The sequence below is a fragment of the Flavobacterium sp. UBA2787 genome (assembly GCA_002352205.1).
GTDB lineage: Bacteria > Bacteroidota > Bacteroidia > Flavobacteriales > Flavobacteriaceae > Flavobacterium.
Genome location: DEHZ01000010.1, coordinates 519043 through 576713, shown reverse-complemented (window position 1 = coordinate 576713; position 57671 = coordinate 519043). Strand labels below are relative to the sequence as shown.

At 34.5% G+C, this 57671-nt stretch carries 51 protein-coding genes (2 of these 51 only partly in view); 39 read left to right on the top strand and 12 right to left on the bottom strand.

The genetic code is table 11. From position 1 onward, the window contains the following. A protein-coding gene (locus B4N66_RS09230) for an NAD(P)H-hydrate dehydratase (RefSeq protein ID WP_291094162.1) crosses the window boundary here: on the bottom strand, positions 1 to 640 show its 5' portion. Its footprint begins 857 nt before the window's first position; 640 of the gene's 1497 nt are visible here — the first part of the coding sequence; the start codon lies at positions 638 to 640; its stop codon lies off the left edge, out of view. Between the two features lie 269 nt (positions 641 to 909). On the opposite strand from B4N66_RS09230, the gene thrA reads away from it, so the two are divergent. The 3 genes from thrA (at position 910) to B4N66_RS09215 (ending at position 5426) form a co-directional block, all read left to right on the top strand. Then, positions 910 to 3357, top strand: coding sequence for a bifunctional aspartate kinase/homoserine dehydrogenase I (thrA, locus tag B4N66_RS09225; protein WP_291094160.1), 2448 nt, complete (start codon positions 910 to 912; stop codon positions 3355 to 3357). A gap of 120 nt (positions 3358 to 3477) precedes the next feature. After that, entirely contained in the window at positions 3478 to 4401 is a 924-nt protein-coding gene (locus B4N66_RS09220; protein WP_291094159.1) for a homoserine kinase, read from the top strand. An 80-nt stretch (positions 4402 to 4481) separates the two neighbouring features. Then, positions 4482 to 5426 (top strand): alpha/beta fold hydrolase, encoded by a 945-nt coding sequence (locus B4N66_RS09215; RefSeq protein ID WP_291094157.1) that lies wholly within the window; start codon positions 4482 to 4484, stop codon positions 5424 to 5426. 54 nt (positions 5427 to 5480) lie between these two features. On the opposite strand, the gene B4N66_RS09210 is transcribed toward B4N66_RS09215, so the two are convergent. Together B4N66_RS09210 and B4N66_RS09205 are read right to left on the bottom strand one after the other, a co-directional pair. Beyond that, complete coding sequence (locus tag B4N66_RS09210) at positions 5481 to 6521, bottom strand: PLP-dependent cysteine synthase family protein (RefSeq protein WP_291094155.1); 1041 nt, start codon at positions 6519 to 6521, stop codon at positions 5481 to 5483. 76 nt (positions 6522 to 6597) lie between these two features. Then, positions 6598 to 8658 (bottom strand): S9 family peptidase, encoded by a 2061-nt coding sequence (locus tag B4N66_RS09205; RefSeq protein WP_291094154.1) that lies wholly within the window; start codon positions 8656 to 8658, stop codon positions 6598 to 6600. A 142-nt stretch (positions 8659 to 8800) separates the two neighbouring features. Here B4N66_RS09205 and B4N66_RS09200 point away from each other — a divergent pair, with 142 nt between their 5' ends. Further along, positions 8801 to 9127: a YbaB/EbfC family nucleoid-associated protein gene (locus tag B4N66_RS09200; protein ID WP_291094153.1), complete on the top strand. Its 327-nt coding sequence runs from the start codon at positions 8801 to 8803 to the stop codon at positions 9125 to 9127. Positions 9128 to 9319: 192 nt separating this feature from the next. Here the strand turns inward: B4N66_RS09200 and B4N66_RS09195 are convergent, their stop codons facing one another. After that, entirely contained in the window at positions 9320 to 10345 is a 1026-nt protein-coding gene (locus B4N66_RS09195) for a threonine aldolase family protein (RefSeq protein WP_291094152.1), read from the bottom strand. A 122-nt stretch (positions 10346 to 10467) separates the two neighbouring features. Here B4N66_RS09195 and prfB point away from each other — a divergent pair. From prfB to B4N66_RS09170, 5 genes are all read left to right on the top strand, one after another. Further along, positions 10468 to 11563, top strand: a protein-coding gene (gene prfB / locus B4N66_RS09190) for a peptide chain release factor 2 (RefSeq protein ID WP_291094151.1) whose coding sequence is annotated in 2 segments (ribosomal slippage) — positions 10468 to 10530 and positions 10532 to 11563 — 1095 coding nt in all. Because the reading frame shifts where the segments join, the coding sequence is not laid out codon by codon here. 156 nt (positions 11564 to 11719) lie between these two features. Next, complete coding sequence (gene lpxD / locus B4N66_RS09185; protein ID WP_291094150.1) at positions 11720 to 12709, top strand: UDP-3-O-(3-hydroxymyristoyl)glucosamine N-acyltransferase; 990 nt, start codon at positions 11720 to 11722, stop codon at positions 12707 to 12709. A 65-nt stretch (positions 12710 to 12774) separates the two neighbouring features. Further along, positions 12775 to 14403: an acyl-CoA carboxylase subunit beta gene (locus B4N66_RS09180; protein ID WP_291094149.1), complete on the top strand. Its 1629-nt coding sequence runs from the start codon at positions 12775 to 12777 to the stop codon at positions 14401 to 14403. A 41-nt stretch (positions 14404 to 14444) separates the two neighbouring features. Beyond that, positions 14445 to 14867 (top strand): lipocalin family protein, encoded by a 423-nt coding sequence (locus B4N66_RS09175; RefSeq protein ID WP_291094148.1) that lies wholly within the window; start codon positions 14445 to 14447, stop codon positions 14865 to 14867. A gap of 47 nt (positions 14868 to 14914) precedes the next feature. Beyond that, complete coding sequence (locus tag B4N66_RS09170; protein ID WP_291094147.1) at positions 14915 to 15052, top strand: hypothetical protein; 138 nt, start codon at positions 14915 to 14917, stop codon at positions 15050 to 15052. 4 nt (positions 15053 to 15056) lie between these two features. Here the strand turns inward: B4N66_RS09170 and B4N66_RS09165 are convergent, their stop codons facing one another. Both B4N66_RS09165 and B4N66_RS09160 read right to left on the bottom strand, forming a co-directional pair. Further along, a complete protein-coding gene (locus B4N66_RS09165; protein ID WP_291094145.1) occupies positions 15057 to 16796 on the bottom strand; it encodes a T9SS type A sorting domain-containing protein in 1740 nt (579 codons plus the stop codon). A 76-nt stretch (positions 16797 to 16872) separates the two neighbouring features. Continuing rightward, a complete protein-coding gene (locus tag B4N66_RS09160) occupies positions 16873 to 18741 on the bottom strand; it encodes a hypothetical protein (protein WP_291094144.1) in 1869 nt (622 codons plus the stop codon). Positions 18742 to 18914: 173 nt separating this feature from the next. On the opposite strand from B4N66_RS09160, the gene B4N66_RS09155 reads away from it, so the two are divergent. The 10 genes from B4N66_RS09155 (at position 18915) to B4N66_RS09110 (ending at position 26923) form a co-directional block, all read left to right on the top strand. Beyond that, positions 18915 to 20585, top strand: coding sequence for an RluA family pseudouridine synthase (locus B4N66_RS09155; protein ID WP_291094142.1), 1671 nt, complete (start codon positions 18915 to 18917; stop codon positions 20583 to 20585). Positions 20586 to 20656: 71 nt separating this feature from the next. Beyond that, positions 20657 to 21226: an outer membrane protein gene (locus B4N66_RS09150; protein ID WP_291094141.1), complete on the top strand. Its 570-nt coding sequence runs from the start codon at positions 20657 to 20659 to the stop codon at positions 21224 to 21226. Between the two features lie 141 nt (positions 21227 to 21367). After that, positions 21368 to 22057 carry a hypothetical protein gene (locus B4N66_RS09145; protein ID WP_291094140.1) on the top strand — a complete coding sequence of 230 codons (690 nt, stop codon included), beginning with the start codon at positions 21368 to 21370 and terminating at the stop codon, positions 22055 to 22057. A 170-nt stretch (positions 22058 to 22227) separates the two neighbouring features. Then, positions 22228 to 23130 (top strand): toxin-antitoxin system YwqK family antitoxin, encoded by a 903-nt coding sequence (locus B4N66_RS09140; protein WP_291094138.1) that lies wholly within the window; start codon positions 22228 to 22230, stop codon positions 23128 to 23130. 197 nt (positions 23131 to 23327) lie between these two features. Next, positions 23328 to 23765 carry a hypothetical protein gene (locus B4N66_RS09135; RefSeq protein ID WP_291094137.1) on the top strand — a complete coding sequence of 146 codons (438 nt, stop codon included), beginning with the start codon at positions 23328 to 23330 and terminating at the stop codon, positions 23763 to 23765. A gap of 227 nt (positions 23766 to 23992) precedes the next feature. Further along, a complete protein-coding gene (locus B4N66_RS09130) occupies positions 23993 to 24214 on the top strand; it encodes a hypothetical protein (protein ID WP_291094135.1) in 222 nt (73 codons plus the stop codon). Between the two features lie 173 nt (positions 24215 to 24387). Then, on the top strand, positions 24388 to 24861 hold the full coding sequence (locus B4N66_RS09125) for a hypothetical protein (RefSeq protein WP_291094134.1): 474 nt from the start codon (positions 24388 to 24390) through the stop codon (positions 24859 to 24861). Between the two features lie 153 nt (positions 24862 to 25014). Next, entirely contained in the window at positions 25015 to 25407 is a 393-nt protein-coding gene (locus tag B4N66_RS09120; RefSeq protein WP_291094132.1) for a hypothetical protein, read from the top strand. 136 nt (positions 25408 to 25543) lie between these two features. Continuing rightward, positions 25544 to 25915: a hypothetical protein gene (locus tag B4N66_RS09115; protein ID WP_291094131.1), complete on the top strand. Its 372-nt coding sequence runs from the start codon at positions 25544 to 25546 to the stop codon at positions 25913 to 25915. 507 nt (positions 25916 to 26422) lie between these two features. Further along, on the top strand, positions 26423 to 26923 hold the full coding sequence (locus B4N66_RS09110; protein ID WP_291094129.1) for a hypothetical protein: 501 nt from the start codon (positions 26423 to 26425) through the stop codon (positions 26921 to 26923). A gap of 268 nt (positions 26924 to 27191) precedes the next feature. Here the strand turns inward: B4N66_RS09110 and katG are convergent, their stop codons facing one another. Beyond that, the gene (katG, locus tag B4N66_RS09105) at positions 27192 to 29390 is read right to left on the bottom strand and encodes a catalase/peroxidase HPI (protein WP_291094442.1); all 2199 of its coding nucleotides are present in this window, start codon (positions 29388 to 29390) and stop codon (positions 27192 to 27194) included. 419 nt (positions 29391 to 29809) lie between these two features. On the opposite strand from katG, the gene B4N66_RS09100 reads away from it, so the two are divergent. Further along, the gene (locus tag B4N66_RS09100) at positions 29810 to 31420 is read left to right on the top strand and encodes a M1 family metallopeptidase (RefSeq protein ID WP_291094128.1); all 1611 of its coding nucleotides are present in this window, start codon (positions 29810 to 29812) and stop codon (positions 31418 to 31420) included. Between the two features lie 10 nt (positions 31421 to 31430). Here the strand turns inward: B4N66_RS09100 and B4N66_RS09095 are convergent, their stop codons facing one another. Genes B4N66_RS09095 through B4N66_RS09085 form a run of 3 tightly spaced genes read right to left on the bottom strand, consistent with a single transcriptional unit; the run spans position 31431 to position 34410 of the window. After that, a complete protein-coding gene (locus B4N66_RS09095; RefSeq protein ID WP_291094127.1) occupies positions 31431 to 32381 on the bottom strand; it encodes a hypothetical protein in 951 nt (316 codons plus the stop codon). 36 nt (positions 32382 to 32417) lie between these two features. Then, positions 32418 to 33479: an AMP-binding protein gene (locus tag B4N66_RS09090; RefSeq protein ID WP_291094126.1), complete on the bottom strand. Its 1062-nt coding sequence runs from the start codon at positions 33477 to 33479 to the stop codon at positions 32418 to 32420. Continuing rightward, positions 33472 to 34410 carry a CPBP family intramembrane glutamic endopeptidase gene (locus B4N66_RS09085; protein WP_291094125.1) on the bottom strand — a complete coding sequence of 313 codons (939 nt, stop codon included), beginning with the start codon at positions 34408 to 34410 and terminating at the stop codon, positions 33472 to 33474. Before B4N66_RS09085 ends, B4N66_RS09090 begins: the two co-directional genes overlap by 8 nt. Before the next feature lie 106 nt (positions 34411 to 34516). Here B4N66_RS09085 and arsC point away from each other — a divergent pair, with 106 nt between their 5' ends. After that, a complete protein-coding gene (gene arsC, locus B4N66_RS09080) occupies positions 34517 to 34864 on the top strand; it encodes an arsenate reductase (glutaredoxin) (RefSeq protein WP_291094124.1) in 348 nt (115 codons plus the stop codon). 90 nt (positions 34865 to 34954) lie between these two features. Then, complete coding sequence (locus B4N66_RS09075; RefSeq protein WP_291094123.1) at positions 34955 to 37453, top strand: TonB-dependent receptor domain-containing protein; 2499 nt, start codon at positions 34955 to 34957, stop codon at positions 37451 to 37453. Between the two features lie 55 nt (positions 37454 to 37508). Here the strand turns inward: B4N66_RS09075 and B4N66_RS09070 are convergent, their stop codons facing one another. Further along, complete coding sequence (locus B4N66_RS09070) at positions 37509 to 37676, bottom strand: hypothetical protein (RefSeq protein ID WP_291094121.1); 168 nt, start codon at positions 37674 to 37676, stop codon at positions 37509 to 37511. 88 nt (positions 37677 to 37764) lie between these two features. On the opposite strand from B4N66_RS09070, the gene B4N66_RS09065 reads away from it, so the two are divergent. From B4N66_RS09065 to B4N66_RS16380, 17 genes are all read left to right on the top strand, one after another. Then, the gene (locus tag B4N66_RS09065) at positions 37765 to 37977 is read left to right on the top strand and encodes a hypothetical protein (protein WP_291094119.1); all 213 of its coding nucleotides are present in this window, start codon (positions 37765 to 37767) and stop codon (positions 37975 to 37977) included. A gap of 107 nt (positions 37978 to 38084) precedes the next feature. Then, on the top strand, positions 38085 to 39482 hold the full coding sequence (gene fumC / locus B4N66_RS09060; RefSeq protein ID WP_291094118.1) for a class II fumarate hydratase: 1398 nt from the start codon (positions 38085 to 38087) through the stop codon (positions 39480 to 39482). Positions 39483 to 39959: 477 nt separating this feature from the next. Next, positions 39960 to 40817: a DUF5694 domain-containing protein gene (locus B4N66_RS09055; protein WP_291094116.1), complete on the top strand. Its 858-nt coding sequence runs from the start codon at positions 39960 to 39962 to the stop codon at positions 40815 to 40817. After that, positions 40787 to 41002, top strand: coding sequence for a hypothetical protein (locus tag B4N66_RS09050; RefSeq protein WP_291094114.1), 216 nt, complete (start codon positions 40787 to 40789; stop codon positions 41000 to 41002). The genes B4N66_RS09055 and B4N66_RS09050 overlap by 31 nt, the downstream gene beginning before the upstream one ends. Positions 41003 to 41149: 147 nt before the next feature. After that, positions 41150 to 44041, top strand: a complete 2892-nt coding sequence (locus B4N66_RS09045; protein ID WP_291094112.1) for a response regulator — start codon at positions 41150 to 41152, stop codon at positions 44039 to 44041. Between the two features lie 128 nt (positions 44042 to 44169). Continuing rightward, the gene (locus B4N66_RS09040) at positions 44170 to 44328 is read left to right on the top strand and encodes a hypothetical protein (RefSeq protein WP_291094110.1); all 159 of its coding nucleotides are present in this window, start codon (positions 44170 to 44172) and stop codon (positions 44326 to 44328) included. A gap of 2 nt (positions 44329 to 44330) precedes the next feature. Beyond that, positions 44331 to 45077, top strand: coding sequence for a hypothetical protein (locus B4N66_RS09035; protein ID WP_291094108.1), 747 nt, complete (start codon positions 44331 to 44333; stop codon positions 45075 to 45077). 11 nt (positions 45078 to 45088) lie between these two features. Beyond that, the gene (locus B4N66_RS09030) at positions 45089 to 46339 is read left to right on the top strand and encodes an OmpA family protein (protein ID WP_291094106.1); all 1251 of its coding nucleotides are present in this window, start codon (positions 45089 to 45091) and stop codon (positions 46337 to 46339) included. Then, positions 46339 to 47451 (top strand): hypothetical protein, encoded by a 1113-nt coding sequence (locus B4N66_RS09025; protein WP_291094104.1) that lies wholly within the window; start codon positions 46339 to 46341, stop codon positions 47449 to 47451. Before B4N66_RS09030 ends, B4N66_RS09025 begins: the two co-directional genes overlap by 1 nt. 22 nt (positions 47452 to 47473) lie before the next feature. After that, positions 47474 to 48868 (top strand): hypothetical protein, encoded by a 1395-nt coding sequence (locus B4N66_RS09020; RefSeq protein WP_291094102.1) that lies wholly within the window; start codon positions 47474 to 47476, stop codon positions 48866 to 48868. Between the two features lie 410 nt (positions 48869 to 49278). Then, entirely contained in the window at positions 49279 to 49629 is a 351-nt protein-coding gene (locus B4N66_RS09015; RefSeq protein WP_291094100.1) for a DUF2200 domain-containing protein, read from the top strand. 142 nt (positions 49630 to 49771) lie between these two features. Then, entirely contained in the window at positions 49772 to 50713 is a 942-nt protein-coding gene (locus B4N66_RS09010; protein ID WP_291094098.1) for an acyltransferase family protein, read from the top strand. Positions 50714 to 51018: 305 nt separating this feature from the next. Further along, positions 51019 to 52815, top strand: coding sequence for an SLC13 family permease (locus tag B4N66_RS09005; RefSeq protein ID WP_291094097.1), 1797 nt, complete (start codon positions 51019 to 51021; stop codon positions 52813 to 52815). A 275-nt stretch (positions 52816 to 53090) separates the two neighbouring features. Then, complete coding sequence (locus B4N66_RS09000; protein WP_291094095.1) at positions 53091 to 53705, top strand: hypothetical protein; 615 nt, start codon at positions 53091 to 53093, stop codon at positions 53703 to 53705. A 141-nt stretch (positions 53706 to 53846) separates the two neighbouring features. Further along, on the top strand, positions 53847 to 54968 hold the full coding sequence (locus tag B4N66_RS08995) for an FG-GAP repeat domain-containing protein (protein ID WP_291094093.1): 1122 nt from the start codon (positions 53847 to 53849) through the stop codon (positions 54966 to 54968). A gap of 356 nt (positions 54969 to 55324) precedes the next feature. Continuing rightward, positions 55325 to 56137: a T9SS type A sorting domain-containing protein gene (locus tag B4N66_RS08990; RefSeq protein WP_291094091.1), complete on the top strand. Its 813-nt coding sequence runs from the start codon at positions 55325 to 55327 to the stop codon at positions 56135 to 56137. Positions 56138 to 56327: 190 nt separating this feature from the next. After that, entirely contained in the window at positions 56328 to 56453 is a 126-nt protein-coding gene (locus B4N66_RS16380) for a superinfection immunity protein (protein WP_366518009.1), read from the top strand. A gap of 324 nt (positions 56454 to 56777) precedes the next feature. On the opposite strand, the gene B4N66_RS08985 is transcribed toward B4N66_RS16380, so the two are convergent. Next, positions 56778 to 57671 carry the 3' end of a T9SS type B sorting domain-containing protein gene (locus B4N66_RS08985; protein WP_291094089.1) on the bottom strand. Its footprint extends 2139 nt past the window's final position, so 894 of the gene's 3033 nt are visible here — the last part of the coding sequence; its start codon lies beyond the right edge, outside the window; its stop codon occupies positions 56778 to 56780.

The window sequence follows — 57671 nt, the reverse complement described above, 5'->3', positions numbered from 1 at the left end:
CAATGGATTTTTCATCTAAATCAATTGGTAGTAAAATAACATCGCTAATAAAATTTTCATTATCCGGAAGATAAAAAGCCAGTTTTGGTAATTGAAAAGTCAGTACCACATCCGAATGAATGGCGATCATTGTCCTTTTCTCTAAAAATAATCCGGATGGAACATCAATGGAAACTTTATATGATTGATGATAGTTTATTTTTTGAATGAGTTTTTGAATCCAACCCGCTAATTCTCTGGTTAATCCAATTCCGAAAATAGCATCAATAATAATGTGATTTTCAGCAATATCAGGAAATTCCGTAGCTTCACTAATCACTTCATAGCCCAGGTTGCATTCCTTTAAACGGCCAAGATTTGAATTAAAATCAGCTGAAAAATTTTCATTAAAAGGAACAATATACACATGAACATCAAAATAATTTTGCTTTAGCAATCGGGCAATTACCAATCCGTCTCCACCATTATTTCCTACTCCACAAAAAATGTGGTAAACCGTTTTTTTATCGTGAAAATGGTTTACTAACCATAAAAAAGCTTGCAAAGCCGCCTTTTCCATCAATTCTAAAGATGTAATTTGTTGCTTTCCAATTGTCAATTTGTCAAGTTCTTTGATTTTTTCTGCATTAAATATTTTCATCCATATCAGATTTGAAAGTTTATTGAAGTATTCGTAAAAGTTTAAATTTACTTTTTTCTTAAGGTAAATTTATTACATTTGTTTCAGATGAAATCACAAAAGAACATATTTTATTTAAATCCATCCTTCAATTCGTTGAACGGATTTTCTTTTGGCACATCTTCTTCAACAACAACCCCATTCGGGGTATAATTTTCACATATCATCCGCATCTATGCTTATTCGAAAGAATAAAATAAAATCTATGTTTTTCAGTAAAAAATAATCAAATGAAGGTATTAAAATTCGGCGGAACTTCGGTTGCCAATCCTCAAAATATAAAGTTAGTTCTCGAAATTGTTGAACAAAAATCAAAAGAAGATAAACTTATCGTGGCAGTCTCTGCTTTTAGTGGTGTAACGGATTTACTTTTGTTAGCAGCTCAAAAAGCAGCTTCAAAAGATGACTCGTATCGCGATGTTGTTTTACAAATTGAGAAAAAACATCTCGAAGCCATTAAAGAATTAGTTCCCGCAAACGAACAAACAGCTTTATTACATTATTGTAAAAAGAACATTTCCTATTTAGAAACGTTGTTGGATGGTTGTTATTTATTAGGCGAATTGACTGCTCGTACTTCAGATATGATTGTGAGTTTTGGTGAATTATTATCATCTTACATAATTGCTGAAGCGATGAAACAAAAAGTAGCAAATAGCAGTTTTAAAGACAGTCGAGAACTCATTAAAACCAATAATAATTTTGGAAAAGCTGAAGTTTATTTTGAAATAACAAACAAAAATATTCGTAATTATTTTTCCGATCATTCTGCTCAAGTTATTGTTATTCCCGGTTTTATTGCTTCATCTATGAGCAACAATACGACTACTTTAGGCCGTGGTGGTTCCGATTATACCGCAGCAATTGTAGCAGCAGCCTTAAAAGTAAAAGAGCTTGAAATTTGGACAGATGTGAACGGAATGTTTACAGCCAATCCGAAAATAGTAAAGCAAGCTCAACCGATTGAAAAAATCACCTACGAAGAAGCGATGGAATTGTCTCATTTTGGAGCAAAAGTGCTTTATCCGCCTACAATCCAACCGGTTTTGAGTAGAAATATTCCGATTTGGATAAAAAATACGTTTGAACCGGAAGCTTTTGGAACGTTTATTTCTTCTGAATCCAATCCGAACGGAAATCCGATTAAAGGAATTTCGCATATCGATAAAATCAGTTTAATAACGTTAGAAGGTTCTGGAATGGTAGGTGTTGCCGGAGTTTCTAAACGATTATTTGAAGTATTATCTAATCATTCCATTAATGTCATTTTTATCACACAAGCTTCTTCAGAACACTCCATTTGTATCGGAATTTTGAATGCGGATGCGGATTTGGCAAAAAATTCAATTGATAAAATCTTTGAATTGGAAATTGCTCAGCAAAAGATAAATCCGTGTATCGTTGAAAAAGATTTATGCATCGTGGCTTTGGTAGGCGAACAAATGAAAAACCACCAAGGAATTAGTGGGAAAATGTTTAGTACTTTAGGTAAAAATAATGTAAATATTCGTGCCATTGCTCAAGGTGCTTCAGAGCGAAACATTTCTGTGGTAATCAATGAAAATGATGTAAAAAAAGCATTGAATACATTACACGAACGCTTTTTTGAAGAACAAACCAAGCAGTTAAATTTATTTGTAATGGGTGTTGGTAATGTGGGCGAAAAATTCATAGAACAAATTCATCAACAAAAGAAATTCTTAAAGGAAAATTTAAAAATAAATCTGCGGGTTATTGCACTTTCCAATTCCAGAAAAATGGTTTTTGATGAAGAAGGAATTTCATTAAAAGATTGGAAAACAGCGTTAGATAATGGTGAAAAAGCTTCAAAAGCTGATTTTATTGAAAAAACAAAAGCTCTTAATCTTCGCAATAGCATTTTTGTTGATATTACGGCAAATACTGAAGTTTCTAAAACCTACGAACATTATCTTCGTAAAAATATTGCGGTGGTAACATGCAACAAAATTGCTTGTTCTTCAGACTATGATAATTATTTGAATCTAAAACGCTTATCGCGAAAATACAATGCTCCCTTTTTGTTTGAAACGAATGTAGGTGCGGGTTTACCAATTATTGATACGCTCAAACATTTGATAGCTTCGGGTGATCGAATTCATAAAATTCAAGCGGTTTTATCAGGAAGTTTAAACTTTATTTTTAATAATTTTAGCGAAACCTATACTTTTCACGATGTTGTGAAAGAAGCCGGTGTGCAAGGTTTCACCGAACCCGACCCAAAAATTGATTTAAGTGGCGTTGATGTAGCTCGCAAAATTCTTATTCTTATTCGCGAAAGCGGTTATCAAATGGAAATGGAAGACATTGAAAATATTTCGTTTTTACCAAAAGAATGTATGGAAACCACAACTAATGACGACTTTTTCAAATCCTTAATCAAACACTCGAGTCATTTTGAGAATTTATTGAAAGAAGCGAAAGAAAAAGATTGTCGTTTGAAATTTGTTGCTAAATTCGATAACGGAAAAGCCAGTGTTGGTTTACAATTTATTCCAAAGGAAAGTCCGTTTTACAATTTGGAAGGAAAAGATAATATAGTTGAATTTTTCACCGATCGCTATGTAGATCAACCGTTGATAATCAAAGGAGCCGGTGCCGGTGCAGCAGTGACTGCTTCTGGTATTTTTGCGGATGTGATTCGGATTGGAAATGTATAGAATTGTTTAAAAGTTTAATGTTGTTTAAATAGTTTAAAGTTGTTGGTTTCTGCTAATTTAACCTATTCAAACAACTTTAAACCATTTAAACTATTTTAAACAAACTTAAACCCTAACAAAATGAACCAAATAAAAATATTCTGCCCCGCCACCGTAGCCAACTTATCCTGTGGATTTGATGTGTTAGGTTTGTGTTTAGAAGGCATTGGCGACGAAATGATTATTCGTAAAAGCGATGAAAAAGGAATCCGAATTACCAAAATAACCGGAGCCGATTTGCCTTTGGAAACTAATAAAAATGTAGCTGGTGTTTCCGGATTGGCAATGTTAAACCACTTGGATTTAGAATTCGGATTTGAAATTGAAATCCATAAAAAAATCAAAGCCGGAAGTGGAATTGGTAGTAGTGCCGCAAGTGCAGCCGGAGTTGTAGTAGGAATCAATGAGTTATTAGGAAACCCTTTGCATCGGAAAGATTTAATTCCGTTTGCAATGGAGGGTGAATTTTTGGCCAGTGGAAGTTATCACGCCGATAATGTCGCTCCGGCAATTTTGGGCGGATTTACGTTAGTTCGAGGTTATGACCCGTTGGAAGTCATCAAAATAAATAGTCCAAAGGATTTGTATGTGACCATTATTCATCCGCATATTGAAATAAAAACTTCTGAAGCAAGGAAAGTTTTACCAAAAGAAATTCCGCTAAAAACAGCCATTACACAATGGGGAAATTTAGGCGGATTTATTAGCGGATTATATACCGAAGATTATGCTTTAATGGGTCGTTGTTTGCAAGATATTGTAGCCGAACCCTATCGAAAAAACTTAATTCCTGAATTTGATACTGTTAAAAAAGTGGCTTTAGAAAACGGTGCGTTGGGTTGCGGAATTTCCGGTTCAGGACCTTCAATTTATGCATTGAGTAAAGGTATTCAAACATCTGAAAATGTGGGTAATAAAATTAAAGAAGTCTATTTGAAAACCGGAATTGGATTTGACGTTTATATATCAAAAGTTTGTGACAATGGTGTTACTAAACTGAAATAATTTCTTTTCGGATAATTAAAATTGTTTAACCTTTTCTTGTAATTTAAATCCCTAAATTTGCCAAAACCAAAATTGGCTACATGTTAAAATATTATTCTGTTTTATTCATAATTATAACTTTTTTGTCAGGATGTAATAGTCAAAAAGGAACTAGCATCGACGATTATGTTTTTCGAAAAAAAGAAGATCGAACAAAATATATCAAAGCTTATAATGAAACGTTAAAGCTCTGGAAAATTTCCTTTCAAGAAGAAAATATTACTACAAGTTACGGAACTGCACATGTTATTATTAGTGGACCAAAAAATGCAGAACCGCTCGTTTTATTACACGGTATGGATGCCAGTTCAACCATGTGGTATCCCAACATCAAAGCTTTATCAAAGAATCATCGTGTGTATGCCATCGATTTTTTGATGGAACCAGGCAAATCTGTTTCGTGTGGAGAAACTATTTCAAAAGAAGAAACTATCGCTTGGTACAATGAAATCTTTACACATTATGATTTAAAAAAAATAAAAATTGTAGGTGCTTCTCGTGGAGGTTGGTTGGCAACATTATTGGCTTCTCAGGATAATCATATTATCTCCAAAATGGTTTTGTTGAGTCCGGCACAAACATTGGAAAATTTAGATAAAATGCATAAAGCTTCTTCGGCTTTGATGTTTAAACTTTTTCCGAATAAGAAAAAATTAGAAAAAACGTTGAATGCTTTTGCTTTCTATCCTGAAAAAATTCATCCAATTTATAAGAATCAATTTTTTTTAGCTAACAAATTTGCAAAAACAAATATGAGTTTTATACAAATGCAACCTTTTTCAAAAGAAGAAATTGAAAAGATTACAATTCCTGTATTAATCATGATTGGTGATCATGATATTGTAAATTCTCAAAAGAGTTTAGAAAAAGGGAACGAACTCTTACCTAAAGGTGAAATGGTTACTATTGAAAATGCCGGTCATTTTTTAACCATTGATCAACCTGAAGTAGTTAATCAAAAAATGATTACGTTTTTAGAACCGTAAACTCAAAGCATAAAAAACTCCAAGTTAAAAGCTTGGAGTTTTCTATATTCTATATTACTTAATAAATTCTATTTTCTGAACTTCTTCCATATTTACACTGTCAAAGAAGCCTTGCTCGCTCATCCAATCATCGCTAAACACTTTACTCATGTATCGTGATCCGTGATCCGGAAAAATTGCAATAACGTTGGAATTGACATCAAATTCGCCTTCTTCGGCAAATTGTCTGATAGCTTGCACTACTGCACCGGAAGTATAACCAACAAATAAACCTTCTTTCACAGCAATCTCTCTGGTTGTATGAGCACTTTCTTCGTCAGTAACTTTGATAAATTTATCAATTATATCGAAATCTGTTGCAGTAGGAATTAAGTTTTTACCCAAACCTTCAATTCGGTAAGGATAAATTTCTTCGTTATCAAATTCTTTGGTTTCGTGGTATTTTTTCAACACAGAACCATACGCATCAACACCTAAAATTCTAATATTTGGATTTTTTTCTTTCAAAAATTTTGCAGCACCTGATAAGGTTCCGCCGGTTCCGCTACAAGCAATTAAGTGAGTAATTTGTCCGCCTGTTTGTTCCCAAATTTCCGGACCTGTAGTTTTGTAGTGAGCATCAATATTTAACTGATTAAAATATTGATTGATATAAATTGAACCTTTTGTTTCTTCGTGTAAACGTTTTGCAACATTGTAGTAAGAACGTTCATCATCGGCAGACACATGAGCTGGACAAACATATACTTTTGCTCCCATACTACGCAACATATCAATTTTATCCCGTGATGATTTTGAACTCACTGCTAAAATACAGTTGTATCCTTTGATGATACTCACCATAGCTAAACTAAACCCTGTGTTACCGGAAGTAGTTTCTATGATGGTATCGCCTGGAGAAAGAATTCCTTGCCTTTCAGCTTCTTCAATAATATAAAGAGCAATTCTGTCTTTGGTAGAATGACCGGGGTTGAATGATTCAACCTTTGCATAAAAATTACCTTCTAAATTCTCCGTGATTCTATTGAGTTTAATTAATGGTGTATTCCCAATTAAATCCAATACACTATTATAAGCTTTTATCTGTTCTTTCATAAAAAATATGTTAGTCAAGGCAAACTTCTCTTGTTTTTGGAAACCTTAAAACCTTGCAAATTTATAAAAAAAATTTTTACTTTTCAATTCCTTCTAAGTCTAAAAGGAAACTAAACTCTTTTGCGAGCTCTTTTAAAGCTTCAAATCTTCCTGAAGCCCCACCGTGCCCCGCATCCATGTTTGTATCTAAAAATAATAAATTTTTATCAGTTTTTATTGTCCGTAATTTGGCCACCCACTTCGCTGGTTCCCAATATTGCACCTGAGAATCGTGTAATCCGGTGGTAACCAACATATTCGGATAATCTTGTGCTTTTAAATTGTCATAGGGCGAATACGATTTCATATAATCATAATATTCTTTGTCATTCGGATTTCCCCACTCATCATACTCTCCGGTGGTCAACGGAATCGTTTCATCCAACATCGTCGTTACCACATCTACAAAAGGAACTGCCGCAATCACCCCATTGTATAATTCCGGAGCCATATTCACCACCGCACCCATCAATAATCCTCCTGCAGAACCACCTTGAGCATATAATTTTTTAGGATTGGTATATTTTTGATCAATCAAAAACTTTGAACAATCAATAAAATCGGTAAACGTATTTTTCTTTTTCAATAATTTTCCATCTTCATACCATTGACGCCCCATATCTTCTCCCCCACGAATGTGAGCAATCGCATAAATAAAACCTCTATCTAATAAACTTAAAATCGTAGAATCAAAATTGGGTTCCATCGAATGACCATACGAACCATAAGCATATTGCAATAACGGATTATTTCCGTCTTTTTTCACTTCTTTGCGATAAACCAACGAAATCGGGATTTTTGTACCATCCGTCGCCGTAGCCCAAACGCGTTCTTCTTTATAATTGTTTTTATCAAACTTTCCCCCCAAAACAGCTTGTTCTTTCATCACTTGCTTGGTTTTGGTTCGCATATTAAAATCAATTATAGAAGATGGCGTGGCCAACGATTGATAACCATATCTCAAAATTTCTGTATCAAAATCAACATTCGTTCCCACATAAGCCGAATAAGTTTCAATTTCAAATGGCAAATAATACTCACCACTTCCATCCCAAGGCATAATGCGAATTTTATTCAAACCATTTGAACGCTCTTCCACCACCAAATAATTTCTGAATATCTCAATTCCTTCAATCAAAACAGCATCATTGTGCGGAATCACATCTACCCAATTATCAGATGTTGTCGCCGTATCCGGAGTTTTCATCACCTTAAAATTGGTCGAATTATCTTTATTCGTCACAATATAAAAATGATTGTCAAAATGCGAAATATTGTATTCCAAACCTCTAGTTCGAGGATGAAACACTTTAAATTTTTCCGCCGGTTTATTCGCATCCAAAAACTGAAATTCCGACGTCAACGTACTACTACTGTTGATAACTAAGAATTTTTTAGATTTTGTTTTTGCAATATAAATGTTGAATGTTTCATCTTTTTCAAAATAAACCAACTCAGCCTTTTTTACATCAGCACCCAAAACATGTTTGTGAATTTTATCCGAACGCAACGTAACTTTATCTTTACTCGAATAAAACAACGTCTTGTTATCATTTGCCCAAACTGCAGAACCGGACACATTTTCAATTTTATCAGCCAAAATTTCACCGGTTTCCAAGTTTTTAACTTGAATCGTATAAATTCTTCTTCCGGTTAAATCCGTCGCAAACGAAGCCAATTTGTTGTCCTCACTCACATTCAATCCGCCTAAATTAAAATAAGATTGTCCTTTTGCCATTTCATTACAATCAAACAAAATCTCTTCTTTGGCAGTCAAACTTCCCTTTTTTCTCGAATAAATCGGATATTCTTTACCAGTTTCATACTTCACAATGTAATAGTAACCATTGTACAAATACGGAACCGACTCATCATCTTCCTTAATTCTTGACTTCATTTCCTCAAACAAATCTTTCTGAAAAGCCTGCGTGTGAGCCGTCATTTTTTGATAATACTCATTCTCATCTTTCAGATACTGAATCACTTCCGGATTTTCTCGATCATTCAACCAATAATACGGATCTACTCGTTTATCACCGTGTTTTTCAAGAACAGTATCTTTTTTTGCAGCCATTGGCGGCACTATATTTTCTGACATATTAGCTTCTTTTTTTTGACAAGAAGTTGCAAAAATAACACAAACAAAACTTAACGATAACCATTTATTCATAAAAAATTTATTTACTCAAAACTATGCAATATACTACATTTGCAATTCAATAACCATAAAAATTATTAACATGTTTGGAGACCTAATGGGAATGATGGGAAAACTTAAAGAAACCCAACAAAAAATCGAAGAAACTAAAAAACGTTTAGACCACGTTTTGATAGACGAACAAAGCAATGACGGGCTTTTAAAGGTAACGTTAACCGCAAATCGCACGATAAAATCAATCGCCGTTCACCCCACTTTGCTCGAAGACAAAGAGCAATTAGAAGATTATTTGATTTTGGTTATGAACAAAGCCATCGAAAAAGCAACCAACGTAAACGAAACAGAACTCGCCGCAGTCGCCAAAGACGGCATGCCAAACATCCCGGGAATGGATATGTTCAACAGATAACGGATATCGGATAACAGACAACGGACAACTTTTTTCAGAAGCGAATGGCTCGGGCTTTTTCAGCAATCCATTTTCCCGCTTTCCGTTCCAATATCTTTGGCAAAGTTTTTAACTTTGCCAAAGATGATTTCCACTGCAATCGGGGCTAGAAAGGAAACCATAAAAAAATCGCTTTTCAAAATTGAATTCCGACTAAAAAACCATTTTTTCCAAAGCTTCCAACACATACGTGTGCATTACTTCCTTATAATCCAAATGCGTCACCATTCGTAATTTTCCTTTTCCTAACGAACTGATAGCAATGTTTTTCTGCTTCAATTTTTCAATCACAACCGCATCCTGAATTGTCGGTTTTACTGAAAAAATCACAATATTCGTTTCCACCGGTTCCACCGACTGAATCCAATTCAACCCTTTCAAAACTTTCCCTAATTCCTTCGCACGTCTGTGATCTTCTGTCAGTCGTTCCAAATTATTTTCCAACGCATAAATTGCTGCTCCTGCCAAAAATCCCGCTTGACGCATTCCGCCACCCAACACTTTTCTAATTCGCAACGCCTTCGGATAATCTTTCTCAGACATCACCAAAACCGATCCAACAGGTGCTCCCATTCCTTTGGAAAAACAAACCGAAATCGTATCAAACAACTTCCCGTAATGCAACGGATCTTGGTTTTTAGCAACTAAGGCATTCCAAATTCGAGCACCATCCAAATGATATTTTAATCCGTGTTTGTCACACACTTTTCTAATTCCAAGTAAATCCAGCATTTCATAACACGCTCCCCCTCCTTTATTCGTTGTATTTTCCAACGAAACCAAGGTCGTTAACGGACTGTGATAAAAATCTGGTGGATTAATCGCATCCTCTACTTGTTGAGCGGTAATCATTCCTCGATTTCCATCCAACAAGCGACACGAAACACCGCTATTAAACGAAACTCCTCCACCTTCATAATTAAAAATATGAGCATATTTATCGGCAATCAACTGTTCGCCCGGTTGTGTGTGCAATTTTATTGCCGTCTGATTTGCCATCGTCCCACTCGGAAAAAACAAAGCCGTTTGCATCCCAAAAAAAGCAGCCGTTTTGGCTTCTAATTCATTTACGGTTGGATCTTGTTTAAACACATCATCGCCCACAGGAGCATTAAACATCGCCCGCAACATATCGGGTGTTGGCTTGGTAACTGTATCGCTTACTAAATTTATTTCCATTGAATTTTTAATTTTTTCTGTTCGGACAGGTTGCGACCTGTCTCTACGTAATTATTAATTTTCACCATTAGGACAAATCACAACTTGTTCCTACATTTGCAAAAAACAAAACTACAATAATTATGACAAATACCGAACAAATAAAAGGTATTGTAGAGCGTCTTGGTGCGTTGAGGAGGTATCTTTGACATCGATAAGAAATTAATCGAGATCACCAACGAAGAAGAAAAAACGTTCGATCCAAACTTTTGGAACAATCCCAAAGAAGCAGAAATAGTAGTCCGTGACCTTCGATCCAAGAAAAAATGGGTAGAAGATTACCAAAAAGGATTAGCCTTAGTCGAAGAACTTCAAATGGTTTTTGAATTCTTTAAAGACGGCGATGCTACCGAAGAGGAAGTAGATGCTATTTACGAACAGACCAACACCTTAGTCGAAAACCTGGAATTCAAAAATATGCTTTCAGACGAAGGCGACAATTTGAGTGCTGTGTTGCAAATTACTGCCGGAGCGGGTGGTACAGAAAGTTGCGATTGGGCTTCTATGCTTATGCGTATGTACTTGATGTGGGCTGAAAAAGAAGGTTACAAAATCAAAGAACTCAACTTTCAAGAAGGCGATGTAGCCGGAATAAAAACCGTTACGTTAGAAATTGAAGGCGAATATGCTTTTGGTTACCTAAAAGGCGAAAATGGTGTACACCGTTTAGTGCGAATTTCTCCGTTTGACAGCAATGCCAAACGCCACACTTCCTTTGCTTCTGTGTATGTTTATCCATTGGTGGATGATACGATTGAAATCGAAATCAATCCTGCCGATTTAGAAATTATTACGTCGAGATCAAGTGGTGCCGGTGGGCAAAATGTGAATAAAGTAGAGACAAAAGTGCAGTTATTTCACAAACCAACCGGAATTCAAATTCAATGTTCAGAAACGCGTTCGCAACAAGACAATCGTCAACGAGCGATGCAAATGTTGCGTTCACAATTGTATGAAATTGAACTCAAAAAACAAATGGCTCAACGTGCCGACATTGAAGCCGGAAAAATGAAAATCGAATGGGGTTCACAAATCAGAAATTATGTGATGCATCCCTATAAATTAGTTAAAGATGTTCGTTCCGGACACGAATCCAGCGACGTTGAAGGCGTGATGAATGGCGAAATTGATGCTTTTCTAAAAGCCTATTTAATGATGATGGGACAAAAAGAAGAATAAGCAATTTACATTTTACAATACTAGAATAACCTGTCTTTTTAGATGGGTTATTTTTTTTACAGCTTAATTTATTTTGTGAAATTTACAATCAAACACACTTAAATTTGGTTTTTATTATTTTAAAGCATTATTTTTAGAAAAAATATCAACTAGTATATGAAAACATGCACTTTGCAGGAAATTAATGCCGTTTTGAACGGAACAATAGTAGGAAACACTTCACACTCAATTGAAGCTCCTGAGCAAATTGAAAGAGCAAAAGAAAACCACATTACGTTTATTGGTAATAAAAAATATGAAAAATTTTGGGCTGTTTCTAATGCTTCAATCGCAGTCGTTAACGAAGATATTTCAATTGAACCCGGCGATAATAAAGCGTTCATCAAAGTAAAAAATGCCGAATTAGCGATGTCGCAAGTTTTAGAATTCTTCGCTCCGCCTCCACCCCATTTTGAATTTGACATTCATCCAACAGCTGTTATTCATAGTTCAGCAAAAATCGGTGAAGGAACTCGAATTGGTGCTCATACTTATATTGGTAAAGATGTTGTCATCGGAAAAAACACAACCATTTATGCTAATGTTTCCATCTTAGACGAATCAACCATCGGAAATGAAACGATTATTTGGAACGGAGCTGTTGTTCGCGAACGTTGTCACGTGGGTTCGCATTGCATCCTTCATCCTAATTCTACCATTGGTGCAGATGGATTTGGTTTCCGACCTTGTCCGGAAAGAGGTTTGGTAAAAGTCCCTCAAATCGGAAATGTAATCTTAGGAAATTGGGTCGAAATCGGTGCCAATTCCTGTGTCGATCGTGCCAAATTCAGCTCAACTATTCTAGGAGATGGTTGCAAAATTGATAATTTAGTTCAAATCGGACATAATTCTATTCTCGGTCGTTTTTGCATTATGGCAGGAAACAGCGGTTTAGCAGGCTCTGTAACGTTGGGAGATGGCGTAATCATTGGCGGAAGTGCTTCCATTAAAGACCACGTAACCATCGGTTCAGGTGCCATAGTAGGAGCAGGTTCTGGTGTTGCTGCCGATGTTCCAGCCGGAAAAACGATGCTCGGTTATCCAGCCGTTGAAGCTCGTGATGCCTTAAAACAATGGGCTGTTTTAAAAAGATTGGCTAAAAATTAAACTTTTCAGCTTTTTAAATCTCAAACGTTTTCGTAATTTCGCACACAACAAAATTTACATTTTTTATGGACATTAACTTCAACAAAAACGAAGATCACAATAAACTCATATTAGCCGAATTAAAAAGACGTTTCGCCATTATCAAATTAGGTGGCGGCGAAAAAAGAATTGCCAAATTACACGCCGAAGGCAAAATGACTGCTCGTGAACGCATCGATTATTTGTTGGATGAGAAAGCTAAAAGCATTGAAATTGGTGGTTTTGTTGGCGACGGAATGTACGTCGAACACGGTGGTTGTCCGTCCGGAGGTGTGGTCGTAAAAATCGGTTACATCAAAGGAAAACAATGCATTGTGGTGGCAAATGATGCCACTGTGAAAGCCGGAGCTTGGTTTCCCATCACCGGAAAAAAGAATTTACGTGCTCAAGAAATTGCCATCGAAAACCGTTTACCAATCATTTATTTAGTTGATAGTGCGGGGGTTTATCTTCCGTTGCAAGACGAAATTTTTCCCGATAAAGAACATTTCGGACGTATTTTTAGAAACAATGCCATCATGAGTAGCATGGGAATTACCCAAATTGCTGCCGTAATGGGAAGTTGCGTTGCCGGTGGTGCTTACTTACCGATTATGAGTGACGAAGCAATGATTGTCGATAAAACCGGAAGTATCTTTTTGGCCGGAAGTTATTTAGTGAAAGCCGCCATTGGCGAAAATATTGATAATGAAACCTTAGGCGGAGCCACAACGCACTGCGAAATTTCAGGTGTGACAGATTACAAAGCCAAAGACGACAAAGATGCGTTGGATAGAATCAAAAGCATTGTCAGCAAAATTGGTGATTATGACAAAGCCGGTTTCAATCGCATCAAAGCGGAAAAACCTGCGTTGAAAGAAAGTGATATTTACGGAATTGTTCCGAAATCAAGATCCGATCAATACGATATGATGGAAGTCATCAAACGTTTAGTTGATAATTCAGAAATGGATATGTATAAAGATGGCTATGGCCAATCCATCATCACCTGTTATGCTCGCATTGATGGTTGGGCGGTTGGAATTGTAGCCAATCAGCGAACGGTTTCCAAAACAAAAAAAGGCGAAATTCAGTTTGGTGGTGTGATTTATTCCGATTCGGCAGACAAAGCGACTCGTTTTATTGCAAATTGTAATCAAAAGAAAATTCCATTAGTTTTCCTTCAAGATGTCACCGGATTTATGGTGGGAAGCAAATCAGAACACGGCGGAATCATTAAAGATGGTGCCAAAATGGTGAATGCGGTTTCCAATTCAGTTGTTCCGAAATTCACAGTTGTCATCGGAAATTCCTATGGAGCAGGAAATTATGCTATGTGCGGAAAAGCATACGATCCACGTTTAATTTTTGCTTGGCCAAGTGCCGAATTAGCCGTAATGGGCGGAACGCAAGCCGCAAAAGTATTAGCTCAAATTGAAGCTTCCTCTCTAAAAGCCAAAGGCGAAGTGGTTGACGAAGCCAAAGAAAAAGAATTATTCGATAAAATTAAAGCCCGTTACGACGAGCAAGTTTCTCCTTACTACGCCGCTTCACGTTTATGGACGGATGCCATCATCGACCCGCTCGAAACTCGAACTTGGATTTCAATGGGAATTGAAGCTGCCAACCACGCTCCGATTGAGAAGAAATTTAATTTGGGAGTGATTCAGGTTTAAGTTGGTCTGATTTTTGATTCAAAATTTGAAAATCAATTCAAATGAAAAAAATATTATTTTTGCTTATTGCTTGCATATCATTCAGCTTATCTGCACAAAACGAAGAAAATGCTGGAACTTATTTTCTCTTTAATGAAACTGTAAAAGGGGAAATATTAGACTATAAACTTGATTTGAATAGTGACGGAACATTTCAATTTACCAGTTATAGAAAAGATATAAGTAAAAATGAATATCATCATCACAGCAAAGGGACATGGACTGTTAGCAATAAAGTGATTCACTTTACAACAGAAAACATAGATTTAGAGGATAAAAAAGCATTAGATTTTACAGGTACAACCGCTAGAGTTTTTAAAAAATCACCAAGAAATAAGTCGGATGAAGTAAAACCAACATTTCTTCAATTCTATAAATCAAAAATTTTTTGGATTGAAAACTTAAAAATTTCAAAGAAGGAATAAAACCCAAAACCAACCAAATTTCAATTTCCTTTTATAGCTTTGCAGCGATGAAAAACCACACTCATTTTATCGCTTTCAAACAAAACATTTCCGGTATTAATTTACCTCAAAAATTCACTTTTCCGTTTAAAAACGAAGTATATGATTTAAAAAGTGGATTAGATAGTAGTGTTTTTTTTGAATAAAAACCTACTCTTTAATAATTTTTTTAGTCAAGCTATATTCACCGTTACTTACTTTAATAAAATACATCCCTGAGGCAAAATGTGATAAATCAAGAGAATTACAGTTTTCGCTACAATTTAAAACCTCTACACCTCCAATAGTAAATATTTTTGCTGTGAATGTTTCGTATCCGGAAGAATGAAGTTTCAGTAAGTCTTTAGTTGGATTAGGATAAATCATAAAAGCCATATCTTTTTCATCAACCGACAATGTGATTGCCGGATTTAAATAATCAGGAAGAGTTGGTTGAAGTGGATCTGAAAAATCGTTGAGTGGATTACCATCACCATTAGCATCCTCTAAAATTGTTGGAATACCATCACCATCATCATCATTATCAAGATAATTTGGTTGTCCATCGTTATCAGTATCATCATCTGAAAGAAAATTAACGCCGTTAATATCTTCATCCCAATCGGCTATACTATCATTATCACTATCAATGAAACAATGGTATATTTTTGAGTTTATTTCAGATAAATCATTGTCTGTTTTAATAAAAACTCTTGCTGAATCATCAGAAGAATATTGTAAATTCCCAATGAATATAGGTTCATCATTAAAAACATGAGCAGCACGCCCACTACTAAATAAATTAAGCGTTAAAGGATTATTTGTAACAGTAAGATCACTCATCTTTTGACCAGTTTGACTTGATATTTTCATAATTCCCCAAGCTCCTGGTCCATAATTTGCAGATCCGTAATAACCTGTTGCAAATACATTTCCTTGGCAATCTAGGTCAAATGAATGTGTAGCTTCATGATCACCAGTAGAAGATGGAATTTCAGCACCAACAGGTGTCATATTTGCTTCATAACTCGTCCATAATCTAGTTCCATTAGTCAAATTAATCTTGGAAACTCGAAATTGTGTCACCGTAGCCCCAACATAAATATGAGCCGAACTGATATAAAGAAAATTATCAAAAAACTTATAATCCGTGATTCTGGTTTCACTTAAAAAAGAAGCAATTTTCCATATCTCAGTGCCGTTATTAACATTTATTTTAAACATGTCTCCAGATCCCAGTGCATAAAGATTATTAAATTTGTCAATAATCATCGCATCAATATCATTAAGACTAGCTTGATTCCATCCATTGTAATTGAACGATTTATCCCAAATAATACTATTAAAATTAAGACCATTTAATTTGCGTATGTAAGCAAAATTATCAGAATTACCAGGCAACCTGTAACCTATCAATAAATTCTTGTTTTTATCTAAAATTGGCTTAAATGTCGTAAGTGAACCAGTATATTCATGAATTTGAGTAACAGATGAATCTGATTTGTCCATCAAAAAAATTCGGTACCCTGCAATAGTGCCTCCATTATTATCTACGATTCCATAATAAAATAAAAAATGGGTTTCATTATAATTTTGTATTGAAGATATCTCATCATTATCAGTCGGAAAAAGTTGCGACTTCCAAATAATTTCACCATCAAGTAGCGATAGCTTCCAAATTTGCGTTGCACTTTCGTAACTATTTTTAACAACTCTTAAATAAACATGTAAATCATCATAGTACGCAATACCAATAAACCCCAAGTTAATCATCGTATCTTCTATTTGCCAAAGGATTTCACCCTCTTGCGAAATCATAGAAATTACAGGGATAGCCGGACCATCGTAAATAGTCTGAGAAATTTTACCTGTGATTATTATTCCGCTCGGAGTTTTTACTGAGGTATACATATAATCGCAATTCTGAGAAATTGCAGGAAACATTATTACTGCAAAGAAAAATGTGAGAAAATATTTTTTAAACATCTTAATTAAGTGTTATATATTTAGTAATAATGCAACCTGATATATTAGTTATTGTTACGGAATATGTCCCAGGGTTTTGTACAGTTATCAAAGGAGTAATTTCGCCCGTAGACCAAAGTTGTGTAGCTCCGAAAAATTCTGGGATATACAAATCTGTGCTTGAATCGCAATCGCTTTGCTCAAATTCAATTTCAAATGGTCCGTATTGAAATAAGTTCTCAAAAATGATGCGGTCGTTAGCAAAATTATTATCAAGGTTACCGGTAGTAGTTGCTACTTTAACTTCAAGTTCTTCATACCATGTATTGGGTGTAATAGAACATCCGGTTACATCAAACGTGACTGCTTCTCCGGACTCAAGGGTATTTGAATAATAATTGATATTACCACGATGATTGTTAATTGCACATTCTATCTCAAAACCTGTTATAGCAAATTGCGAATGATTGGTAACCGAAATCTGAATTGGTGAATTATCACAATTGCCTATAGGTGCTACTAAAGTAATGCCAAGATCACGAAAAGTAGTAGGGTTAATATCAAACTCATCGGCTCCAATATCCGGATTGCTCATGTCTCTAGGTTCACCGTCTATATCGGTCATGATACCTGCAATAGGTAATCCGGCTCCATTAATTACCAAGGAATTTGGTGTATGAAGATCAGGTTCACTAGCAAAGACATTACCTGAAATTACACTGTTCATATCCTCGCCTGATAAAGCTTGCCAATCGGTAAAATTTAGAGTAGTACTTCCTGTTTCACCCGTAAAATACCGATAAAAAATCATTGCCTCATTACTAAACGCGTTATAATTGGAATTTATTCTATCCAAAGTTACTTGCATATGTGCTCGTATACTTTCTTTATTATGAGGATTTTTAAAAATATTATTATAGATGTTATAAGCGTTAAGATTATAAGATTGAGTAATAGAAAGACAAATACTATTGCTTGAACTAAAAGAGTTAAATCGGATATTCGTGTCATAAAAACCATTTATCTCAAGTTCTTTTGACATAGAAAAAAAATTGTTAAACATATTGAGATTAGTTCCTGTAGTATTGTTACCAGTGATTCTCGATAAAATAACATCAGTAGAAGTTGTACTGGCATGAAAGCGATTTCCGGAAATGATAAGATTACCATCAACACTAGTAACAGACATAATATTTCTGCGAATTTCACCTGTATAAACGTTACCGCTAATAGTTACATTTCGTCCTTGATAAATCGAAATTGGCATAATTCCACCATTAATAATGTTATTACTAAAAGTGAAGTTATCTGTAAGCTGACCTGATTTCCCCACAGCTACACCAGCATTATTAAAAGTATTTCCATTTATAATAATATTGTATCCATGAGAAACTGAAACCTGAGTAACTTGACTGTAAAACGTTGAATCACTAAGACTTCCACTTGCCAAATTAATCGTGTTTGTAAAAATACAATTCAAAACATTAAAATTGGCTACAAAAGAAGAACCAAGTATTTCAATTTTTCGAGATCCACCACTAAAACCTAAATTTTTAATTGTTATGTACTGACTACCTTGCGTAAATTTAAATGTTGTTGATATAAAAGTTACATCTCCTGGGTTACCTGTTTCCGACTGAAAAGTAATCGTGTTCAAAGGAGATTGCCCTGCAATTTCTGTAAGCGTAAAAGTTTGAGAGGTATAATTTCCGGACCGAATGTTAAAGGTAACCGGACCTGAAATACCATTTGTTTCTAATGCCGCCACAGCTAAAACTACCGTTGGATAATCAGGTGACGTTCCGCCAATTGTGTAGGTGCCGGAAAGAGGTTGTGCAAAAAGATGGATAGAAACAACGAGTATCAAAAAGAAAAGTAATTTTTGAATCATAAGTTTAGTATATCTAACAAATATATATTTTTTTATGATGTATGCAAAAAATACTTTAGCTATCTGTAAAATTAAATGAAATATACGCATCTTTACATTCAAAAGAATGATTAATTACAAGGAATAATTTGTTCTAATAGGAAAAACACTTCTCCTTTTATAGCTTTGCAGCGATGAAAAACCATTCTCATTTTATCGCTTTCAAACAAAACATTTCCGGTATTAATTTACCTCAAAAATTTACTTTTCCGTTTTACTACGAACCGCACGAGTTGAGTAAAATAGCGGCTTCCGAATTGCAAGACTACCTGCAAATTCAAACCGATTGGGATCACAATTTTGGTCTCCAAGAAGGACAAAAAGGGTTAGTCATCGGGAAAATGTTTGGTGTTTTAGTCGTGCAGAATCAAGCAGGAGAAATCGGTTATTTAGCCGCATTCTCCGGCAAATTAGCCGACAGCAATGAACACCAACACTTTGTTCCGCCTGTTTTTGATATGTTGAAACAAGACGGTTTCTTTAAACAAGAAGAAAAAATACTAAACGAATACAACCGAAAAATTGAAGCGTTAGAAAATGATGCAGACTTCATTTCTTGTCAAAATGAACTCGCTTCTACCCTTTCAAATGCCGAAAAAGACAAAACCGAAAAGAAAGAATTAAGCAAACAAAACAAAATCATTCGTGATGAAATTCGGATTAAAGCTGAAAACGAATTAGACTTTGAATCCTATAAAAGCATACAAAAAAATTTGAGCAAAGAAAGCCAGTTAGAAAGCATTCAACTCAAACAAATGAATCATTTTTGGAAAGAAGAAATTGCCAAAGCCCAACAAAAGGTGAACAATTTTCAATCCAAAATCAATCAATTAAAAGACGAACGCAAAGCGAAATCGGCGGCGTTGCAACAAAAATTGTTTCAGCAGTATTCCTTTTTAAATCAAAACGGAGAAACCAAAAGTTTAGGAGCCATTTTTGAAGATAATCCTCCGGCAAGTGCGGGCGAATGTGCCGCTCCCAAATTGTTGCAGTATGCGTTTGCTCATCAACTCAAACCCATTGCGTTGGCCGAATTCTGGTGGGGACATTCGCCCAAATCCGAAATCCGCAAACACGGTCATTTTTATCCCGCTTGCACCGGAAAATGCAAACCAATTTTGGCTCACATGTTACACGGAATGGCATTAGACGACAATCCCCTCTTGCAAAATCCGGCAGAAAACAAAGAATTAACCTTTTTATACGACGACAAGTATTTGTCGGTTGTGCATAAACCGGCTGAGTTTCTTTCCGTTCCCGGAAAATCGATACAGGATTCGGTTTACAGTCGCTACAAAGAAAAATTTCCCGAAGCAACAGGTCCATTGATTGTGCATCGCTTGGATATGTCCACCTCCGGCATTTTGGTCATGGCAAAAAGCACCGAAATCTATTTGAATTTACAAGCTCAGTTTATGAAACGAACGGTGCAAAAACGCTATGTTGCCCTACTTTCCGGAAAAATAGAGCAAGACAGTGGCGAAATCAATTTGCCGTTGCGAGTCGATTTAGACAACCGCCCTAATCAGTTGGTGTGTTACCAACACGGCAAACCCGCCAAAACACAATGGAAAGTCATTGAACGACGAGAAAACACCACGTTGGTACACTTTTACCCCATCACGGGACGCACGCACCAGTTGCGGGTGCACGCCGCCCATCCCGAAGGTTTAAACACCCCCATTGTGGGCGATGATCTCTACGGCACCAAAGCCGACCGCCTGTATTTGCACGCAGAAGCCATACGGTTTTGGCATCCGGTGTTGGGGAAGGAAATGGAGGTTGTGGATGGGGTTGGGTTTTGAAATAGTAAAATTTAAGGCTTAAAAGATAAAACGAAGAAATAATTAAATAAATAACTTTAAATTAAATACTTATGAAATTAAAAATTCTAATAGTAACAATATTTATAACTATAAATTCTTACAGTCAGAATTCTAAATTAAGCTTAGAATTAAATTATCCTATTCCATTTGATAATAATTTTATTGCAGATAATTATAAAAGTATTATCGATGTTGGTGCAAAATACAGATTTATCAATTCAAAAGTTATAAACATGGGAGTTGCATTAAATGCTGGTGTCCTATATTTTAAAAATAATCAAAGCTATTTGCAAGATTATAAAGTAACCAATTATATGATTCAACCCAAGATATTTGGAGAGTTCAATATTCAAAAATTGAAACCTTTTTTTGGAATTGGGTACACATCAATGATATTTGATTATTCAGGGAGTAATAATGGTAATGATATTAGTGGTGAAAATGACACTCAAAGTGGAATTGACTTTAATGTAGGAATAAAATATCTTGTATTAAATAATGTTTTTGTTCAAATACAATATGATTACATTATACTTGATGTGGGTGATGAAATTATCAGATCAAAGTATAACACGAATGTCAATTTATTTAAAATAGGAGTTGGATATAATTTTAATTAAGCTCAAACCTACTCTCCTCAAAATGTTCCCTTCTATTAGCACGTTGCTATCAGAATGTCTCTGACTTCGCAGCCACAAAATAGCTTGAGTTGGTTTAGAAAAGTTGTGTATATTTGAGTGTATTCTATACTTAATATTAATATGCACAAAATCTCGTTAATCTCGATAATATTGTTAATTCTTACTTTTTTTGCATGTCATCAAAAAGAGAAAAATCTGAATTTATTAAAAAAGGAAACAAAAACTGAACTGTCCGAAAAAAGTGAAATCATATTTTGGATTGATACAATTTCTAATGGTAAATTCCTAAAAATCTATTCAAAACCAGAAAATGACTGGCAAAATCTAACTGCAGAATACGGGAACGAAAACAAAAAATATACAATTAACTTAAAAACTGAGGAATATGGAATGTTAGGAATTCCTTTTTCGAACACAATTGAATGGATTACAGACAAAAGTTTTGCTTTGGTTAATGGTTGCGGAACCAATTGCAAATATGTTTTAATTTTCAACATCGATAAAGAAAAACCTGTGGTGCAACCAATAGAATTTTATCCAGGAATTGAATACGCTGACTTTAAAACTGATAATCCAAATTTGTATATTGCTGTTGATGAAGAAGATAATGACTACCCAAGTTTTGTAATTATCGACACTGATAGTCAAAAAAAAGATACTATTAACTTTCCGAATAACTGGAATCGTGGAATCGGTTCAATCTATACTATTGTTGATAAAGTCAAAATTGAAAATTCAAAAATTGAAATTACACAAAATCAAGAAAATGGAAAAAAGAAAATAATGAACGAAGTAATAACTTTAGACTAAATACTCTAGCTCTCGTAAGTCTTCTTTGATAGCACTTCGCTCTGCGAATGTCTCTGACTTCGCAGCAACAAAATAGGCTCATTTGGTTTAAAAAAGTTGTGTATATTTGACAAATAACAAATTAACAAAAATATAATTCGCTTTTAAATTACTAATACAACTTTAAATAAATGAATACATTTAAACTTATAATTATACTCTTATTAAGTAATTTAATGATTTCTCAAACTAGAGATTCTATTAGAGTTGATAAAAATTTAACCATATACGAATCAGATGTTATAACAATTGATGATGAATCATATACTGATAGTGAAAGTGGTGAAGGAAATTATACCGGAAACCAAAAAACAGGACAATGGAAATATTATTATACCGACAAAAAGCTTTGGAAAATTGGCATTTACAAAAATGATCTTAAAGAAGGTACATGGAAAATTTATTACAGAAATGGTAAATTAAGAAGAATTGAAAATTATTCAAATGGTAAGAAAAAAGGCGAAAGTATTTCTTATCATAGTAATGGAGAACAATTTATTAAAAGCAATTATGAAAATGACCTTGTAAGTGGAAAATGGATACAATACTATAAAAACAAAAATGTTTGCGAACAAGGTGAGTACAAGAATAATAATAAAATTGGAAAATGGGTAACTTTTCATGAAAATGGTACTATTTACACAGAAGAATTTTATGATGAGGGAATCAAAGTTGGTAAGCATATAGTGTATTCTGAAAACGGAAATATTGAATCTGAAAAAATTTATAAAAACGATGGAAAAGATTATCTGATACTATATTATCATGAAAATGGAAAAATATCTCAAGAAGCAAATTATAAAAATAATTTTAAAAATGGTATAACTTGTAAGTACCATTTAGACGGTTCAATCTTTATGAAGATGACTTTTGATTATGATAGTTTGATTGAAATTATTGAGTATAATGATGTAAACGGAAAAAAATTAGATATAGGTACTTTTAGCAAAGGAAATGGTTTTTTGAATGTATACGACGAAACGGGAAACCTAATAAATACTGTTGAGTTTTCTAATGGAAAAATGAAGAGGTAAATCCCCGCTCCGCAAAGTCTCCCGACTTTGCGGAAACAAATATCCCAGCCCTTAGCTCCCCTAAGTCTTCTTTGATAGCAAATGCTCTGCGAATAGCGGTTTTTTAATCAGAAAAACAGCTTCTGATTTTTGTGAGAAGTTGAAAAAGTTCTGTAAACTTATATATATTTACATATAATACGAAATTTTACAAATCTTTGAAAGATACATTTTACAATCTATATTTAGGTGAGACAAACGGAATTCCAAAAGATGAATACGGAAAGGAATTTGAAGTTGTTTATTGTCTTGAGAAAGATAAAAAAATATCATCGGAAATAGAAAAAGATTCTGATTTGAGATATTTTTTAATTGTTCTTCAAAAAACAAGAACTGATTTAGAAAATGGAATTCTAAATGTAAAAACGGAATGGGGAAGTTTTTCGGACTTGCCGCTAGAAATTGAATTCATTACCGATTATAGGATTAAAATGACAAAAAAAAATAGGGAACTTTTAAATGAGTGTGAAAATGAAACTGTCATTTTTAAATCGCAAGTAGTTGGCTTTAATGATAAATCTATAATTGAATCTAAAGTAGCGAGAAAACTGATTTTAGGAGTTGCTACTAAATCAATATGGAATTTTTGGAGTTAAAAAAATGGCTCTTTACAGTCTTCTTTGATAGCACATTGCTCTACGAATGTCTCTGACTTCAATACCCCCAGCTCCACTAAGTCTTCTTTGATAGCACGTGCTCTGCGAATAGAGTTTTTTAATCAGAAATATGGTTTTTGATTTTTGTGAGAAGTTGAAAAAGTTGTGTATATTTAAAATTATTTGCTAGTTGGTAGTAATCTTGGAAAATTAATAAAAATAACAAAATGGATTACGAAAAAAGAAGGAAAATTAAATCACAGAAAAATGCTGCAATACTACTTATTATTGTTCCTTTTATAATAATCATAAGATATATCAGCAAAAATGATTTCGACAAATATGGAGTAAATAACTATATAATTTGTTCTGCTCTATTTGTACTTATGATTTGTGGCGGAATAGGTTTAAAGAATAGTTTAAGTAAACAAAGAGAGTTAGATAATTAATTCGCCCAGCTTACCTAAGTTTTCTTTGATTGCACGTTGCTCTGCGAATGTCCCCAGCTCTCGATCTGCGAATGTCTCTGACTTCGCAGCAACAAAATTTTCTACCTTACCATTTAAAAAGTTGCTTATATTTAGGAGGTTAGCTAATTGGCAACCATTAAAGAAAAATATTTATGAAAACATTATTGATTTTTGTATCAATTATTTTACTTACTAATTCAAATTTTGAAAAGATAAATCATAAAGACAAACCTTTGAAAATTGATGATAAAGGGAATATAATTGGGTTACCGGAGGAGTTTAGTCCGGCAACTTTTGATATAAATACTAAGACATTGGTTATTAAAGATAAAAGAATTTCATTTCCGGAATGTTTTCTATTTTTATTTGGTAAAAAAAACAAAGCAGATATTAGATTATCGGCGTCTTGGTATCATGATAAAGAAATTATGCCTTATTACTTAAATTTCGATATTACTCCACACAATAAAAAATATGAATATTCTATACTGATTGACTTAGAGACATTAGAATTAATGAATACATACAAAGTAAGATATAAAGGTCATCTTCCGCATAATAAAAAAATAAAATTAGATAACAAATGCGTAAATAGTTATAAAAAATCAATTGTTACTTTGAATTAATTCACACCCCAGATAACTAAGTCTTCTTTGATAGCACGTACTCTGCGAATAGCGTTTTTTAATCAGAAAAACAGCTTTTGATTTTTGTGAGAAGTTGAAAAAGTTGTGTAGATTTTTTATATTTACAATTCAGCACTAATTCTATAGCAAAACATGATGAAGTACTATTCAACTTTTTTTATCTTTATATCATTTGTATTCTCAACATTTGGTCAGACAAATGAATTTATTAAAATTAAACTTGTTAACTTTTCGAATGTTGAATTACCACCAAAGTGTGGACGTGAGCCATTTGGTGTAACTTTAAAATTTGAACTGCTTGAAAATTTAGATTCAATTAACAAGGGGGAAAATATTTTAGTAAAAATTCTATGCCCAAGTGATATAGGAGTGGAAGATTATATAGATAATAGTCGCTTAAAATTTTTAAAATACTCAAACAAAGAAGAAATAAAAATACTTGTTGATGAGTGGATTGTTTGGAATGTTTATGAAAATGAAAATTTACCAACTTTTTGGGCTTTAAAAATTGAAAATTTAGAATAAAACTTTATCACCTAAACCCAGCTCTCCTAGGTCTTCTTTGATAGCACACTGCTCTGCGAATGTCTGTGACTCATTAAATTTCTTATATTTACGCAAAATCATAGAACTGCGTTTAGCAGATCGTTAGTTATAATTTATGAAAACACGTAGATTAATTTTTTATATCCTCATTGTATCACTATTATTTTCATGCTCATCTGATAATGATTCAAATCCTGAATTTCCTATTGGCGAATGGAAAGTAACTAAAAGAGTTGTTTCCGGTCAAGAAATTGAATTAAATGTGTGTGATGCACATGTAATTTATTTTTTTAGAGATGATTTTGTTTTAGGATCTTATTTGAATAATCAAAATGGTATTCCCAGTGGAACAGCATGTCTAATCTGGATGGATTTTCTATATAAATGGGAAATTATTGAGGAAAATAAATTTGGACAAACTCATGCTTGTTGTCCTGATAATATTATAACAATTTATGAAAAAGTTGGTTCAAAGTTAATTGCTTAAGAGTCTCCTAATGATTGGGTTGAATATACGAGACGATAAATCCCTTGCCCTTTGAATAGCGGATATTGCTTCGTCAGTTCCCTATTGCTCATGTACTATGGAATGAAAAGATTGGGTGAAAACTGGCAATGAGATTCCTACGGAATGACAAGATTGGGTGAAAACTGTAAATGAAATCTACATCTGAAAACTGCAAATTGATCACTGCTGCCCTAGCCCCGACCTTGCCTACCGGCAGGCAGGTTGCAATGAAAAGCCTTGTGCAACTCAAGCTGATTTTTTCTTGCTGAACCAAAGCGACCAGAGGAAGCTCTTGGGGCAGTTTTGAAAAAACAGGTTGAGGAAACAAGCTTGGAATGAAAAGCGGGAATAGCTTCAAATAATTTCTCACAGAAAACGCGGAAAGCACGGAAATTGGGTTGTGCTTAAAAAAACTTTTCATTAGAACAATTTGCTATATTTGTTCCGCTTAAAAAAAAACAAACCGAAAAACCTTAATTAAAAATCATGAAAAGATTAATTTACATTTTTATTGTATTGGTGAGCTTTAGCAGTTTCAGTCAAGAAGTTTTTGACTACGAATTTGATGACAACGTAACCATTCAGGTGTTGGAAGATACGGAGGAAGGCGAAATTGCAGGTGGAAAATTTGTGAAAGGAACATACAAAAATGAAATTGTGATTTTTGTGAGTTCGGATAAAGGTATGGACAAAATGATTAATTCCGATGATGCAGGCTTATTGAAGTTTTTTCAGGGTGTGAAAGATGGAGCTATAAAATCAAGTAAGGGAACGCTACTGAATGAGGAAGTCATTTCCATTCAAGATCAAAAAGCGTTTAAGTTCTCGTATACTTTGAACATGGAGGGTAAAAAGAACAGAGTAGACACGTATGTTTTTATTTATAAAAATGTATCATATTCACTTCAATTTGTGAACAGCGAAAAAGGTTTTGAGAAAGGGAATGATTTGAGAAAGCAAATTTTGGAGTCGATAGTGTTGAAGTAGTTTTTTTTAACCGCAAAGAACACTAAGAATTTCGCTAAGGACACAAAGACGCTTCGCTTTTTTTAATGGAACACGGATTTAACGGATGAAAATGATTTTCACGGATTTTGATAACTTCGCTATAATGGATTGAAATGGATTTTTTTGGTGAACATTTTCTTCATAGGCACATCCCAACTTGAAACTTGAAACCTGAAACTTCAACCCTAAAACAAAAAAAAGTGACCCGTTTCCGAGCCACTTTCAGGGTAAATTTATGATTATGGAATTATTTCACATCAAAACGGTCTGCGTTCATTACTTTCACCCAAGCGTTCACAAAATCTTTTGCAAACTTTTCTTGGTTATCGTCCTGAGCATACACTTCTGCATACGATCTCAAAATAGAGTTAGAACCGAATACTAAATCTACGCGGGTTGCCGTCCATTTCGTGATGCCGGTTTTGCGATCAACAATGTTGTATAGGTTCTCGCCTACCGGTTTCCAACTGTAATTCATATCGGTTAGATTTACAAAGAAATCGTTAGAAAGTACGCCTTCTCTATCGGTAAACACACCGTGTTTTGTGCCGGCATAATTAGTTCCTAACACTCGCATTCCACCCAAAAGGACAGTCATTTCAGGTGCTGTGAGTCCCATTAATTGGGCTTTGTCCAACATCATTTCTTCAGGCGAAACTACATAATCTTTCTTAGACCAATTACGGAAACCGTCTTGTAGCGGTTCTAAATCTGCGAATGAATCCACATCCGTTTGTTCTTGAATCGCATCACCACGACCGGGTGTAAACGGCACGCTGATGTTGAAACCACCATCACGGGCAGCTTGTTCTACAGCGGCAGTTCCGCCTAACACGATTAAATCGGCAATGCTTACTTTTTTAGGTAAACTATCTTGAATTTCAGATAATCTGTTCAATACTTTTTGCAAACGACCAGGTTCGTTTCCTTGCCAATCTTTTTGTGGAGCTAAACGAATGCGAGCACCATTGGCACCTCCTCTAAAATCTGAAGCACGGAAGGTTCTGGCACTGTCCCAAGCGGTATTAATTAAGTCAGTTCGGGTTAAACCGGAGTTTAGTAATTTTACTTTTAATTCCTCAATTTCAGAATCAGTCAAAGAATAACTTACGGTTGGTATAGGATCTTGCCAAATTAAATCTTCGGCAGGAACATCTGCTCCAAGGTAACGTGATTTTGGCCCTAAATCTCTGTGGGTTAATTTGAACCAAGCCCTTGCAAACGCATCACGGAAATAAGCCGGATCTTGTTGGAATCGCTCGGATATTTTGCGGTAAGCCGGATCCATTTTCAACGCCATATCGGCATCTGTCATCATCGGCTTTCTGCGAACAGATGGATTGTGAGCATCAACCGGCATATCTTCTTCGGCAATATTTATTGGTTCGTATTGCCAAGCACCGGCAGGACTTTTAGTTAATTGCCAATCGTACTTAAACAATAAGTGAAAATAGCCATCATCAAAAACAGTTGGATGAGTTGTCCAAGCACCTTCGATTCCTGACGTAACGGTGTCAGCTCCACTTCCTTTTCCGCTTGGGTTCATCCAACCAAAACCTTGGTCATGAATTTCTCCGCCTTCGGGACTTTCGCCTAATAAAGAAGCATCGCCATTTCCGTGAGCTTTTCCAACGGTGTGACCACCGGCAGTTAAGGCAACGGTTTCTTCGTCGTTCATTGCCATTCTTTCGAAAGTTACTCGCATATCACGAGCAGTTTTTAATGGATCAGGATTTCCGTCAACGCCTTCCGGGTTTACGTAAATTAATCCCATCATTACTGCAGCTAGAGGATTTTCAAGGTCGCGTTCGCCTGAATAACGACTACCTTCGCTTCCTGATGGTGCTAACCATTCTTTTTCTGATCCCCAATAAATATCTTTTTCTGGATGCCAAATATCTTCTCTACCACCGGCAAATCCGAATGTTTTAAAGCCCATTGATTCATAGGCCATATTTCCGGCTAAAATCATCAAATCGGCCCACGAAATTTTGTTTCCATATTTTTTCTTGATTGGCCAAAGTAAACGACGGGCTTTGTCTAAGTTACCATTATCGGGCCAACTATTTAATGGTGCAAAACGCTGATTTCCTGTGTTAGAACCTCCTCGCCCATCGGCAATTCTATAGGTTCCGGCTGCGTGCCAAGCAAGACGAATCATTAATCCGCCATAATGTCCCCAATCGGCCGGCCACCAATCTTGGCTGTCGGTCATTAGTTTTTTTAAGTCTGTTTTAAGTGCTTCTAAATCTAATTTTTTGAATTCTTCCGCGTAGTTAAAATCGTTGCCTAACGGATTGGTTTTGGTGTCGTGTTGATGTAAAATATCTAAGTTTAGTGCTTTTGGCCACCATTCCATAACCGATTGTTTTGTGCTGGAATTAGCTCCGTGCATCACAGGGCATTTTCCGGAAGAATTGTGTGAGGGTGTCGCTTCATTGCCCATTGCTTGATGATGATGTGGACATTGACCTTCAGAAGAATAATTCATAGTTGTTCTAATTTTGTGGTTATTTACTTATTTGTTTGATTGTTATTAATTTGAAAAAGGAATTTTTAAATTTATAAAAAATGAATGGTTTTTGAAAACTTTTATCCATTATTAGCAATAAAATAACATTTAAATGTTTCGTTTTATTGAAATTCTTTGGATTTTCAACAGCACTAAATTACTGTAAATTTACTATTGAAATATTTTTTTTAATAGATTTTTTCTATGCTGAAATTGATTGGAAGAAATAAAATATAGCTAATTCTCTTCTTGTAATATACGAAATGTAGTTGCTTCAAATTAGCAAACGAAATCATAAAATTAATTGACTTACCTAAAAATAAATTAATATTGTAGTATCAAACATTTACACTATGAATCGAATTGTATTCCTTTTTCTGTTTCTGACTTTAATGAGTAATGCTCAAGATTTCACTCGACGAGATTCACTTCAAGGAAGTTTACGTCCGGAACGAACTGCTTTTGATGTACAACGGTATGATTTGAATATAGCCATCAATCCGGACACAAGAACGATTGTAGGTTTTAATGATATTACCTTTAAACTAGTTGAAAAATCAGCAAAAATTCAATTGGATTTGTTTGAAAATATGAATGTGGATAGCATTATTCACAATAATAAAAAGCTAACCTATCAACGGGAATTGGATGCTGTTTTTATTGATTTACCAGCTGAATTAGCTTTGAATTCAGAACAAAAAGTACGTTTTTACTATTCCGGCAAACCTTTGGTAGCCAAACGTGCTCCTTGGGATGGTGGTTTTGTATGGAAAAAAGACAGCAACGGAAACGATTTTGTCGGAGTGGCTGTGCAAGGAACCGGAGCCAGTTTGTGGTATCCTGTGAAAGACCATCAAACGGATGAACCTGATCGTGGAGCTTCTGTGCGAGTGGCTGTTCCAAATGGATTGATGAATGTTTCGAATGGTCGTTTTTTAGGAAAAGAAGAATTAAAAAACGGTTATACACGTTGGGATTGGGAAGTAAAAAGTCCGATTAACAATTACAATATCGTGATTAATATTGCTGATTATGTACATATTCATGATGAGTTGAATGGGTTGGATTTGGATTATTATGTTTTACGAGAAAATGAAGCAATTGCACGCAAACATTTTGAAGAAGTAAAACCGATGATGAATTGCTTTCAGGAGAAATTTGGTGACTATCCTTTTATTGAAGACGGCTTCAAATTGGTTGAAACTCCTTATTTAGGTATGGAACACCAAAGTGCTGTGGCTTATGGAAATAAGTATCTGAAAGGTTATTTAGGAAATGATATGACCGGCACAGGAATTGGACTTTTATTTGATTACATCACCATCCACGAAACAGGACACGAATGGTTTGGAAACAGCATCACTTCCAAAGATATTGCGGATATGTGGATTCACGAAAGTTTTACCACTTACTCGGAATCGGTATTTGTGGAATGTCAGTTTGGTTATGAAAAAGCAATGGAGTACATCAATGGTCAAAAACGAATGGTTGGTAATCAAAAACCGGTTATTGGGCAATTTGGTGTGAATTTTAAAACCGGAAATTCGGATATGTATTATAAAGGTGCGTTGCTATTGAATACCATTCGTCACATTATAAACGACGATGACAAATGGTGGAAACTATTACGCAACTATGCTGAAACTTATCGTCATCAAATTATTGAAACCAAGGATGTGGTGGAATTTTTCACGAAAGAATCGAAACTCAATTTAGCTCCGGTTTTCGATCAATACTTAAATTATAAAAATTTACCGGAATTGGAATTTCGAACCAATAAAAAAACCATTGAAGCAAGATGGAATACAAATGTAGCCAACTTTGAAATGCCAATAGAATTTCACATCAATAACAAAAAATCGAGAATTTTAGTGAGTAATAATTGGGTGAAAATTCCGCATGCTAATGCTGTGGAGGAGATGGATTTGGTGATGTATAAGATGTTGGTGACGGTTAAGAGATAACTCTTTTTACTCAATAATGAGATTTTTTTTCTCTTAATGTCAAAGTTTCAGTATTGTAATCTGTTTGCTGTAATAATTTTAATGCTTCAAATTCATATTCAAACAATTTATCATTCCTATTAAATTCGAGATATTTGAAAAAAACTTCTATATTATCAATTTTGTTTTTATATCTATTTAAGAACTTTAACCCAATTGTTACTTCATTTTCATTACCTTTAAAAAAAAATGTCCCACAATCTGTTTTCCTTATCCTTGAAGTTTTCTTTTTTAATCTTTCAATCACAGAGTTTACAGCTTCAATACCACAGTGAAGCACAATACCTTCCATAGCTGATTCTTTGCACTTTCCATCCTTCAATTCATTAATAAATAATCTAGACTCTCTCTCATCAGAATGTCTTATTAATACTAAAAAAGATGAATTTGCTAAATCATTATCTTTATGATTTATATTCCTTATCAGCGAGGGAATACATTTTCTAGTTCCCGAAGTATGCAAAGCGACATTGGCTTGAATTTTTGTAAAATCACTATAGTCATTTTCAATTATGTGAATTAAAGCATTTTCTGCATCATGATTAATTGAATTTTCTAAAAGTGTTATTATCGGGTCAATAATATTACCCTTTTTGTATTTTTTAATTATATCTACTAAAGGTTTTAAATTAACATTTTCATCCTTTACTTGTATTAATAAAGCTTTTCTAATTGAATTTTTATACACTTTATTTTTCTCGACAATATACTTTTCTATTAAAAAATCAGTAAGTTCCCGATTGTTATTGGCTTTTCCTATAATTCCTAAAAAATCATAAGCTTTGCATATTTTATTTTCATCATTAGATGACTCAATAAATTCTTTAAGTTTATGGATTAATGTTATATCATTAACATTGAAATTAGAATTTAAAATATCTATTAAATCTCTATTTTTTTCTCTCTTAAAAAAATTAAACATAATTAATTTTTAATGATTCTAAAAATTTAAATTAATCTAACTCATAAACTTCCCCAATGTCTCCTTCCGAATAATCTTCCCTGTAGGTGTTTCTTCAAAATTTTTCACAAAATGAATTTCTCGTGGTCTTTCATATTTGTTTAAAACATCAAAAACAGATTGATCAATTTGGATGGGTTCACCTTCAACAATTAAAACTAATTTTTCTCCTAAAACCGGATCAGGTAAACCAATTACAAAATAGCGTCCCGGAATTCGAGTAGCGAGTTTTTCTTCAATTTGTTCGGGAATTAACTTGATTCCACCGCTATTCACTACATTATCATATCTTCCTAACCAAATGAATTTATTTTCAGAAACCATTTCCACAAAATCATTGGTCACAATAATTTCCGGAGAAACAGACGGAGCTTTAATCAGCAAACAGTTTTTTTCATCCATCGAAAGCATCACGTTTGGAAAAACGGTAAAGGCATCCTCCCCTATTTTTCGTGCGGCAATATGCGTGATGGTTTCAGTCATACCATACGTTTCATAAATTTCTGAAGTTTTAATTTTCAGTAATTTTTGTTCTAATGGTTTTGTGATTTTTGCTCCACCAATAATTATTTTTTTGATATGTTTTAATTTATCTAACGAATATTGTGCTTGCATCGGAACCAAAGCAGCAAAATCATAATCCGTGTCAATTCGGGCTAACGGATGTGAACTAGGAGCCACAAAATCGATTTCTAACCCTAAAATGAAACCACGAATCAACATCATTTTTCCGGCAACATAATTGGCAGGTAAACAATGTAAAACTTTATCTCCTGGTTTTAAATCAAAAAAATCGCCTGTTGCCAAAGCAGAACGAACCATCGCTTGCTTGTCAACTTTAATCAATTTAGGTGTTCCGGTTGAGCCGGATGTGTTCATTTCGATGTAACTTTTATCATCAAACCAGTCGAGAAGAAAATCGCCAACCGGCTTTTCAAAATCTTCGCCTTCTTTTATAAAACTATAGGCAGACATACAAAGTTCGTCTCTGTCTAAGTGAAATCCGTTGAGTTTAAATCTATTGTGAACGTTGTGGTACGTTATGTCGGTGCTATTCATTATCATTTCCAATTGTATTAATGTTTTCTATTTCAGGACTATATTCGTAGACTTTTCCGGTGAGTTTTTCCTTCCAATTTGTCCACTTATATTTCCTACCAAAAATAAACAAAAGAATCGGAAAAATTACCAAAACCGGAAACAAAACATCAAAGCCGGCAGAAGGTTCGGAAACGTCTTTCAGGATTGAATGTGTTTGAAAAGCTGTCCAATCGGCGGTTACCAAAAGTGCTCCAATTAAGTTGTTGGCAGCATGAAATCCGAGAGCGAGTTCTAAACCCTCATCCATCAAAGTCATAATTCCCATAAAAAATCCGCTTCCGATGTAAAAAATCATCATCGTAGAAACTCCTAATTTACCCACTTCCGGATTGGCAATGTGCATCAAGCCGAATGTTACAGAAGTAATAATTAACGGAATTAATCTGCTTTTGGTTACTACGCCAATTCCTTGCATTAAATATCCTCTAAAGAAATATTCTTCAAAGCTGGTTTGCAGCGGAATTAATAAAATAGCAATGATTAGAAACGGAAAAAATTTAACCGGATCAAAGTTAATAACAAAACTTTCAGGTGAAAGAAAATAGAGAATTAGCGTTGAAACAATTACAAAAATTCCCCAAATAGTAAACGAAAAAAATATTCTTTTCCAATCAATTTTTTTTCTTGAAGTTGTCAGACTTCTGATACTTTGTCCATGAATGAATTTTACCCAAAAGAGTAAAATCACACAACAAACTGCAAGTTGACCAACCATGATGGCAAAGGTTAAATTTGTGCCCAATTGATTAATCATCATTTGCATCATTTCTTCTACATTCATATCTTCTGTGGCAAAAAAATTCACAACAATTAATCCCAAAAACACTAACGGAATGGGCAAGTAGAGAATGAAATTAAATTTCTTGTTATTAATTTGATCGATATACATAAGCAAAAGTTTAGTTTTTCAAATATAGGTCATTTGTTCAGGAATATGTTACATTTTTTTTAACTATAATTGATTTTCAAAGCTTTTACTTTGTAAAAAAATTAAGATGATTAAAATTTTACATAATCCAAGGTGCGGCAAATCAAGAGAAGGAATGTCATTATTAGAAGAATCCGGAAAGCCGTTTGAAGTAATAAAATACCTAGATAAACCTTTGACAGAAAAGGAATTAACTTCACTTATTCAAAAATTAAAGATTGCTCCTATTGATTTGGTCAGACAAAAAGAAAAAATTTGGATTGAACAATTTAAAGGAAAAAGTCTGTCTGATTCAGCCATAATCAAAGCCATTGCAACTAATCCCATTCTAATGGAAAGACCAATTGTTATTTCTGAAAATAAAGCAGTTATTGGTCGTCCACCTCAAAAAATTATTGATTTTCTTAAACATTAGTTAATAAATCATTTAACAAACCTTTGTGACTTTAAGGTTAAACCTATCAATATTTTTGCAGTCTAAGCATACAAATCAAAAACCAACTTAATGAAAAATTTTAAAGCTGTTCTTATACTATCCTTATTGAGTATATCTACATTGTCTTTTGCACAACGACCGGATGCCAAAAAAGTAAAAGTTACCGGAAAAGTAATTGAAAAATCTTCTTCACAACCGTTAGAATATGCCACAATTGTTTTTCAAAGTGTTAGTAATCCCGATATCGTTACGGGAGGAATTACAGATCCAAAAGGTGAGTTTGATATTGAAGTTAATGAAGGAACATACAATATTCGTGTCGAATTTATTTCATTTAAAACAGTTGAATTTAAAAATAGAACTTTAGCTGCTAACACAAATTTAGGAACAGTTACTTTATCAGACGATTCAACAATGTTGGAAGGTGTTGAACTCAGAGCAGAAGCATCAACAGTTGAAATTAAATTAGACAAACGTGTTTATAACGTTGGTCAAGATATGATGGTAAAAGGTGGAACTGTGAGCGATGTGTTAGATAATGTTCCCTCAGTTTCGGTGGATGTAGAAGGAAATGTAAGTTTGAGAGGAAATGAAAATGTACGAATTTTAATTGACGGAAGACCTTCTAATGCTATTAATGTAACTGATGCTTTACGATTAATTCCGGCTGATGCCATAGACAAAGTAGAAGTAATTACCAATCCATCTGCACGTTATGATGCCGAAGGTGGAGGTGGAATTTTAAATATCATCCTTAAAAAAGGTAAAAACCAAGGTTTGAATGGTGTAATTACCGGAACAGTAGGAGATCCCAGAAACTATGGATTAACAGGTAATATCAACTATAAATCAGAAAATTTTAACGTGTTTGCAACATTAGGTTACAGCGACAGAAATAGTCCGGGAAATTCTAAAACAGATTCAGAATATTTTGATGCTGATGGAAACACAACAAATTTCATCAACGAAAGAAGAACCAACAACCGATTAAGAGAAGCCTACAACGGAAGCTTTGGTGCAGAATGGTTTTTAGACAAAACAACTAGTTGGACTAATACAGTATCATACAGAAAAGATGATGGTTCTAATCCTGATGAAGTATTATTTTATGATTTTGATGCTAATTTCAATTCTTTAGGTGTTCGTCGTCGTTTTAACGATCAAACCAGTAATGGAGAGAATGTTGAATATTCATCTAATTTGATAAAAAAATTCAGCAAAGAAGGTCACCAACTTACTGTTGACTTTTCAACGTCTTTAAACAAAGACAATGATCTTGCTTATATTTTTGATGAAATAGATCAAACAACAGCCAATATTCAAAGTCAAAACCGAAACTTATTTCAAACCGATTATGTTTTGCCATTAGGTGAAAATTCACGTTTTGAAGCAGGTTATCGCGGAGATTTTTCGAAAGTTTTAACTGATTTTGAAGTGCAAACATTTAACGTGGATACTAATCAATTTGAATTTGATCCTTTTTCAAATGTTTTTGAATACAAAGAGTATGTAAATGCGTTATACACTCAATTTGGTTCTAAAATAAATAAATTCTCTTATTTATTTGGTTTAAGATGGGAGGATTCAAATATTGGAGTTAACTTAATTTCAGGTGATGATAATAACACAAAAAGATATAACAATTTTTTCCCAAGTGCATTTTTTGCTTACGAAATTTCAGAAAAAAGTAATGTAACGTTAAGCTACAGCCGAAGAATTCAACGACCACGAGGACGATTTTTAAATCCTACAGCCAATCTTTCCAGTAACATTAACATCTTTCAAGGAAACCCTGATTTAGATCCGGCAATGACGCATGCAGTTGATTTAGGATACATCAAAAGATGGCAAAAATTCACGTTAAGCACATCAGCTTATATCAATAAAACAGATGATGTTTTTCAATTTATTAGAAGAGAATCCGGCGATTTTTTTGAAAATTGGATTGATGCAAATGATAATGATATAAGAGACGAAGGTGAAGTTACCGATATTCCAATTATTCTTAGTGGTCCAATTAACTTAGCTACAGAATACCGTTTTGGTTTTGAATTTACATTAAACTATACACCTTATAAATGGTGGAGATTAAACGGAAATTTCAATTTCTTTAGAAATGAAACGCTTGGCGATTTCAACTATATTAATTCTGAAGACGAACCCGTTAATATCAATTTAGATAACGTTGCTACAAGTTGGTTTGCCAGAATTAATTCAAAAGTTACACTTCCTTATGGCATCGATTGGCAAACAAACGCCACCTACAATGCTCCCCAAAAAACAGCCCAAGGTAAAAATCTTGGTGTCTTAAGTGCAAACTTAGCCATAAGCAAAGATATTTTAAAAGATAAAGCAACAATAGCTTTTAACGTAAGTGATATATTTAATTCAAGAAAAAGAATTTATGAAGCAAACTTGGATAGAGTAAATTCGTCAGGAGAAATGCAATGGAGAGAAAGACAAATTAACCTTTCTATCACTTACCGTTTCAACAAACCTAAAAACGAAAAAGAAAGAATGCCACGAAGAGAAAATGGCGATGACGGTGATTTCATGGGAAAACCATAAACACAAAAAGGGACGCAATAGCGTCCCTTTTTTGATATAAATCTTATATTAAGATTTATTCATCATCTTTCTTGTTACCTCCTCTTTTCTCTTTGATCAACTCCATGATTGCTCCGCCTATCCAATAATGAACAAAACCAACCAAAAATATCATTAACCAAAAACCAATCGTTAGAACGGTTAAGAAAAGTAAAAAGCCTAAGTACTGTTGAAATTCAAACATGTTTTCCGGAATTTATCGAATTCAATTACAAATGTAATTTAACTATATCATTTTATCAACATAAATTCAAAAATATTTTAAAATAGGAATGTTAATAAGTAAATTTGTACCTCGGTTGTCGGTTGTCGGTCATCAGTTATCGGTTTCAACGATTGTGGTTAAAGATTTTGAAATGAAAGACGAAAATGATGAAAAATCCGTGCAAACCCATTACAGCAAAGCTGTCAAAATCCGTGAAAGTCCGTGTTTAGCGTCAGCTAATCCGTTAAATCCGTGTTCCATTTTAAGGTTGCGGGTTTAAAAGTTGCGAGATACGGGTCAAATAAAAACAAATTAAATTTTAAAGATTTTTAAAATTTTAAAATCTGCGTTCAAATAAAACATTAAAAATTATAAATAAACACAACCATGAACTACCGTATCGAAAAAGACACCATGGGCGAAGTAAAAGTACCCGCCGACAAATACTGGGGAGCACAAACCGAACGTTCCCGCAACAACTTCAAAATTGGTCCATCGGCGTCTATGCCAAAAGAAATCATTGAAGGTTTTGCTTACCTTAAAAAAGCCGCCGCCTATGCCAACCATGATTTAGGCGTTTTATCTAAAGAAAAAAGAGATGCAATCGCTCAAGTTTGCGACGAAATCTTAGCCGGAGAATTAGCCGACCAGTTTCCGTTAGTCATTTGGCAAACCGGTTCAGGAACACAAAGCAATATGAACGTGAACGAAGTAATCGCCAACCGTGCACAAGTATTAGGCGGATTCAACATTGGCGAAGGCGAACAACTCGTAAAAGCTAATGATGACGTAAACAAATCACAATCATCCAACGATACATTTCCAACCGGAATGCACATTGCATGCTACAAAGCAGTCATCGAAAAAACAATTCCCGGCGTAACGCAACTTCGCAACACTCTAAAAGCAAAAGCCGATCAATATATGAATGTGGTTAAAATTGGCCGTACGCATTTAATGGATGCTACTCCCCTAACCTTAGGTCAAGAATTTTCAGGTTACGTTTCGCAATTAGACCACGGTTTAAAAGCCTTAAAAAATACCTTAGAACACCTTGCCGAAGTAGCGTTGGGCGGAACAGCCGTTGGAACCGGATTAAACACTCCTCCCGGCTACGACGTAAAAGTGGCAGAATACATTGCCCAATTTACAGGTTTACCTTTTGTAACCGCAGAAAATAAATTTGAAGCTCTTGCGGCTCACGATGCTATTGTAGAATCGCACGGAGCTTTAAAAATGTTAGCCGTTTCATTAAACAAAATTGCCAACGATGTGCGTATGATGGCATCAGGACCACGTTCCGGAATTGGCGAAATTTTAATTCCTGAAAACGAACCGGGTTCTTCGATTATGCCGGGAAAAGTAAACCCTACTCAGTGTGAAGCTCTAACGATGGTGTGTGCACAAGTATTTGGAAACGACGTGACTATTACCGTTGGCGGAACGCAAGGACACTATGAATTAAACGTATTCAAACCGGTTATGGCGTCGAATTTCTTGCAATCCGCCATTTTAATTGGCGATGCGTGTGTTTCGTTTGACGAACATTGTGCACAAGGAATCGAGCCAAACTATGGCAGAATCAAAGAATTGGTAGATAATTCATTAATGTTGGTTACGGCTTTAAACACCAAAATTGGTTACTACAAAGCAGCAGAAATCGCTCAAACCGCACATAAAAACGGAACAACGCTAAAAGATGAGGCTGTTCGTTTAGGTTATGTTACTCCAGAAGACTTTGATGCTTGGGTAAAACCCGAAGATATGGTGGGAAGTTTAAAATAATTCCACTTTTAAAATAAATACTGAAAGCACTTTCGAAAGGAGGTGCTTTTTTTTTTAGAAGCTATTCCCGCTTCCTGCCTGCCGGCAGGCAGGTTCGCTACAAGCTTTTGCTCAAAAACCTTTTTTTCTAAGGTCCGGCAGGAGCTCCCAAGTTCGCTCTGCCCAACCAAGAAAAAATAGGTTTTCTTCACCAAAGGCTTTTCGCTACAATCGGGGCTATGTGATTGTGCTAAAATGAAGTTATTTAAAAAAACATGTTGTTTTAAGTAATTTATTAGGAAATTATTGAAGTGTAAAAATTTTTGTATTTTAGTAGAATAATACAATTGAGCATATAACTGCAAAATTGGTCAGATATACTCAACAAATTATGTAAAATCTGAGTATATATGTATAAGTTGGCGATAATTTTAAAAAGACTTCACAGTGAATCAATTAAATACAAGAAAGTTTAAATAACCTTTAAAAGTGAAAAAAGTGAAAAAAGCATTAATCATCTCGTTTCTATCTCTCTATTCAATTTCAGGGTTTTGTCAAAGTCCTAAAATTAAAGTATACATATTAGGGACATTCCATTTCAATCAAGTAGATTCTCTTGAATATGACGTACGGGACGAAAAACACCAAAAGAGTATTAAAAAATTGTCGGACATTATTACGAATTTAAAGCCTGACAAAGAATTTGTTGAAAGAATGCCTGAATGGGAGTTTGAGAATAATTTAGATAGCCTATATCAAGAATATAGAAAGGGAAATCTTAGTAGAGCAAGAAATGAAGTCTGGCAAGTTGCTGCAAGAGTTGCTTCGCGACTAAATCATCCAAAGCTTTATTCTTGTGATCAACCAGGATTATATGGTTTTTGGCTTGGACAAATTGATGATTACGTAAAAAAGCATAACGAACAATATAAACTTGAATTTAAAGGCAAAGGTATGACTATACCTCAAACATCAATTGTAAATTATGACTCGTTGAGAAATAAATCGGAATTGTTAGATTATATTAGATGGTGGAACTCTAACAAAGTTCAATCTACCTCACATGCTCATTATATCAATGTGTACACGCAAATCGGCAACATAAATGCTTATACACCTGCACCTCAAATTGACTCAACTTATTATTTGGGTGCAAATTTGACAGTTGATTGGTATAGAAGAAATATTTTAACTTACTCAAAAATGTTGTCGCAACTTGACTACACTGAAAAAGCAATATTTTTAATCATTGGGAATGACCATACACCAATAATTAAACAATTATTTAGAGAGAACCCCTATTTTGAATTAGTTGAAACCGAAAAATGGCTTGGAAAAACAAAGATAAAGTCGTAACAACTACCGCCAACAGCCGTTTTGCAAAAGCGGGGGTTTCGTGCATCTATGACAGTGAAGTGCTAAATTCAAGCTTTGTGCTTCTAATGAAGTTTAGTGCTGAAAATCCCCGCCTTCGCAAAGCGGCAAACCGTTACAAATACCCTCACCCCAACCAACCCTTCAACGAAATTATTTTTATTTGATAAATCATCACTACCAACAAAAAAAGTAAACTACTACACATTAGCACTTTACCAAAAATATTCTTTTTAACGTAACATCAAATTTGTTACATTTGTTAAAAGGCCTCTCGTTTTGAATTATTACTTTGGAAATTTAATTCTAACGCCATGAAAAAAATACTCATCCTACTCTTTTTAACTCCTTTTCTTTCCTTTTCGCAACTGGAGAAAACAATAGATTCGCTCCAAAAAGTTACAAAAACCTCTAAAGAAATAGATGATATTGGTAATGCCTATGCAGAACTTGCTTTGATTTATATGGATAATGATGTTGAAAAAGCACAAGCAACCATTGATAAATTAAAAGCTTTAAACGTCAATAATTCATGCTACAAATGTGAAGGCTACGGCATACTTTATGAAGGAATGTTGCATGTTAGAAATGCTAACTACACTAAAGGCATTGATAAATTCAAGAAAACTGCTGACATCGCAAAAAAAAATAATGATCAATACCTACAAATTCAAGGGGTAGCTAATGAAGCTCAAACACTACTGGATATTGACAAAAAACAAGAATCTGAAAAATTACTACTCTCTTTTGTTGAAGAATCTACTAAATTTCCGGATGAATATGGCATGGGAAGTATTTACTTTCTTCTTGGATATGTCAATCAAGATAAGGGTTTTTATAACTCTGCGTTAGAATATTTTATTAAAACCGATCAACTTATCCGTGACGATGATCCAAGTGGTTTGGATTTTAAAATAGCTGTTTTAGGCCAAATTTCAGATGTTTATAAAGAAATGGACAATCAAGACAAAGCAAATGAAGTGTTGAACAAAGCATTAAAAATTGCAAATATAAACGATACTCCACTTTTCCTTAATGATGTTTATTTAAGTAAAGGCATAATTGAATTGCATTTTAACAACCCAACTAATGCAATTATTCATTCGAAAAAAGCCTATGATTATTTTAAATCAATTAATTTTAAATTAAAAGTAGCCAATTCTGCTTTAGTCTTGGGTGAATGCTACACTAAATTAAATGATCAAGAAAAATCAATTGCTTTTTTACAGGAATCTGAATTATTATTTAAAGAGTTTGAAGATGAAACCAACTTATTAAAAATCGATTTATTATTATCAGAAAACTACATTCAAACCAATAAAATTGATTTAGCAAAGACATTGCTTAATAAAATAGCTCCTTCGGTAGAAAAAAATAAAATCAGTAAAAACTATATCAACTATTTAAATAGTAAAATTAAGCTGAATTTCAAAACTCAAAATTTTAATGAAGCCCTTGAGTTAATTGAAAAAAGGGATTCATTGCAAAAATTAATAACTCAAAATACCAATAAAATTAATTTTCAAGATTTAGAAACCAAATACCAAACCGAAAAAAAAGAGCAGGAAATCAAATTACTTTCTGCCGAAAATAAGTTGGCTGAAAGACAAAAATATATTTATATCGCATTGATTGTGTTGTTGATTTTTTTAGGTTTAACTATTTTCTATTTGTATCGTAATAAAATTAAAACCGCCAATAAAATAAGTGAATTAAACGAAATGAAATCGAGGTTTTTTGCTAATATTTCTCATGAGTTTCGCACACCTCTAACATTAATTAAAAGTCCGGTGCAACAATTACAAGCATCCGCCACCGATGAAAAGCAGAAAAGTCAACTCAATTTAGTTGATAAAAATGCAGACCGAATGCTCGAATTAGTCGATCAATTATTGGAACTTTCCAAACTCGACAGCGGAACATTTAAACTCATTTTAAAAGAAGGAAATCTTTCTGATTTTCTAAAATCGATAGCAGAACCATTTGCTTTTCAAGCCAAGGAAAACAATCTTTCCTTTCATACAAACATTCAAACCAGTAACCAAAACCACTTTTTTGATAAAGATGTGATTCAAAAAATTGTTTCGAATCTGCTTTCCAATGCGTTAAAATATACACCCGAAAACCATTCGATTCATTTTACATCATCATTTGAAAAAGACTCACTGCTTCTGTCCGTTTCCAATTCAGGAGTAAAACTAAAAAAAGAAGAACTACCAAAACTCTTTGAACGCTTTTATCAAAAAACAGACGCCCAAAATGGAGTTGGAATCGGCTTGGCATTAATAAAAGAATTAGTCGATTTATACCAAGGAAACGTTTCAACTTTGTTGGATAATGATAAACTTACTTTTAATATATCGCTTCCGCTTACGGTTTCAAAAGACGAAAATATTCTCATAGCAACCGAACAACTACAACTAACCAAAAATAGTAGTGAAACGGATGAAGAGTTACCTATTCTGTTAATTGTCGATGACAATGCCGAAATCAGATCTGTTCTAAATGATCTTTTTTCCGATGAATACCGAATTATTGAAGCCGAAGAGGGCGAAATCGCTTTAAGATTAGCACAACAAGAAATTCCCGATTGTATTATTTCCGATGTCATGATGCCTAAATTAGATGGATTTGCATTTACCAAAGCAATTAAATCCAACGAACTAACCTCTTTTGTTCCTGTGATTCTTCTCACTGCAAAAACATCCGAAGAAGCTCATTTGGAAGCGTTAAAAAGTACCGCCGATGCCTTTTTAACCAAACCGTTTAATCACAATATTGTAAAAGCAACCGTTCACCAACTCATCTCCGAACGTAAAAAACTGCAACAACGCTACAGTCAAGAGTTAATTTTAAAACCGGTAGACATCATCATTAATTCGGTGGACGAAAAGTTTTTACAAAAATTACAAACCATTTTAGATACGCAATTGGCTAACGCTGATTTTACTGCAGAAGAATTTGCAACACAAATTGGCATAAGTCGCATGCAATTGCATCGCAAATTAAAATCACTCTTTGGCGTTTCGGCAACAGAATTCATTCGGAACGAACGATTAAAAAACGCTGCTGAATTACTCAAAAAAGGAAACGGAAATATTTCTGAAATTGCCTATTCAGTTGGGTTTAATGAAATTTCCTATTTTTCAAGATGCTTCAAAGATCATTTTGGTTGTACACCTACTGAGTATGCCGAAAAAAAATAATTGCTTTCGAAAAGCCTTATTTTACTAAGGTTTTTGAAAATGTTACATTACTTCAAATCCCTGTTACATCTGTGACAGGGATTTTTTTTGGTTTGAAATAATTTTATCCAAAACAAAAACCATCCCAAATGCAAAAGAAAAATCGGCAACCCTATGAAGCAAAAATCAAAAAGCTTCCCGATAAAATAATTTACTTGAACATCAACCATTTAGAAAAAGGAGACTATGAACTTAACATCATTCACCAAAAAATAATAATCAAAAAAACAACCTTTAATAAAAAATAACCATGAAAAAAATTTCAACCTACCTAAGTATTTGCTTACTCATCGCTGTTACAAGTTGCAGCAGTGATGATGACCGACCTCAAGGCTACTTCCCTACTACTATCGAAAAAATTGATTTTACCAATTCCGGAAACAATAGAACGATTGAATTGGAATACAACAACCAAAACCAAATCAGTCGAGTAGAAATAATAAATCCAAGTGGAAATAATACCATTAAAACATTAACCTACACCGATAATAAGTTAACACAAACAGTAACAACCAATTCAGGAGATAGTGAAACACGAAATTACATTTATAATGCGAGCGGTATCCTTTCTTCTATTGTAGAAATTGACGGCGGTTCAACATTAACTTACCCTGTTACTTACGATGAAACAACAAATTCCTATACTTTAGTGGATGGAGCTGATAACTTCTCCTTTTTTCTTAATTCACAAGGTAACGCAGTACGGTATGAAAACACCTTTTTTGCAGATCTTATCTTGACATTAGACAATAATCTGTCCGGCACATTCAAATTTCTTGAACCACAAATTGCTTATCAATTTGAATTTGCTCTTTTTTCAGGGATGGATTTCTATTACATGAGTACCCAACAAATCAATCGCTTTGAATTTGGCGTGCAGGATTTGGAACCTATTCACACCCGCAACCAAAATGATATGATTTCTACAGTAATTTATAACCTTACTAGTGGAGGCGGATTTCAATACACTTTTACGTATAGCAACAGAAACTTATAAATTTTAAACGTATGAGAACAATATTTTTATGCATCATTCTATTTTGTTTTACCAACGTTTTACAAGCACAATTTATTGAAAAACTTGGCAAAAAAGCTGAAAAAGCAGCAGAACGCACCGTTGAAAGACGAGTTGAACGAGAAACATCCAAAAAAACAGATAAAGCATTAGATAAGGTGTTTGAAGAAGATAAGTCAACAAAAGAAACAACAAAAAAATCTTCGTCTAAAACTGAAAAAAACAATGCTCAATCCAAAAAAGAGATTGTAACAGGTAGTCAATTTTTTCCGGGTGGTAATGTGATTTACAGTGAAACATTTTCGCAAGATGCCACAGGAGATTTCCCCGCCAATTGGGAAACCAATTCCGGAGGCGAAGTTATTGTTGTGGATGGAAACAAAGCCCTTCAACTCAATCCAAACGGAAACTATATCGCCAAAACCGGAAAACTTCCTGAAAATTATGCATTAGAATTTGATTTAATTACAGAAAACCTCGATTACAAAGCCTTATCAGGTTCGGGTTTTGGTGTTGTGTTTTCAGGAGAAAAAACACTGAACAAACCTAAAAAGGGAGGGAAATTTGGTTTTTCTTTATGGAAAGGTTCCTCCGTTTCCAACAAGATTCAAGTGGAAAACTGGGGCAATTCTACTTCAAAAATCAACAACTCCATTCCGTTTCAAATGCAGGAAAAACTAAATTCTGTGATGCATTTTACAGTTGTTGTTAATAGTTCAAGACTTCGTGTGTACATCGATAACGAAAAAGTGATTGATTTACCTTCCTTGTTAACCAATAATTTAGGGAACTATATTCAATTTTATTTAAAAGGAACGGATGCCAAGGAAAACCATATTGTAGCTCTTTCCAACATAAAAATCACAGAAGAAGGCGAAGATATTCGCTCCAAAATTTTAAAAGGAGGATTTTCAACTAACCAAATTTTGTTTGACTCCGGTTCTGATAAAATCAAAAAAGAATCATTTGAAATCATTGAAAAAATTGGAAAAGTACTGCAAGAAGATCGTTCCATGCAAATTAACATTATTGGTCATACCGACAGTGATGGCGATGAAGTAAAAAACATGACACTATCCAAAGCAAGAGCTGCAGCTGTGATGAATTATTTTATCGATAAAATGAGTATTGATAAAAATCGTCTTCAATTTCAAGGTCGTGGTGAAGATGAACCGATAGCTACTAATAGCACCACAGAAGGAAAAGCACAAAACAGACGGGTAGAATTCAAAGCCATCCAGTAATGAAAACAACCGTAAAAGTGATTATAGGTTTAGCTTCTGCCACGGCGGCCGGAATGGCTTTTGGCGTTATTCCTAATCCGTTTCAAGACCAACACGAAGCCGCTGCTGTTCATCGTGTACACGAAATGAAAGTACGTTGGAATCACGACGGAAAAGTAGAATCCATTCCCATCATTGAACAAGGTACTCCGTTTGATGATACGAAATATTTTGATCAAGTACCTTTGATTAGTCCTAATCCAACCGAAACTACCGGCGTTTTTCAATTCGATTACGAAATCGAACAATATTTTTCTATCGATGGAAAATCCGGTAATATTCGCTATAAAGTCAATAGCAACGATAATTCGATGTATATGCACGGAACAGAAATTACAGAAAACCCACTTTTTGTTCCGCTTAAATCTAATCCTTTTCTGCAAAAATACACGTTTGAATTCCTAATTCGCAATGCCAATAACGATTGGATGCTATTTATGACGCATGCAGAAGAAGGTAAACTATGCATTAAAATGCCTTCCGGATTAAGCTTTTCCGGCATTATAACCGATCAACATTTAAAGACATTGGAGGTTTTAAATAGTGCCAAAGAAAATGCAGGTTTAGGGATAAACAATTCTGGTTTAGAACCATACAAAGGTCACTTTACTGACGAAAGCGGACATAAAAAGCAAATTACATTTTGGATGGCAAAAGAAGAAGCCCAAATTGCCACCGGCGTTCCTATCATGGGTTTTGGTGTGGGTATTTTTAAGAATGTTTTGGAGCAAAGACAACAGTTCTTAGCTGTAACAGAAACGAATGAAGGAGTAATGAAACTGCTAAACCTGGAAAAAATTGATACATGGGGCATTACTACCAAAAACTACCGCATTATCGCCTTTGATTATCATCTTCCATCCGGAAAAGCAAGAGTAGATGACGTGGTGAGCTGGTTAAAAAACAAACAAAACGAAATCACAAATTTGCGGGCACAACGCAAAAATTGTCCTTCTCACCAAAAAGGTCGTGAATGCCGGAAAGCGATTGACAATCAAATAAAGCAAATTCAGGAGGAAATTGCTTCAAAAGCCACCGATTTAGGCAAACAATACTTTCCTCCGGTAAACTAATACTACACTAACCACTAATGTTATGAAAAAATTCATTTTTCTTCTGCTCATCTCCCCTTTTGCCGTCCTGTCGCAAGTAGGTGTAAACACCACCAACCCCAATGCAATGATGGATATTACTTCAACTAATAATGGGTTATTAATTCCTCGTGTTGCTCTACTTTCCGCTATCGATAACACAACCGTAGTGAATCCACAAGGTGGAGCATTGGTTACATCCACGTTGGTTTACAACACCACTCCTGCGGGCGTTAGTCCGGATAATGTTGTTGCCGGATTTTACTATTGGAATGGCACTCGCTGGGTGGCCGTTGGTTCAGATGGCAGAGATTGGACCACGACAGGAAACAGCGGAACCAATCCAACTGATAACTTCATTGGAACAACTGATGATGTAGATTTTCGTGTTCGCACCAATAACAACCCGCGATTTAATTTTACAAACAACGGTAGATTAAGATCCTATGATAATGGACTAATTACACAACCCACTTACTCTTGGATGGGCGATGAAGACACCGGAATGTGGAGACCAGCTACCAATACATTAGATTTGGTAACCACCGGAATTTCACGTTTCCGTATTAACGACAATGGCAATGTTGGCATCAGTAATACCGTAGCACCTGCTAGACTAACCGTGCAAGGAACAAGAAATGCTCCTGCGTACCCCGGTGCAACCAGTAATGGAATTTTACGATTAGCACTTAATGCTACCGAAGGGTTAGACATCGGAAAAGCTGATTTTGCAGATAGTTATTCCGCTTGGATTCAGTCCGGTTTTGGTGGTTCTGCGGATCCGCTGAGTTTACAACCACTGGGAGGTAATGTGGGTATCAATACAACTGCTCCCTCCAATTCATTACATGTTAACGGAACAGTTCGAATTGTTGACGGAACGCAAGCCAACGGACGAGTACTCACCTCTACTGCCACCGGAGTAGCCAGTTGGCAACCCATTTCCATTAACAATGTAGTTGGTATTTTGGGAGCTACCGGAATTAATATACCATACAACACAACCAATTATTTGCAAACCGGATCCAGAATAGTTTTGCCACCGGGTCGATGGGCTGTGAATGTAACAATGTTAATGCGAAGAACCGGCGGTGCTGCGACAGTAACACCAAACAATTCCTCTTTTTGGCTTCGTACTTCGTTTTCAAATTCGGCAGCTGTAAACCCAACGATTTCAACCGACATTCAAGGAAGTTACTTTGTAAGCGGAAACTATCCGGGATCTTCTTATTATTCTTTAGTTCAGGGTACAGTGATAATTAATAATGCAACAGCCGGCAATCGTACCTATTACTACATTGCAGGAGCAACTGAAGTTGTGAATACCACAAACACCTTAGAAAATTTTGGAGGAGCTTGGTGGCAAGAAAACACAATTATTGCCTACCGAATTAATTAAATTATTGTTTTTTTGGCAGCTTATCCTGCCCTACACTGCAAGTCCTCGCTCTACACGTGTTTTTTTTTAAGCGGTTTTCAGGAGCTTCCTTAGGTCGCTCTGCCTCCCGCAAAAAAAACACACGTGTAGTGCTGTGGGCTTTCCGTTTCGGTCAGGGCTGGGGTTTAGTACTACTAAGGAAATACCATTTCATAAAACAATTTCAATTTCAAAAATCAAATACAAAAAAATCAGTTCTTAACATCGTTAAAAGTCTGCGAGTAAACAATTCAAACACTAAAACTAACTTATATTCACTTCAATAAAGTCATTAACCTACATGACTTATTTGATAAAAAATCAATAATCCATTTTAATAATAATCCAATATTTGCATAAAAAACTTATTTTTACCAAACTAAACAACTACAATGACTAATACCAAAATCTATAAAATGTCTTTTGCTAGTGTCTATCCCCACTACATCACCAAAGCAGAAAAAAAAGGTCGCACTAAAGCCGAAGTAAACGAAATTATTCTCTGGCTCACCGGCTACAACGCCCAAAACCTGCAAGACCACTTGGATCAAAAAACTGATTTTGAAACATTTTTTGCACAAGCTCCACAAATAAACCCCAATGCTTCTAAAATAACCGGCGTAATCTGTGGCTACCGTGTAGAAAATATCGAAGAAAAACTCATGCAACAAATTCGTTACCTCGACAAACTGATAGATGAATTGGCCAAAGGCAGAACAATGGAGAAGATTTTAAGAAAATAGAAAGGCATAAATTAAAAAGAAGAAACATTCTACGATGAATAGACTATATAATTTGGATTACTTACGAGGTTTAGCCGCCTTTGGAATTATGATTTATCACTATTTATCGTGGAGTTCAACTTAATTTTCTGCCGACACTTTCATGGGAAGACTAGGAATTTATGGGGTTTCCATTTTCTATGTACTGAGTGGGCTAACCCTATTTTATGTCTATAATCAAAAAATGAAGCCTTCCAAAGATGATCTTTTGTCGTTTTTTAAGAAAAGGGTTTTTAGAATATTTCCTCTATTGTGGCTCGTTACCATTGTTGCCATACTGCTTTCGAGAAATATGCCGAACTTTAATGATTTGTTTCTCAACTTATCCGGATTATTCGGATTTGTGAGTTGGGATACCTACTTTTCCCCAGGCGTTTGGTCTATAGGGAACGAATTGGTTTTTTACGCTTTCTTTCCTTTTTTTATATTGTTTGTAAAGAAGTTTAAGCCATTAATGCTTTTGTTGTCTATTGTCTTACTTGCACTTTACCTTTATTTTGCCTTTCTTAAACTTGATCCGAAAATCGATTTAAATGAACAATGGAGAACCTATGTCAATCCGCTCAATCAAGTATTTCTTTTTCTTGGAGGGTTCTTGATTGGTTACTTTTTTAACCACCACAAAATAAAAAACACAATCGTTTTTGCCTTACTCTTCTTTGGGATAGCCATCTTTACATTCTATCCGGCAGCAGGAAACCCAATCCATATTGTAACCGGAGTAAACCGACTAATTTTTACTACGTGTTGTTTCCTTATTTGTTTTTGCTTTTATAAATTACACTACCAATTTCCTCAATTTATACACAAACCATTAACTTTATTAGGCGAAACTAGTTACTCCATCTACTTAATTCATCCCATCATTTGGAAATTAACCGGGATTTTAATTGCTTATCTAGGCACTCACAACCTTTACCCTCCCCGATTTGGCAAACTGTTTTTTTCTATTGCTTTAACTTTGGTAGTAAGCTATTATGTATATAACTATTTTGAAAAATTCTTTATGAAACTTGCTCACAACAAACGAAACACAACGGAATAAGGCTAGTTTACTTTTATCTTTGTTGGCTATTCCAACTCTACGGTCTCATCTCTTTAATTAGGACAAATTGTAGAAAGTACTTAAAATAGAGCTAAAGAAAGTTAAAGTGTATGCCGAAGGAAGAGAAATTAGGATTGATGTGAGATACAATTCTACTATACAAGACATTCAACAACTAATTATCAATAAAATTTCAAATTGAATTTATTAACTATTGCTTTTTGATAGAGTAATAACTAACTTTTTCATTCCCTAAAAAACCAACATAATTTCCTATATTTGAAAGCATAAGTAAAGCCCCATTTATGTTTTCATCCGAATACATCTCCATATACATAACACTAATCATCATTCTGATTGGTATATTTCTGTTCGTCAAAGAATATTTCACCATCGATACGTCGTCTATCATCATTATGACGCTGTTCATCGTCACGGGAATTTTGGATTACAGAGAAGGTTTGTCGGGCTTCACCAACAGTGCTCCCATCACCATTGCTTGTATGATGGTGATGAGCTACGCCGTCCTAAATTCGGGCCTACTCAAGGGATTTCGGGACATTTTAGTCAAAATCGGTAAGAAGAATTACGCGTTAACGCTCGTCGTGTTTTGTGTGATTACGGCTGTGTTTTCGGCTTTCATCAACGACTCGGCTGTGGTGGCAATTATGATTCCGATTGTGTTGCAAGTGAGCAGCAAAAGTTCGATAAGTGCTTCCAAATTATTGTTGCCAATTTCTTTTGCCGCTGCGATGGGCGGAGCGACCACTATCATCGGAACGAGTGCAAATTTAGTCGTGAGCGGTTATGCCGAAGATAACGGTTTACCGGGGTTTCAAATGTTTAGTTTTGCTATTCCGGCTTTAATAATCACTTCTGTCGGATTTATCTATCTGTTGTTTGTTGCTCCATTTTTATTGCCCAAAAGAAATAGTTTGGTAGACGATATGCAACAAGAATCCAACCAATTCATTACCGAAATTATTATCAATGAGAATAGTGCCGACATCGGTAAAACCATCGCCGAAAGCATTCTCAGGCAAAAATACAACGTCGAAATCATCGAAGTAAACAACCTCAACAACCGAAAAAACAAACTGGAAGAACGATGGAAATTAAAAGCCAATGACCATCTGAAAATCGTCATTCATTTTAACGAACTCAACGACATCCGACACGATAAAAATTATACTTTAGAAGATGATAAACCGCTCTTTAGTAATTTTATTGATGAAAGTGGAAAAGGAAATCAGTTATATGAAGCCATCATCCCCTTTGGTTCCAAACTAGCAGGAAAAACGTTAAATGACATCAAATTCAGAGAAAGATACAGTGCCAATGTTTTAGCAGTGAGAAATTTAAAGAAAAACAGGTTTTCAAATTTAGGCAACTTTAAACTTAGCGAAGGAAATGTTTTGGTGGTCGATTCCTCTGCCGAATCCTTTAATGAAATGATAAAGCACAAAATGCTTTTTCCGCTCCAAGAAATTGCAAGTCAAAAACTGGATAAACGCAAAGCGATTATTAGCGTACTCATCTTAGTCGGCGTAATTACAGCCGCTGCAATGGGAATTACCTCGATTGTCGTTGCCGGAATGGTGGGCTGCTTATCCCTTGTGGTTCTCAATGTCTTGAAACCCCAAGAAGCCTACGACACCATCGATTGGAAAGTAATTTTTATGATTGCCGGTGTGTTAAGCATGGGAACCGCCTTAGAAAAAACAGGCACTTCCAAAATCATTGCCGACTTTTTAGCCACTAATCTCGGTAATTTCGATTTGCACATTACATTAGCGTTCGTCTATTTAGTTACACTCATTGCCACCAATATCCTCTCCGGAAAAGCCGCTGCCGCATTAATGGCACCCATCGCCATTCAGTTCGCTTTGAGTATGGAAGTGAACTATCAACCCTTCCTGATTGCCATTATGTTTGCATGTGCCTACACGTTTATGACGCCCATTTGCAACCCAACCAACACGATGGTCTATTCACCCGGAAATTACACTTTTAAAGATTACATCAAAGTCGGTTTGCCTTTGAATATTATTATTTGGATCGTGGCTGTATTTGTGATACCGCTGTTTTTTCCGTTTAATTAATTTTTTAGAAGCTATTCCCGCTTTTCATTCCAAGCTTGTTTGCCAAAGCTGTTTTTTCTAAGCCGCCCCAAGAGCTTCCGTTGGTCGCTTTGGGGTCAGCAAGAAAAAATCAGCTTCGTCTGCTCAAGGCTTTCCATTCCAATCGGGGCTAGGAGATTGTGCTTCAAAACAAAATCAGTGAATAAAGTGCTTTTGATGATTTGTAAGATTTATTTATTAAATTTGAGGGAATAAATCTGAGGATTGTTAGACATATAAATAAGTTACCACACATTTTGAAAAAAAATTACTTCATATTATTTTTATCTATAATAGGAACATTTGCTTTCGGTCAAACTAATTATGAACATAATTTAACCGAATTTGATAGTTTTTTACACAAAGAGATATATCGAATTGACGTGGCTGAGTTTCAAAGATTAGAATTAGTTAAACTCAATAATGGTAAATTTGAAGGCAGCCTAATACATTCCGTATGGAAAACTGACAGAAAGGAAGAGCAAAAAAGTAAAATTTCCCAAAAAATAAAAATTCCTGAAAAGATGGTTGAAAAGTTAATGACTGAATTGAAAAATAGCGGATATGAAAAACTGAAGGATTTTAATGAAATTAAAGACTGTATTATAGGCCTAGATGGAACAACAATTATTTTTAATCTTCTTCAAAAGGGTATAAATCAAAGTGCTTCTTATTGGGAATTAAAATCTGACTATTATTATAAAACAAATACAGTTGAAATACCCAATGAAGTTATGGATGCAAGAAAAACACTTGAAATCATCAACAACGAAATTGATTTAGAAAAACAGTTTCAGAATTTCATAAGTAGATTACCTATTGGGAAGTATTTGTTCAATGGAATAATTATGGAAATAAAAAAAAATGTGTAGTAACACAGGTTTTGCAAGACTGCGGGTTTTGGGCTTGATTTAAAGTTGGTTTTGTGTCTTTGAGTTCAGTGTTTAATCAAAAGTTTTGGTTTAATTAGACCGCAACCTCTCAAAGTCTCAAACCGTTAATCTAAACAACCAATGAAAAAAATAATCTACTTTTTCCTCCTCAACTCCCTCCTATCATATGCTCAAACACGTGGTTTTCGTTCAGTATATGATATGAACCCTGAAGAACCACGATTTAGTTTTGGCTTAACAAAACAGAGAACGGCGTCAATTAGTTTGGGAGACATTAACAACGATGGAAAAATGGATGCAGTGGTTGCCAATGGACGACATTGGCCGGAAACAAATTATATATTCTTCAATTCCGGCAGAGGTTTTAATTCTATGATTCCGTTAGATAATTTGAGTTCAACCAGCTATGCTGCCGAATTAGTAGATTTAGATAACGACGGTGATTTAGACATTTTAGAAATAAACGATAATGCACCGCATAAAATTTACCTAAACAATGGTTCAGGAATTTTTACATTTCATTCAGAAGTTGCAGAACTTTCTAATGCCCGAAATGTCGCTCTAGGAGATCTTGACAACAACGGTTTCATCGATTTTATCATTACCAACAGAGGTCAACAAAACATCATTTGCTACAACAATGGTAAACTGGATTTTGATTGCGTAAAATTACAAACAACAAAAAACTCCACTATCGATATTGCCATACACGATTTAAACGGTGATAACCTACCCGATTTGGTTTTGGCAAACAGAGACAATATTCCGAATGAAATTTTACTAAACAAAGGCAATCGTCAATTTGAAAAAAAGCTTGATTTTGGCACAGGAACTTTTGAAACACGTTCTGTCGCCATAGCAGATATGAACAATGACGGATATTTAGATATTGTGACCGGCAATCTCAAAGGAGCCAACATTATCTACTTTGGAACAAAAAATTTCACCTTCAATGAAACGCTACATTTTGGTAGTGAAGACACCGACACCTACAGCATTGCCCTCTCCGATTTTAATAAAGACGGTTTGATGGATATTGTGACAGGCAATTACCTAAAACCAAATACCGTTTTCATTAACGTAGATGGAAAATCGTTCGAGGAAATTAATCTAACCGATCACGCCGCCCGAACATATGACGTAACCGTTGGAGACATAAATTCCGATGGCTGGATGGACATTATTGTAGCCAATTCCGATGATTTTAATCTTTACTATCTAAATATTTTCCATAAAAAGTAGTTTGCCAAACCTTAGATAAAATTTTTTTATCAAGCCCATTTGCAACCCAACCAACACAATTGTCTATTCGCTCGGAAATTATACACTTAAAGACTACATCAAAGTTGGTTTACCTCTAAACATAATCATTTGAATCGTGGCTTTCTTTGTGATACCAGTTTTTTTCCGTTTTAAGAATGTTGGAATTTCTTATTTAAAATTCATACATTATCTTTTGTATATTTGAAATATAAAAAATGTAGATTTGATAAAGACAATAAAATTAATTCATTATGAGGAGACTTATACTTATTTCATTTTTTGTATTCTGGATAAATAATAGCTTTTCGCAAACAGTATATAGTAACTATTTAGACATGACTTCTGAATGGAGATATTATGCAGGTGGTTTTGGTTATTCAAGTTATTACACTATATATTTTGACGGTTATGAAACAATAAATGGTTATGTATACTATAAAAAATATAGAAAAACGCTATCTCATACATCTTTTTTTAGAAATACTACTACTCAATTAAGTCTTCATGGACCTTATTATATCAGGGAAGATGTATCGGGTAAATTCTACATATACGATCAGAATAATGATCAAGATGTTGAAGAATTCGATAATCAACAAATAATAAATGCACAAATTGGAGACATTTTTCCTGAATTTGGTGCGACTTGTGACGTAGAATCATTTGAAACAAACTATTTGGGTTCTGTGCCTTTAAAAAGAATTAAAAGTAATATTGATTGTGACAATTGTGGAGTCATTGAAGGCATAGGAAAAGTTGGTCCTACTTGCGAACAAGGGATTGAAGCAAATACATATCTAAAATGTTATTCAAAACAAGGAGTTGAAATCCAATTTGGAACCCCTATGGATTGTGATTCATTTCCTGTACCTGTAAGAGAATCGCTGAATGTTGATGATAATGAAACTGCAAAAGAGGATTTTATACTTTATCCAAACCCCACAAAAGACATTTTTACAATCATGTCAAACTCATTATCAGCAGAAAATAAATATGAAATCCATACTGTCATGGGAAGAAAAGTAAAAAGCGGCACTATAACTTCTGATGAACAAATTATAGATATTTCATCTCTTTCAAATGGAGTCTATTTAATTAAAATTATTGGAAATAATACCTCCAAAATTAGAAGATTGATAAAGAAATAAATTCATTAACTAACAAAACCTAAAATTTTGGTCATTTAGAATAGTTAGCTCAATTGTTTATGATAATAAAAAACTAACCTTTGTAATCTTGCTATTCATTACCGGTTTTGTTTAGGGACAAGCTTTACAAAATAGTGATTTTACCTTTGAAAATAATGACATTACAATTGAAAAGATAGTAGCAGGAATAGTGGGATTTTTTGTCTACTTTATCTCATCGGTAATTGGTAGAGATAAGAAAAACTGGAAATACATTATTATTTTTAATTTACTAACTGCTTGGACCGTTATAGGCTGGTTTATATCTTTTTTCTGAGCTTTGAATGCAGAAGGAAAAATAGTTCAAAATCAAATAAATTTGTAGAACAATGAAAATGATAATCTCACTTGTTCCTCACTCTATAAAAAAATAAAATTCACATAAATAAACAATTATGAAAAAAATAAATCTAAACACTTTTCTATTGATTATTTGCATTGTACTATTAATTGCTTGTGTATATGGAATTTATTCCCGCCCAACACTAGAACAAATAGATCAAAGAATTATGCATTGGGAACAACATTTCGGGGCTGTTTATTCTAATTAGAGCTACTATACCAAATCCTGACATTAAATGTTTAAAAAAGATTTCTGTGACTATCGCTTCAAACTAAAATGTGATTTAAAAGTCTTAGGTATTCCGTTTTCCGGATAATCAATCATAAACCAATAATCACTTGAAAAGACAGGTTGACCGTTGTAGGTACCATCCCATCCTGTTCCTAACGGACTAATTTGCTTAATCAACTTACCATAACGATCAAAAATATAAATAATGGAAGAACCATCTACTCCGGAAATATTCCATGTGTCGTTGTAACCATCACCGTTGGGAGTAAAAAATTTAGGGTAATTTATAATCGTTGCTGTTCCTGTCAGGTTTGTACACAAGCTATCATCTACTACTGTAATTGTATGAAAACCGGGAGCTACATTCGTAAAAACATTAGAGGTTTGAAAACCAAAATCATCCAATTGATAATAAAAAGGTCCTACTCCACCCACAACGGTTACAGTAATTGTTGGATTTTCACTAAACGCCTCTGATTGCTCAATGAGTAAACTTTCACCCAAAACCGATTCAATAACCATAGCAGTTTCTACTGGAGAAACACAACCTGAAATAAGATTAGTCGCAACAACAGCATATTCTCCTATTTGAAAAGCTTCATATGTGCTATCATTTGCATTTGGAATTAAAACATCTTCAAAATACCATTCAAAACTATAATCGGAAGTGGTGAAACCGGTATCTAACACATACGGTTGAGCAGAAGTATTTCCGGAAAGTAAACAAATGGCTCCATCTGATAAAGAAGGATTAGGAATTGCAAAAACGTCAACTTCAATTGCAATAGGACTTCCTGCACAGCCGTTGAAAAGAGGAGTAACTGTATAAATTGCTGTTCCATCACCATTATTTACCGAAAGTAATTGATTAATTTGATTACCGTTACCCGCTGTAGCTCCTGTAGTTCCGTTTTGAACAAC

Excerpts from the sequence above, each read along its gene's own strand:
- B4N66_RS09170 (WP_291094147.1), top strand. The coding sequence starts at position 14,915 with ATGAAAAACCACACTCATTTTATCGCTTTCAAACAAAACATTTCCGGT.
- B4N66_RS09215 (WP_291094157.1), top strand. The coding sequence starts at position 4,482 with ATGTTAAAATATTATTCTGTTTTATTCATAATTATAACTTTTTTGTCA.
- B4N66_RS09200 (WP_291094153.1), top strand. The coding sequence starts at position 8,801 with ATGTTTGGAGACCTAATGGGAATGATGGGAAAACTTAAAGAAACCCAA.
- lpxD (WP_291094150.1), top strand. The coding sequence starts at position 11,720 with ATGAAAACATGCACTTTGCAGGAAATTAATGCCGTTTTGAACGGAACA.
- B4N66_RS09145 (WP_291094140.1), top strand. The coding sequence starts at position 21,368 with ATGCACAAAATCTCGTTAATCTCGATAATATTGTTAATTCTTACTTTT.
- B4N66_RS09075 (WP_291094123.1), top strand. The coding sequence starts at position 34,955 with ATGAAAAATTTTAAAGCTGTTCTTATACTATCCTTATTGAGTATATCT.
- B4N66_RS09210 (WP_291094155.1), bottom strand. The coding sequence starts at position 6,521 with ATGAAAGAACAGATAAAAGCTTATAATAGTGTATTGGATTTAATTGGG.
- thrA (WP_291094160.1), top strand. The coding sequence starts at position 910 with ATGAAGGTATTAAAATTCGGCGGAACTTCGGTTGCCAATCCTCAAAAT.
- B4N66_RS09130 (WP_291094135.1), top strand. The coding sequence starts at position 23,993 with ATGGATTACGAAAAAAGAAGGAAAATTAAATCACAGAAAAATGCTGCA.
- B4N66_RS09100 (WP_291094128.1), top strand. The coding sequence starts at position 29,810 with ATGAATCGAATTGTATTCCTTTTTCTGTTTCTGACTTTAATGAGTAAT.
- B4N66_RS09195 (WP_291094152.1), bottom strand. The coding sequence starts at position 10,345 with ATGGAAATAAATTTAGTAAGCGATACAGTTACCAAGCCAACACCCGAT.
- B4N66_RS09220 (WP_291094159.1), top strand. The coding sequence starts at position 3,478 with ATGAACCAAATAAAAATATTCTGCCCCGCCACCGTAGCCAACTTATCC.
- B4N66_RS09115 (WP_291094131.1), top strand. The coding sequence starts at position 25,544 with ATGAAAACACGTAGATTAATTTTTTATATCCTCATTGTATCACTATTA.
- B4N66_RS09205 (WP_291094154.1), bottom strand. The coding sequence starts at position 8,658 with ATGTCAGAAAATATAGTGCCGCCAATGGCTGCAAAAAAAGATACTGTT.
- B4N66_RS09180 (WP_291094149.1), top strand. The coding sequence starts at position 12,775 with ATGGACATTAACTTCAACAAAAACGAAGATCACAATAAACTCATATTA.
- B4N66_RS09150 (WP_291094141.1), top strand. The coding sequence starts at position 20,657 with ATGAAATTAAAAATTCTAATAGTAACAATATTTATAACTATAAATTCT.
- B4N66_RS09040 (WP_291094110.1), top strand. The coding sequence starts at position 44,170 with ATGCAAAAGAAAAATCGGCAACCCTATGAAGCAAAAATCAAAAAGCTT.
- arsC (WP_291094124.1), top strand. The coding sequence starts at position 34,517 with ATGATTAAAATTTTACATAATCCAAGGTGCGGCAAATCAAGAGAAGGA.
- B4N66_RS09010 (WP_291094098.1), top strand. The coding sequence starts at position 49,772 with ATGGGAAGACTAGGAATTTATGGGGTTTCCATTTTCTATGTACTGAGT.
- B4N66_RS09175 (WP_291094148.1), top strand. The coding sequence starts at position 14,445 with ATGAAAAAAATATTATTTTTGCTTATTGCTTGCATATCATTCAGCTTA.
- B4N66_RS09005 (WP_291094097.1), top strand. The coding sequence starts at position 51,019 with ATGTTTTCATCCGAATACATCTCCATATACATAACACTAATCATCATT.
- B4N66_RS09140 (WP_291094138.1), top strand. The coding sequence starts at position 22,228 with ATGAATACATTTAAACTTATAATTATACTCTTATTAAGTAATTTAATG.
- B4N66_RS09035 (WP_291094108.1), top strand. The coding sequence starts at position 44,331 with ATGAAAAAAATTTCAACCTACCTAAGTATTTGCTTACTCATCGCTGTT.
- katG (WP_291094442.1), bottom strand. The coding sequence starts at position 29,390 with ATGGGCAATGAAGCGACACCCTCACACAATTCTTCCGGAAAATGCCCT.
- B4N66_RS09030 (WP_291094106.1), top strand. The coding sequence starts at position 45,089 with ATGAGAACAATATTTTTATGCATCATTCTATTTTGTTTTACCAACGTT.
- B4N66_RS09085 (WP_291094125.1), bottom strand. The coding sequence starts at position 34,410 with ATGTATATCGATCAAATTAATAACAAGAAATTTAATTTCATTCTCTAC.
- B4N66_RS09095 (WP_291094127.1), bottom strand. The coding sequence starts at position 32,381 with ATGTTTAATTTTTTTAAGAGAGAAAAAAATAGAGATTTAATAGATATT.
- B4N66_RS09090 (WP_291094126.1), bottom strand. The coding sequence starts at position 33,479 with ATGAATAGCACCGACATAACGTACCACAACGTTCACAATAGATTTAAA.
- B4N66_RS08990 (WP_291094091.1), top strand. The coding sequence starts at position 55,325 with ATGACTTCTGAATGGAGATATTATGCAGGTGGTTTTGGTTATTCAAGT.
- B4N66_RS09110 (WP_291094129.1), top strand. The coding sequence starts at position 26,423 with ATGAAAAGATTAATTTACATTTTTATTGTATTGGTGAGCTTTAGCAGT.
- B4N66_RS09070 (WP_291094121.1), bottom strand. The coding sequence starts at position 37,676 with ATGTTTGAATTTCAACAGTACTTAGGCTTTTTACTTTTCTTAACCGTT.
- B4N66_RS09125 (WP_291094134.1), top strand. The coding sequence starts at position 24,388 with ATGAAAACATTATTGATTTTTGTATCAATTATTTTACTTACTAATTCA.
- B4N66_RS09020 (WP_291094102.1), top strand. The coding sequence starts at position 47,474 with ATGAAAAAATTCATTTTTCTTCTGCTCATCTCCCCTTTTGCCGTCCTG.
- B4N66_RS08995 (WP_291094093.1), top strand. The coding sequence starts at position 53,847 with ATGAAAAAAATAATCTACTTTTTCCTCCTCAACTCCCTCCTATCATAT.
- B4N66_RS09050 (WP_291094114.1), top strand. The coding sequence starts at position 40,787 with ATGGCTTGGAAAAACAAAGATAAAGTCGTAACAACTACCGCCAACAGC.
- B4N66_RS09025 (WP_291094104.1), top strand. The coding sequence starts at position 46,339 with ATGAAAACAACCGTAAAAGTGATTATAGGTTTAGCTTCTGCCACGGCG.
- B4N66_RS09160 (WP_291094144.1), bottom strand. The coding sequence starts at position 18,741 with ATGATTCAAAAATTACTTTTCTTTTTGATACTCGTTGTTTCTATCCAT.
- B4N66_RS09165 (WP_291094145.1), bottom strand. The coding sequence starts at position 16,796 with ATGTATACCTCAGTAAAAACTCCGAGCGGAATAATAATCACAGGTAAA.
- B4N66_RS09155 (WP_291094142.1), top strand. The coding sequence starts at position 18,915 with ATGAAAAACCATTCTCATTTTATCGCTTTCAAACAAAACATTTCCGGT.
- B4N66_RS09120 (WP_291094132.1), top strand. The coding sequence starts at position 25,015 with ATGATGAAGTACTATTCAACTTTTTTTATCTTTATATCATTTGTATTC.
- B4N66_RS09045 (WP_291094112.1), top strand. The coding sequence starts at position 41,150 with ATGAAAAAAATACTCATCCTACTCTTTTTAACTCCTTTTCTTTCCTTT.
- B4N66_RS09065 (WP_291094119.1), top strand. The coding sequence starts at position 37,765 with ATGTTAATAAGTAAATTTGTACCTCGGTTGTCGGTTGTCGGTCATCAG.
- fumC (WP_291094118.1), top strand. The coding sequence starts at position 38,085 with ATGAACTACCGTATCGAAAAAGACACCATGGGCGAAGTAAAAGTACCC.
- B4N66_RS09015 (WP_291094100.1), top strand. The coding sequence starts at position 49,279 with ATGACTAATACCAAAATCTATAAAATGTCTTTTGCTAGTGTCTATCCC.